The sequence below is a fragment of the Acinetobacter sp. YH12144 genome (assembly GCF_013418345.1).
In the GTDB taxonomy this organism is placed as follows: domain Bacteria; phylum Pseudomonadota; class Gammaproteobacteria; order Pseudomonadales; family Moraxellaceae; genus Acinetobacter; species Acinetobacter amyesii.
Genome location: NZ_VPCD01000011.1, coordinates 1 through 57,671 on the forward strand (window position 1 = coordinate 1; position 57,671 = coordinate 57,671).

General features: G+C 42.5%; 59 protein-coding genes and 1 pseudogene (1 of these 60 running past the window's edge). 33 read left to right on the forward strand and 27 right to left on the reverse strand.

Going from position 1 to position 57,671, the window contains the following annotated elements; all coding sequences use genetic code 11:
* The 8 genes and pseudogenes from FTU79_RS16550 to ubiG form a co-directional block, all read right to left on the reverse strand.
* Positions 1-189 (reverse strand): annotated as a pseudogene (locus FTU79_RS16550) (RNA-guided endonuclease TnpB family protein); the annotation flags it as partial.
* A 178-nt stretch (positions 190-367) separates the two neighbouring features.
* Positions 368-778 carry an RcnB family protein gene (locus tag FTU79_RS08735; protein WP_111885092.1) on the reverse strand — a complete coding sequence of 137 codons (411 nt, stop codon included), beginning with the start codon at positions 776-778 and terminating at the stop codon, positions 368-370.
* Between the two features lie 242 nt (positions 779-1,020).
* Positions 1,021-1,431 carry an RcnB family protein gene (locus tag FTU79_RS08740; protein ID WP_180022986.1) on the reverse strand — a complete coding sequence of 137 codons (411 nt, stop codon included), beginning with the start codon at positions 1,429-1,431 and terminating at the stop codon, positions 1,021-1,023.
* 310 nt (positions 1,432-1,741) lie between these two features.
* Positions 1,742-1,897, reverse strand: a complete 156-nt coding sequence (locus tag FTU79_RS08745) for a hypothetical protein (RefSeq protein WP_180008593.1) — start codon at positions 1,895-1,897, stop codon at positions 1,742-1,744.
* Between the two features lie 218 nt (positions 1,898-2,115).
* Entirely contained in the window at positions 2,116-2,535 is a 420-nt protein-coding gene (locus FTU79_RS08750) for a hypothetical protein (RefSeq protein WP_111885093.1), read from the reverse strand.
* 169 nt (positions 2,536-2,704) lie between these two features.
* Positions 2,705-3,454, reverse strand: a complete 750-nt coding sequence (locus tag FTU79_RS08755; protein ID WP_078190639.1) for a YciK family oxidoreductase — start codon at positions 3,452-3,454, stop codon at positions 2,705-2,707.
* 36 nt (positions 3,455-3,490) lie between these two features.
* A complete protein-coding gene (locus FTU79_RS08760; RefSeq protein ID WP_180049679.1) occupies positions 3,491-4,189 on the reverse strand; it encodes an HAD family hydrolase in 699 nt (232 codons plus the stop codon).
* Positions 4,189-4,899 (reverse strand): bifunctional 2-polyprenyl-6-hydroxyphenol methylase/3-demethylubiquinol 3-O-methyltransferase UbiG, encoded by a 711-nt coding sequence (ubiG, locus tag FTU79_RS08765; protein WP_078190637.1) that lies wholly within the window; start codon positions 4,897-4,899, stop codon positions 4,189-4,191. Before ubiG ends, FTU79_RS08760 begins: the two co-directional genes overlap by 1 nt.
* A gap of 182 nt (positions 4,900-5,081) precedes the next feature.
* Here ubiG and FTU79_RS08770 point away from each other — a divergent pair, with 182 nt between their 5' ends.
* Entirely contained in the window at positions 5,082-5,699 is a 618-nt protein-coding gene (locus FTU79_RS08770; RefSeq protein ID WP_078193271.1) for a thiol:disulfide interchange protein DsbA/DsbL, read from the forward strand.
* Positions 5,700-5,758: 59 nt separating this feature from the next.
* On the opposite strand, the gene FTU79_RS08775 is transcribed toward FTU79_RS08770, so the two are convergent.
* Positions 5,759-6,436: a TetR family transcriptional regulator gene (locus FTU79_RS08775; protein ID WP_078190635.1), complete on the reverse strand. Its 678-nt coding sequence runs from the start codon at positions 6,434-6,436 to the stop codon at positions 5,759-5,761.
* 176 nt (positions 6,437-6,612) lie between these two features.
* Here FTU79_RS08775 and rph point away from each other — a divergent pair, with 176 nt between their 5' ends.
* Positions 6,613-7,329 carry a ribonuclease PH gene (gene rph / locus FTU79_RS08780; RefSeq protein ID WP_078190634.1) on the forward strand — a complete coding sequence of 239 codons (717 nt, stop codon included), beginning with the start codon at positions 6,613-6,615 and terminating at the stop codon, positions 7,327-7,329.
* 212 nt (positions 7,330-7,541) lie between these two features.
* Positions 7,542-7,715, forward strand: a complete 174-nt coding sequence (locus tag FTU79_RS08785; protein ID WP_180049681.1) for a hypothetical protein — start codon at positions 7,542-7,544, stop codon at positions 7,713-7,715.
* A gap of 73 nt (positions 7,716-7,788) precedes the next feature.
* Here FTU79_RS08785 and nadC read toward each other — a convergent pair whose 3' ends face one another.
* Positions 7,789-8,634, reverse strand: a complete 846-nt coding sequence (nadC, locus tag FTU79_RS08790) for a carboxylating nicotinate-nucleotide diphosphorylase (RefSeq protein ID WP_111885101.1) — start codon at positions 8,632-8,634, stop codon at positions 7,789-7,791.
* 185 nt (positions 8,635-8,819) lie between these two features.
* Between nadC and ampD the strand changes: the two genes are divergently transcribed.
* Both ampD and murJ read left to right on the forward strand, forming a co-directional pair.
* Positions 8,820-9,392, forward strand: a complete 573-nt coding sequence (ampD, locus tag FTU79_RS08795) for a 1,6-anhydro-N-acetylmuramyl-L-alanine amidase AmpD (protein ID WP_180049683.1) — start codon at positions 8,820-8,822, stop codon at positions 9,390-9,392.
* 86 nt (positions 9,393-9,478) lie between these two features.
* Positions 9,479-11,020, forward strand: coding sequence for a murein biosynthesis integral membrane protein MurJ (gene murJ / locus FTU79_RS08800; protein WP_111885102.1), 1,542 nt, complete (start codon positions 9,479-9,481; stop codon positions 11,018-11,020).
* A gap of 170 nt (positions 11,021-11,190) precedes the next feature.
* Here the strand turns inward: murJ and FTU79_RS08805 are convergent, their stop codons facing one another.
* A complete protein-coding gene (locus FTU79_RS08805; protein WP_005006601.1) occupies positions 11,191-11,349 on the reverse strand; it encodes a DUF1328 domain-containing protein in 159 nt (52 codons plus the stop codon).
* 167 nt (positions 11,350-11,516) lie between these two features.
* On the opposite strand from FTU79_RS08805, the gene FTU79_RS08810 reads away from it, so the two are divergent.
* Positions 11,517-11,969 carry a YcgN family cysteine cluster protein gene (locus tag FTU79_RS08810; protein ID WP_180049789.1) on the forward strand — a complete coding sequence of 151 codons (453 nt, stop codon included), beginning with the start codon at positions 11,517-11,519 and terminating at the stop codon, positions 11,967-11,969.
* Between the two features lie 27 nt (positions 11,970-11,996).
* Here FTU79_RS08810 and FTU79_RS08815 read toward each other — a convergent pair whose 3' ends face one another.
* Positions 11,997-12,473: a DUF523 domain-containing protein gene (locus FTU79_RS08815; protein WP_078193265.1), complete on the reverse strand. Its 477-nt coding sequence runs from the start codon at positions 12,471-12,473 to the stop codon at positions 11,997-11,999.
* Between the two features lie 20 nt (positions 12,474-12,493).
* Positions 12,494-14,290: an EAL domain-containing protein gene (locus tag FTU79_RS08820; protein ID WP_180049685.1), complete on the reverse strand. Its 1,797-nt coding sequence runs from the start codon at positions 14,288-14,290 to the stop codon at positions 12,494-12,496.
* Positions 14,291-14,542: 252 nt separating this feature from the next.
* Here FTU79_RS08820 and FTU79_RS08825 point away from each other — a divergent pair, with 252 nt between their 5' ends.
* Entirely contained in the window at positions 14,543-15,814 is a 1,272-nt protein-coding gene (locus FTU79_RS08825) for a replication-associated recombination protein A (protein ID WP_111885104.1), read from the forward strand.
* A gap of 339 nt (positions 15,815-16,153) precedes the next feature.
* Here the strand turns inward: FTU79_RS08825 and purC are convergent, their stop codons facing one another.
* From purC to dapA, 3 genes are read right to left on the reverse strand one after another with little or no spacing between them, the layout of a single operon-like run.
* Entirely contained in the window at positions 16,154-16,873 is a 720-nt protein-coding gene (gene purC / locus FTU79_RS08830; RefSeq protein WP_078190626.1) for a phosphoribosylaminoimidazolesuccinocarboxamide synthase, read from the reverse strand.
* A gap of 36 nt (positions 16,874-16,909) precedes the next feature.
* Positions 16,910-17,515 (reverse strand): lipoprotein-34 precursor (NlpB), encoded by a 606-nt coding sequence (locus FTU79_RS08835; protein ID WP_078193263.1) that lies wholly within the window; start codon positions 17,513-17,515, stop codon positions 16,910-16,912.
* A 15-nt stretch (positions 17,516-17,530) separates the two neighbouring features.
* A complete protein-coding gene (dapA, locus tag FTU79_RS08840) occupies positions 17,531-18,430 on the reverse strand; it encodes a 4-hydroxy-tetrahydrodipicolinate synthase (protein WP_078193262.1) in 900 nt (299 codons plus the stop codon).
* 723 nt (positions 18,431-19,153) lie between these two features.
* On the opposite strand from dapA, the gene mhpT reads away from it, so the two are divergent.
* From mhpT to ppk1, 5 genes are all read left to right on the forward strand, one after another.
* Positions 19,154-20,365, forward strand: a complete 1,212-nt coding sequence (gene mhpT, locus FTU79_RS08845; RefSeq protein WP_180049687.1) for a 3-(3-hydroxy-phenyl)propionate transporter MhpT — start codon at positions 19,154-19,156, stop codon at positions 20,363-20,365.
* Positions 20,366-20,516: 151 nt separating this feature from the next.
* On the forward strand, positions 20,517-20,906 hold the full coding sequence (locus FTU79_RS08850; protein ID WP_180049689.1) for a hypothetical protein: 390 nt from the start codon (positions 20,517-20,519) through the stop codon (positions 20,904-20,906).
* A 70-nt stretch (positions 20,907-20,976) separates the two neighbouring features.
* Entirely contained in the window at positions 20,977-21,627 is a 651-nt protein-coding gene (gene pncA / locus FTU79_RS08855; RefSeq protein WP_168379715.1) for a bifunctional nicotinamidase/pyrazinamidase, read from the forward strand.
* Positions 21,628-21,700: 73 nt separating this feature from the next.
* The gene (locus FTU79_RS08860) at positions 21,701-22,669 is read left to right on the forward strand and encodes a bile acid:sodium symporter family protein (RefSeq protein ID WP_180049691.1); all 969 of its coding nucleotides are present in this window, start codon (positions 21,701-21,703) and stop codon (positions 22,667-22,669) included.
* A gap of 199 nt (positions 22,670-22,868) precedes the next feature.
* Positions 22,869-24,932 carry a polyphosphate kinase 1 gene (gene ppk1, locus FTU79_RS08865; RefSeq protein ID WP_180049693.1) on the forward strand — a complete coding sequence of 688 codons (2,064 nt, stop codon included), beginning with the start codon at positions 22,869-22,871 and terminating at the stop codon, positions 24,930-24,932.
* Between the two features lie 50 nt (positions 24,933-24,982).
* Here the strand turns inward: ppk1 and FTU79_RS08870 are convergent, their stop codons facing one another.
* Entirely contained in the window at positions 24,983-26,239 is a 1,257-nt protein-coding gene (locus FTU79_RS08870) for a hypothetical protein (RefSeq protein ID WP_180049791.1), read from the reverse strand.
* A 77-nt stretch (positions 26,240-26,316) separates the two neighbouring features.
* Between FTU79_RS08870 and serB the strand changes: the two genes are divergently transcribed.
* From serB to FTU79_RS08885, 3 genes are all read left to right on the forward strand, one after another.
* The gene (gene serB, locus FTU79_RS08875; RefSeq protein WP_078193257.1) at positions 26,317-27,537 is read left to right on the forward strand and encodes a phosphoserine phosphatase SerB; all 1,221 of its coding nucleotides are present in this window, start codon (positions 26,317-26,319) and stop codon (positions 27,535-27,537) included.
* 414 nt (positions 27,538-27,951) lie between these two features.
* Positions 27,952-28,284, forward strand: a complete 333-nt coding sequence (gene aciT, locus FTU79_RS08880) for an AciT family ciprofloxacin tolerance protein (protein ID WP_078190616.1) — start codon at positions 27,952-27,954, stop codon at positions 28,282-28,284.
* 156 nt (positions 28,285-28,440) lie between these two features.
* Entirely contained in the window at positions 28,441-28,920 is a 480-nt protein-coding gene (locus FTU79_RS08885) for an SCP2 sterol-binding domain-containing protein (protein WP_180049695.1), read from the forward strand.
* A gap of 81 nt (positions 28,921-29,001) precedes the next feature.
* Here FTU79_RS08885 and dtd read toward each other — a convergent pair whose 3' ends face one another.
* Positions 29,002-29,442 carry a D-aminoacyl-tRNA deacylase gene (gene dtd / locus FTU79_RS08890; protein WP_180036027.1) on the reverse strand — a complete coding sequence of 147 codons (441 nt, stop codon included), beginning with the start codon at positions 29,440-29,442 and terminating at the stop codon, positions 29,002-29,004.
* Positions 29,443-29,671: 229 nt separating this feature from the next.
* On the opposite strand from dtd, the gene FTU79_RS08895 reads away from it, so the two are divergent.
* The 5 genes from FTU79_RS08895 to asd all read left to right on the forward strand — a co-directional run bounded on the left by FTU79_RS08895 (position 29,672) and on the right by asd (position 35,076).
* Positions 29,672-31,189: a catalase gene (locus FTU79_RS08895; protein WP_180049697.1), complete on the forward strand. Its 1,518-nt coding sequence runs from the start codon at positions 29,672-29,674 to the stop codon at positions 31,187-31,189.
* Positions 31,190-31,370: 181 nt separating this feature from the next.
* Positions 31,371-31,871 (forward strand): ankyrin repeat domain-containing protein, encoded by a 501-nt coding sequence (locus FTU79_RS08900; protein ID WP_180049699.1) that lies wholly within the window; start codon positions 31,371-31,373, stop codon positions 31,869-31,871.
* A 146-nt stretch (positions 31,872-32,017) separates the two neighbouring features.
* Positions 32,018-33,226: a nicotinate phosphoribosyltransferase gene (gene pncB / locus FTU79_RS08905; RefSeq protein WP_180049701.1), complete on the forward strand. Its 1,209-nt coding sequence runs from the start codon at positions 32,018-32,020 to the stop codon at positions 33,224-33,226.
* A 153-nt stretch (positions 33,227-33,379) separates the two neighbouring features.
* On the forward strand, positions 33,380-34,228 hold the full coding sequence (locus FTU79_RS08910; RefSeq protein ID WP_180049793.1) for a sulfurtransferase: 849 nt from the start codon (positions 33,380-33,382) through the stop codon (positions 34,226-34,228).
* The gene (asd, locus tag FTU79_RS08915) at positions 34,225-35,076 is read left to right on the forward strand and encodes an archaetidylserine decarboxylase (RefSeq protein WP_078193251.1); all 852 of its coding nucleotides are present in this window, start codon (positions 34,225-34,227) and stop codon (positions 35,074-35,076) included. The genes FTU79_RS08910 and asd overlap by 4 nt, the downstream gene beginning before the upstream one ends.
* 146 nt (positions 35,077-35,222) lie before the next feature.
* Here asd and FTU79_RS08920 read toward each other — a convergent pair whose 3' ends face one another.
* Complete coding sequence (locus FTU79_RS08920; protein ID WP_180004357.1) at positions 35,223-35,822, reverse strand: SPOR domain-containing protein; 600 nt, start codon at positions 35,820-35,822, stop codon at positions 35,223-35,225.
* Positions 35,823-36,124: 302 nt separating this feature from the next.
* Positions 36,125-37,915 carry an arginine--tRNA ligase gene (gene argS / locus FTU79_RS08925; protein ID WP_078190674.1) on the reverse strand — a complete coding sequence of 597 codons (1,791 nt, stop codon included), beginning with the start codon at positions 37,913-37,915 and terminating at the stop codon, positions 36,125-36,127.
* A gap of 177 nt (positions 37,916-38,092) precedes the next feature.
* On the opposite strand from argS, the gene FTU79_RS08930 reads away from it, so the two are divergent.
* Positions 38,093-38,380 (forward strand): DUF2798 domain-containing protein, encoded by a 288-nt coding sequence (locus FTU79_RS08930; protein ID WP_372491143.1) that lies wholly within the window; start codon positions 38,093-38,095, stop codon positions 38,378-38,380.
* A 59-nt stretch (positions 38,381-38,439) separates the two neighbouring features.
* Here the strand turns inward: FTU79_RS08930 and FTU79_RS08935 are convergent, their stop codons facing one another.
* From FTU79_RS08935 to FTU79_RS08950, 4 genes are all read right to left on the reverse strand, one after another.
* Positions 38,440-39,033 (reverse strand): hypothetical protein, encoded by a 594-nt coding sequence (locus tag FTU79_RS08935; protein ID WP_180049703.1) that lies wholly within the window; start codon positions 39,031-39,033, stop codon positions 38,440-38,442.
* A gap of 106 nt (positions 39,034-39,139) precedes the next feature.
* Positions 39,140-40,450 carry a DUF445 domain-containing protein gene (locus FTU79_RS08940; RefSeq protein WP_180049705.1) on the reverse strand — a complete coding sequence of 437 codons (1,311 nt, stop codon included), beginning with the start codon at positions 40,448-40,450 and terminating at the stop codon, positions 39,140-39,142.
* Between the two features lie 26 nt (positions 40,451-40,476).
* Positions 40,477-41,034, reverse strand: coding sequence for a hypothetical protein (locus FTU79_RS08945; RefSeq protein ID WP_168379701.1), 558 nt, complete (start codon positions 41,032-41,034; stop codon positions 40,477-40,479).
* 59 nt (positions 41,035-41,093) lie between these two features.
* Positions 41,094-41,633, reverse strand: coding sequence for a DUF924 family protein (locus FTU79_RS08950; protein ID WP_078190604.1), 540 nt, complete (start codon positions 41,631-41,633; stop codon positions 41,094-41,096).
* A 210-nt stretch (positions 41,634-41,843) separates the two neighbouring features.
* Here FTU79_RS08950 and gshA point away from each other — a divergent pair, with 210 nt between their 5' ends.
* Both gshA and FTU79_RS08960 read left to right on the forward strand, forming a co-directional pair.
* The gene (gshA, locus tag FTU79_RS08955) at positions 41,844-43,421 is read left to right on the forward strand and encodes a glutamate--cysteine ligase (RefSeq protein ID WP_168379700.1); all 1,578 of its coding nucleotides are present in this window, start codon (positions 41,844-41,846) and stop codon (positions 43,419-43,421) included.
* 21 nt (positions 43,422-43,442) lie between these two features.
* On the forward strand, positions 43,443-43,970 hold the full coding sequence (locus FTU79_RS08960) for a disulfide bond formation protein B (protein ID WP_078190602.1): 528 nt from the start codon (positions 43,443-43,445) through the stop codon (positions 43,968-43,970).
* A gap of 71 nt (positions 43,971-44,041) precedes the next feature.
* Here the strand turns inward: FTU79_RS08960 and FTU79_RS08965 are convergent, their stop codons facing one another.
* Positions 44,042-45,373, reverse strand: a complete 1,332-nt coding sequence (locus FTU79_RS08965) for an alpha/beta hydrolase (RefSeq protein WP_180049707.1) — start codon at positions 45,371-45,373, stop codon at positions 44,042-44,044.
* A 243-nt stretch (positions 45,374-45,616) separates the two neighbouring features.
* Between FTU79_RS08965 and FTU79_RS08970 the strand changes: the two genes are divergently transcribed.
* The 8 genes from FTU79_RS08970 (at position 45,617) to FTU79_RS09005 (ending at position 55,116) form a co-directional block, all read left to right on the forward strand.
* Positions 45,617-46,216, forward strand: a complete 600-nt coding sequence (locus FTU79_RS08970) for a YqiA/YcfP family alpha/beta fold hydrolase (RefSeq protein ID WP_180049795.1) — start codon at positions 45,617-45,619, stop codon at positions 46,214-46,216.
* Between the two features lie 187 nt (positions 46,217-46,403).
* Positions 46,404-48,284, forward strand: coding sequence for a DNA topoisomerase IV subunit B (gene parE / locus FTU79_RS08975; protein WP_180049709.1), 1,881 nt, complete (start codon positions 46,404-46,406; stop codon positions 48,282-48,284).
* Positions 48,285-48,658: 374 nt separating this feature from the next.
* Entirely contained in the window at positions 48,659-49,945 is a 1,287-nt protein-coding gene (urtA, locus tag FTU79_RS08980; RefSeq protein WP_180049711.1) for an urea ABC transporter substrate-binding protein, read from the forward strand.
* Between the two features lie 95 nt (positions 49,946-50,040).
* Positions 50,041-51,675 (forward strand): urea ABC transporter permease subunit UrtB, encoded by a 1,635-nt coding sequence (gene urtB, locus FTU79_RS08985; RefSeq protein ID WP_180049713.1) that lies wholly within the window; start codon positions 50,041-50,043, stop codon positions 51,673-51,675.
* A 4-nt stretch (positions 51,676-51,679) separates the two neighbouring features.
* A complete protein-coding gene (gene urtC, locus FTU79_RS08990) occupies positions 51,680-52,753 on the forward strand; it encodes an urea ABC transporter permease subunit UrtC (RefSeq protein WP_180049715.1) in 1,074 nt (357 codons plus the stop codon).
* Entirely contained in the window at positions 52,750-53,571 is an 822-nt protein-coding gene (urtD, locus tag FTU79_RS08995; protein ID WP_111885123.1) for an urea ABC transporter ATP-binding protein UrtD, read from the forward strand. Before urtC ends, urtD begins: the two co-directional genes overlap by 4 nt.
* Before the next feature lie 10 nt (positions 53,572-53,581).
* Positions 53,582-54,280 (forward strand): urea ABC transporter ATP-binding subunit UrtE, encoded by a 699-nt coding sequence (urtE, locus tag FTU79_RS09000; RefSeq protein ID WP_068532840.1) that lies wholly within the window; start codon positions 53,582-53,584, stop codon positions 54,278-54,280.
* A gap of 353 nt (positions 54,281-54,633) precedes the next feature.
* Positions 54,634-55,116 (forward strand): DUF1877 family protein, encoded by a 483-nt coding sequence (locus tag FTU79_RS09005; protein ID WP_168379686.1) that lies wholly within the window; start codon positions 54,634-54,636, stop codon positions 55,114-55,116.
* Between the two features lie 17 nt (positions 55,117-55,133).
* Here FTU79_RS09005 and FTU79_RS09010 read toward each other — a convergent pair whose 3' ends face one another.
* Together FTU79_RS09010 and FTU79_RS09015 are read right to left on the reverse strand one after the other, a co-directional pair.
* Positions 55,134-55,634: a GNAT family N-acetyltransferase gene (locus FTU79_RS09010; protein WP_168379687.1), complete on the reverse strand. Its 501-nt coding sequence runs from the start codon at positions 55,632-55,634 to the stop codon at positions 55,134-55,136.
* A gap of 101 nt (positions 55,635-55,735) precedes the next feature.
* Complete coding sequence (locus tag FTU79_RS09015) at positions 55,736-56,497, reverse strand: outer membrane protein OmpK (RefSeq protein WP_168379688.1); 762 nt, start codon at positions 56,495-56,497, stop codon at positions 55,736-55,738.
* A 495-nt stretch (positions 56,498-56,992) separates the two neighbouring features.
* Here FTU79_RS09015 and FTU79_RS09020 point away from each other — a divergent pair, with 495 nt between their 5' ends.
* Together FTU79_RS09020 and FTU79_RS09025 are read left to right on the forward strand one after the other, a co-directional pair.
* Positions 56,993-57,358 (forward strand): HPF/RaiA family ribosome-associated protein, encoded by a 366-nt coding sequence (locus FTU79_RS09020; protein WP_168379689.1) that lies wholly within the window; start codon positions 56,993-56,995, stop codon positions 57,356-57,358.
* A 129-nt stretch (positions 57,359-57,487) separates the two neighbouring features.
* Positions 57,488-57,671 carry the 5' portion of an ankyrin repeat domain-containing protein gene (locus FTU79_RS09025; protein ID WP_078190592.1) on the forward strand. It continues 359 nt past the right edge of the window, so the window shows 184 of its 543 coding nt (coding positions 1-184); it begins with the start codon at positions 57,488-57,490; its stop codon lies off the right edge, out of view.

Sequence of the window (57,671 nt, forward strand, 5' to 3'; positions counted from 1 at the left end):
TAAATTACATTCTTTGGATGTGCCTTTCGTATATTTGGCAATATCAAAAGCAGAGAGAAATTCACCTTTCCGCTTCAAATGCCTAAACCCTAAATCATTGACATAATTCCAGACGAAGTTCACTTCTAATGCTAGTTGGTCTAACACCTTGCAATGTTTGTCTTTTATACGTAATTTAAGGGTTTTCATGTGCTTATATTAACAATCAAAACTCAAGGAAAATAGTCCTTAGTTAAATCAAACGACACTTCATGTCGTGTCGCTTATATCTCTGACCTGAAGGACAGAGTTTTACCCTCCATTTGATAAAAAAACACCTGAACAGTGTTCAGGTGTTGGGAAAGGGACTTAAGAGATCGTCGAATGATTAGCCATTCTTAATGCGAATGATGCGATCGGTACGATCATTGACTAGCACGTAGTCACCATTGATTTTGTACCATTGTTGATAACGACCGGTGTTCGGTAAGCGGCGCGCTTCACGGTCACTCACTTTGTAGCGGCTTGAATCGAAATAACGAGGAAAGCTTTGACCAACACGCCAATCGCGGCTTGGATTTACACGACGAAAGTCATTACGGTCGTAGCGATTATTGTCATAACGGTTGTTGTTATTCCAATTACTCGGACGGTGATCTTTGTCCCAACGGTTGTCTTGATGTTGGTATGACGGATGGTAACGGCGGTCATCTTGACGATGGTCTGGCGCAGCAATGGCTGCTGTTGTTGCCATCAAAGCCGATACTGAAAGAACTAAAGTCGATACGATTTTGTTCATGGGACACCTCTATACATTTCTAATCTGTTTTTCGATGATTCAAAATTAGCGAGAAAGTTCAGAGAAAGCGTGGGGGCAATATAGTTGAATTGTGAAATGTATGGAGGAAATTTGAAGGCGTGTAAATGATCTGAACGCTAGGCAGCATCAGCTTTTGCGGTTAAACATTAAAAAAAACTCATAAAAAAAGCCCAGAGTTGATCTGGACTTTAAAAATATGGCGAAATTAAATTCAAAACGGCTTACATACCTAAAATTTTCAGAATACTGTTACTATCTGAGTTGACCAATATGTAGTCATTATTGATTTTATACCATTGCTGATTACGCGATGGTTTAGGTAAGTTATGGTCTTTATAATCGACTTTATAACCATTACCACGATAATGCTGTGGCATCACATAGCCCGTTTGCCATTTATGTTGTTGCAAACGTTTGACTCCACGTTGTTCACGCATACGGCGTCGATCTTCAAGATCGTCATCGTCCTGATAACCACGGTAATCACGATCTTTTTTCATTTGACCATATGCATTGCCGCGTGGGCCATCAAAGCCACGTTCATCGTTCTTGAAGTGAGGCGCTGCAGACGTGATGCTGCTTGCTATTAAAGCACTGAAAGAAATAGCCAAAATTGGCAAAATCTTTTTCATGTTCAACCCTCATGAGTAATTTATCTTCAATATCACTACTGTACGCATTAAATGCAGAGAAACTGTGAAGAAAGATGAATATTTCTTTAAATAAAACGAAGAGATTGCGGATATTATGCGATAAATTTGGCGCCGAGAACAATCTTTCCATCTTGAAAGCGATGGTCCGATAATGCGTGCTTTTTATCCTTGCAATGCAGTCTTGATCAAATTTGAGGTCTATTGTAAGCACGATCAAAAACGCCCATCAAGTCTTGATGGGCAAATAGGGTAGAGATACTGGAATGAAAACGGTGGGTAAATTCGGGTTTTAGTACCACTGCTCATTGAGGCATTGGAGTGAATAAATCGCTTGAGCCACAGATTCAGCTTGCTCGGCATCGTCCATTGCAGAGATCAAATTTTCAGTCAGTTGTAAGGTTTCAATTGAACGAATGGTTTCAATTTTACGTGTTTGATCAGCCATTTGGGTCTCCTTGCCGTCGGTCTATGTCATGGCAAGCAGTCTATGCTTTTATATTTAATTTGAAAAACCGAATATTATTATAAAAATAATTTAAAAATATGATTAATAGCAAGTGGGGTGATAAAACTGTCTTTTGATCAAAGCTTGTTGAATTTCAAGGTTAAAAAAAGGGCATCAAATGTCCCTTTTTAGTTCTAAATGTGTCACTTGGAACTTAATTAGTATGCGTATTTCAGGTCGGTATAATCCGTTAATGATTTTTGAATATGAGCTTGAATAAATTCATTAATATCTTCAGGTGTCATTGCTGCACCTTGTTTGGTAATCACATGCTCAAACGGTGCTTGATCTTGCGCAATGATGCGATAAACAAAGTTAGTGATCACTTGAAAGCCTGCTTCTTGCTTTTGAATGCAAGTGACATAGAAATAGGCATGCTCAAAGTTTAAGTCAGTATGCGAAAAAATAAATTGTTCAAATAATTTTGCATTTTGACCGACATCTAAGCCTTTTAAATCGTCCACGATACTCGGGTCGAATTTCATGCCATATTTTGCTGAAATCGGTTGACCATCGACCAGTAGGTTAACCATGCCATCCTCAGTTGGAGTCACTGTAATATTGCTAAAGTCAGACATGTATCAATCCAATGTTTTTAAAGAATGCCCCAAGTATCGGCAAATTTGCTAAAAACTCAAGTCGACTTTCGCGTGGTCACTGCAAAATCATTCGGTTAATGATGCGTTGTAAAGATTCAAGACATAAAAAAAGGAAGCGCGATCTTCCTTTTTAAATTGGGTTTTCACCCTATTCATCTTGGGCATCTATGCTGGCACCGGTTAAATGCAAGCTGTCGTCACCCATTAAATATAAATATGCAGGCATGATGCTTTCAGGCGTAGGCAAAGTTTTTGGATCTTCGTCTGGATACGCCTTTGCACGCATGGCAGTACGTGTCGCACCAGGGTTAATACAGTTAAAACGAATATTGGGGTGTTCATTTTCTTTAGCGAACAATGTGCTTACGGCTTCAATGGCAATTTTTGAAACCGAGTACGCGCCCCAACGTTCACGGGCTTCACGTCCCACACCCGAACTGGCAAAGACCACTGAGGCATGCTCAGATTTTTGTAGTAGTGGCATCAGCTCTTGAGTCAGTACAAAGGGCGCGCGAAGGTTCACCGCCATGACATCATCCCATACATCCACAGGATAATGTTCTAGTTCAGTTCGCTCACCCAAAATCCCAGCATTATGCAAAATGCCGTCTAGGCGACCAAATTGCTTTTCTAAGGTATCGACCAACAGCTCATAATCACGAGGAGAGGCACTAGACAGTTGTAGCGGTAAAATCGCCGGTTGGGGGGCACCCAAGCCTTCAATTTCATCGTAAATCACTTCTAGTTTATTCAGTGTGCGTCCATGTAAGACCACGGTTGCGCCATGTAAGGCATAACTGAGGGCAGCCGCACGGCCAATACCATCGCCCGCACCTGTAATCAGGATAATGCGATCTTTGAGCAGATCGGGGCGAGGTTGATATTCTGAATATTTCATCCGTACCTCCTCGTTTTATTGTGTTGTGTTCTATCGTTATAAAGTCGCTGTGTTGAGCGTTTTCGGTTTGATGACCAAATCATGAATGGCTTCATGCAGGTCAGCAACAGTCTTCACTATACAATCTGCATGCCAAGCTGTTAAGTCATCTTTGTGTTGTAAAGGTAAATAGCCATAAGCCGCAAGAATCGTGTACATCTGCGCATTACGACCTGCATCGATATCACGTGGATGATCACCGACATAGATACAGTCTTGAGCATCAAGATGGATGTGCTTGGCGGCTAAATACATCGGCTCTGGGTCTGGTTTGGTTTTACTGACATCATCTGGGCAAACCAATACCGAGCAGCGCTCAGTCAAATTCAACGCTTTGAGCAACGCTTCACTGAGTGAACGCGGCTTATTGGTGACAATACCCCACGGAATTTGATGTTGTTCTAACTCTGCGAGTAGTGGATACATGCCTTCAAACAGATCGGTATCAACTGCAATATCAGCACCATACAGATCTAGAAAGCGTTGACGATGTGCCAGAAAGATAGGATCTTCAACGTCTAACTCTGGATAGACCAGTTTGACCATGGCACGCGCGCCTTCAGATACCTGTACACGAATGTCGTCAGCACTGACCACCGCAATGCCTTTGTCACGGCACATGTCTTGAATAATACGAATAAAATCAGCCGCGGTATCAATCAGTGTACCGTCAAGATCAAAGAGTACAGCTTTCATTAGGCTTCTTTCACCGTATGAACCATGTAGTTCACATCCACATTCGGTGCGAGCCAATAGCGTTTGGTAATCGGGTTATAATGTAAACCTGTCATATCTTTGAGTTTTAACTCGGCTTGACGAATATCATGAGCTAATTCTGAAGGTTTAATAAACTTCGAATAATCATGAGTGCCTTTCGCCAACATGCGTAAAACATATTCCGCACCAATAATCGCAAACAAATAGGCTTTAGGATTACGGTTAATGGTCGAGAAGAACACATGACCACCCGGTTTTACCAGCTTTTGACAGGCTAAAATGATCGAAGCTGGATCGGGTACGTGTTCGAGCATTTCCATACAGGTGACGACGTCATATTGACCTGCTTGCTCTTCTGCCAATTGCTCTACAGGTACTTGGCGATATTCAATATTTTGTACATTTTCTTGTTCGGCATGTAAGCGTGCAACATTCAACGGCGCTTCGCCCATGTCGATACCCAATACTTGCGCACCGCGACGTGCCATGCTTTCAGCTAAAATACCGCCGCCACAGCCCACATCTAATACTTTCTTGCCAGTGATACCATTTGAATGCTCATCAATCCAGTTCAAACGCAGGGGATTAATCATGTGCAAAGGGCGGAACTCAGAATGCTGATCCCACCATATGGCTGCGAAAGCTTCAAATTTGGCAATTTCTTGTGGATCAACATTCAATTGCGACATCGGTTGCACCTCAATCAAGTCTTTATATTTTAGAAAAAAGTTTATGGGAGTTAGTGTAGCGCGTCCTGAAAAAAAAGCGATAAAAGCCTTAAAAAAGTTCACAGAATGAAAACGAAATCGACAGATTTGATTTATAGTGTTGCCATAAACTAATCATAATGATTTTGAGGACGATAAGTTCAATGAAAAAATTCCTTTTAGGCACGATTACAACAGCTATTTTGGCTTTTTCTGGCAGTGCGATGGCAGCGCAATTTGTCGCGGGGACTGATTACACAGTTATTCCAAAACCGATTAAAGTCGAACGTCCGGGTAAAATCGAAGTCCGTGAGTTCTTTTGGTATGGCTGCCCACATTGTTTTACATTAGAACCGCATATGCAAACGTGGTTAAAGCAATTGCCTAAAGATGTACGTTTTGTCCGTACACCTGCAGCAATGAATCCACTTTGGGAACAAGGCGCGCGTGCTTACTATGCATCGGAAGCACTGGGTGTTCGTCAAAAAGCACATTTACAATTGTTCCATGACATTCATGTGGGTCAGAAAAATATCTTAGAACAAGGCGCATTTGCGAAGTTCTACACCCGTTATGGTGTTCCTGAAGCGAAATTTAACAGCACATTTAAATCATTTGCTGTGTCTTCAAAAATTGCTCAAGCGAAAAACTTAGCAGCTCAATATCAATTGAGCGGCGTGCCTGCGATTACCGTCAATGGTAAATACATCGTACAAGGTGAAGATGCCCGTACCGTTGAAATCGTGAAATTCCTTGTTGATAAAGAACGTAAAGCGAAATAACAGTGTTTTGAAAAAGCCGCACTCGATGCGGCTTTTTTTATGCAGGCATATTTTGCGTTTTAGGTCGATAAATTTTGTGGATCAGCGATTTGAGCCAAAGATCGATCCCAATGCAAAATGCCACGAAATAAGAGCTGAACTTGAGTCTGAGCTTGGCGGCGAAATTGTTGTAGCGCATCCGTACGTTGTGGAAGCTCAACATGTCGATGTAAGTCAATCCACTGCATTGCCCAACTTAAGGCCAATTCAAACAAAATTTGTCCCAATACTTTGAGGTCTTGTTCGGATTGAATGTGTTGAGTCGCTTCAACTTGAGCCAGTGCATGGGCCAAATCAGTACTGAGAAAATTAAATTCACGTGTAATGGCTTGTCTTAAGGAAGCTGAACCACCCCAACGCTCTGCAATGAGAAACATCCATGCCTCAGGAAATTGCTCAACGGCATGAAATAAATAATCCAGACTCTGTCGTGTACGTGCATCGGGTGCTTGAAAGCATTGCTGACTCAGTTGATTGAGTACATTGCGAAGGTGCAGGGCCATTTGGTCGACTAGTTCCAAACCGAGCTCATCCATGTCCTGAAAATGGCGATAAAACGCAGCAGGAACCAAGCCGACATGACGGGAAATTTCGCGTAAGCTCAGACTGCTAAAAGAACGGCCTGTGGTACTCAATGCAAGCGCTGCATCAAGGATAGCTTTACGACTTTGTTGCTTACGTTCTTCCCGTATCGACATGCAATTCGTCCTGAATTTTGCGTGGCTTCAGTCTAACAAATTTCCTGATGTCGTACGATGGGCCTATCAAAACTTGGATGAATGGATTTTGTAAATGCACACGAATGCGTCCCGAATCTGGCTGTACCTTCTGTTATAATGTGCCGCAATCAATTTTGTCAGATTAAGGACTCATTATGCGTATCGACCAACGAGCATTAGATCAATTACGTGAAGTAAAAATTACCCGTAACTACACACGTTATGCGGAAGGTTCTGTATTGGTTGAATTTGGTCATACAAAAGTTCTTTGTACTGCAAGTGTCGACAACTCAGTGCCGCGTTTCCTTAAAGGAAAAGGTCAGGGTTGGGTGACTGCTGAATATGGCATGTTACCTCGTTCAACACATACACGTACTGACCGTGAAGCGGCACGTGGTAAACAAAGCGGTCGTACTCAAGAAATTCAACGTCTGATTGGTCGTAGCTTACGTGCGATGGTCGATTTGAAAAAATTGGGTGAAAATACCATCAGCATCGACTGTGATGTGATTCAGGCAGATGGCGGTACACGTACAGCATCAATCACAGGTGCAGCAGTTGCCTTGGTCGATGCAATGAATGTCTTGCTTGAAAATAAAAAAATTAAACAAGATCCATTAAAAGGTTTAGTTGCTGCGATTTCTGTAGGGATGTATCAAGACGAAGCATTACTTGATCTTTGCTATGAAGAAGATTCAAGCTGCCAAACAGACATGAACGTAGTGATGACACAAGCTGGTGAGTTCATTGAACTTCAAGGTACAGCAGAAGACAAACCATTTACACGTACACAGTGTAATGAAATGCTTGAACTGGCTGAAAAAGGCATTCAAGAATTGATCAAAAAACAACAAGAAGCTTTAGGCTGGTAAGTTGTTTGATTCAGTTTAAACTGAATAAAGAACGCATCTTCGGATGCGTTTTTTTATGCGCTGAATATAGAAAATCCAACAAGAATCACCTATTAAGCAGCGTGTCTTTGACTCAAATTAATAGAATCAGGATGCTTTGAAGGACTAAAAATGAAAAATTGGATGATGCATTTTTCTTTATTCAGCGTATTTTTGATCAGTGGTTGTGATTTTTGGGAAATCAGGTTCAAGAGCGTGAAGGTGGTCGTTTTTCTGAACAAAGTGAAAACTCAAAAGATCATGACGATGATCAAGATGAGCGCGAGCAGCATGAAGACGATGCGGAGCATGAAAAGGATTCTGAACATGAAACTGAACGAGCTAAACAACAGCAAGATGATGATTAAGTCATGCTAGAGGTTAAGCATCAAAAAGGGTGCAATAGCACCCTTTATTTATGTTTAGAGCAAGTCTAGAGCGTTAGGCATTAAAGCGCATAGATAAATCAATCGCTGTGACATCTTTGGTGAGCACACCCATCGAAATATAATCGACCCCTGTCGTTGCCACTTCACGTAAGTTTGCAATAGTGATATTGCCTGAGGCTTCAAGTTTGCAGCGACCATTCACATGTTTAACGGCATCAATCATTTGTTGCTGACTAAAGTTATCCAACATCACAATATCCGCACCTGCTTCTAACGCTTGGTTGAGTTCATCCCAAGTTTCGACTTCAACTTCCACAGGTTTGCCCGGTGCAATCTGGTGTGCTTTGGCAATCGCTTGTTGGATGCCACCTGCTGCCATGATGTGATTTTCTTTAATTAAAAACGCATCAAATAAACCTAAGCGATGGTTTTGACCACCTCCGACAGCAACCGCATATTTTTGTGCAATACGTAGGCCTGGCAAGGTTTTACGGGTATCGAGTAGACGAGTATGCAAACCTTCAAGCTGCTGGACATAGGCAGCGGTTTTGGTCGCTACTGCAGATAAGGTTTGTACAAAATTTAAGGCTGGACGCTCAACCGTCAGTAAGCTACGCGCAGAACCTGCGAGTTTTAAAAAGGCTTCGCCTGCGGCCACACGGTCACCGTCATTTTTCAACCAAGTGACTTGGACAGCGGCATCATAAGCCTGAATGAGTGCATTGACCCAAGGCTGACCCGCCAAGATCATCTCTTCACGGCTGATAATCGTTGCAGTTGCTTGTTCATCTTCTGGAGTTAACAGGGCTGTAATATCGCCTTCGCCAATATCTTCTTGTAGTGCGTGTTGAATATTGATTTGGATTGATTGTTCAAGCAAAGATTGCGATATGCTCATAAGAAGTTCCGTATCTTTTTTAACCCAGGAAAATGTGCGCGTTATATTAGCATTGTTCCTGAAAAATGAGCGATTTTTAACAGCAATCACAAACATGAATTGAGAAATATCAGTGAAAGTTTTAGCATGAATGCCTTTAGGCTCTGATCTAAAATTCACGAGCAATTCAGACTCAGGATCACTTTATGTCACAGGTAACTACATTTCGGGTTCAGGATGGGCAACTTATCGGTGCACGGCAAGTTCCATCACCGAACTTTAATCAGCGTCCCGCAGATACCGAAATTCAGCTTGTCGTCATTCATAATATTAGTTTGCCACCTTCTCAGTTTGGAGGTGGTTATATCGAACAATTTTTCCAAAATCAGTTGGATTGGTCGAAACATCCTTATTTTCAAACCATTGAAGGGATGCAAGTATCGACACATTTATTGATCCTGCGTACAGGCGAAGTCCTACAGTTCGTCAATTTTAATGATCGAGCTTGGCATGCAGGTCGTTCAACCTATTTAGCACAAAAAGAATGTAATGATTATTCGATAGGCATTGAACTCGAAGGAAGTGATGATTTACCTTTTGAAGCTGCACAATATGCCGTGCTGACCGAGGTCGTGGCGTGTTTACAACAGGCTTATCCTAAAATTCAACAACATATTGCAGGGCATTCAGATATTGCACCGGGACGTAAAACTGATCCGGGTCCATTTTTTGAGTGGAACGCTTTTCGTCAACAGCTACATCATTTTAAAAACAAATAAACAATACATACTGCGTTTAATAAACCAATGAAATTCCTTGACGAGTTTCATTACAATAGGCGCACTTTCAAAAGTGAGAAATACCGATGGCGCTTTGGCGTTCGACAGTCATTGTCAGTGCAATGACTATGTTGTCCCGTGTATTGGGACTGGTACGGGATATTGTCCTGTTAAATGTATTTGGTGCAGGTAAAGACTTCGATACCTTCGTGGTTGCCTTTCGTATTCCTAACTTTTTTAGGCGCTTATTCGCAGAAGGGGCATTTTCACAAGCCTTTATTCCTGTATTGACTGAATATAAAACCAGTCGAACCCATGCCGAAGTCCAGATTCTGATTAGCCGTGTTTTTGGCTGTTTAGGTCTGGTGATGACTAGTTTGACGTTCATCGCGATGGTGGCGGCACCCGCGATTATTTATATCTATGCACCGGGTTTCCATGGTGATGCAGACAAGTTTGCGTTAGCTACCGATATGTTCCGCCTAACGATTCCTTACTTACTGTTTATGTCCCTAACGGCATTTGCCAGCAGTATTTTGAATAGTTATGGCTCATTCAGTACACCTGCGTTCGCTCCAGTGTTACTCAATGTCGCGATGATTGCCGGTGCGCTGTGGTTAACCCCTTATATGGCTGAGCCAATTATGGCTTTGGGTTGGTCTGTTGTCGCGGCAGGATTCTTGCAATTGGCGATTCAGATTCCAGAGCTGTGGCGTAAAAAATTACTGATTCCACCGAAAGTTGACTTCAAACACGAAGGTGTTGATCGCATCATGAAGTTGATGCTGCCAGCACTGTTTGGTGTCTCAGTGACGCAGATCAACCTACTGTTGAACACCATTTGGGCGTCTTTCATGCAAGATGGTTCAGTATCATGGCTGTATAGTGCTGAACGTATGACCGAGCTGCCTTTAGGTTTGATTGGGGTGGCCATTGGTACCGTGATTTTACCGTCATTGTCTGCACGCCATGCTGAACAAGATCAGGACAAATTCCGCCGTATGATTGATTGGGCAGCTAAGGTCATTATCTTGGTGGGTGTGCCTGCCAGTATTGCGCTTTTCATGCTCTCTACACCTATTATTCAGGCCTTATTTGAACGTGGTCAATTTAGCTTTGAAGATACACAGATGACCGCATTGGCATTGCAATGTATGAGTGCCGGTGTGATTTCATTCATGCTCATTAAAGTGTTTGCACCAGGGTTTTATGCGCAGCAAGATACCAAAACTCCAGTACGTGTAGGTTTAATGGCGGTCGCAGCCAATGCTATTCTGAACGTGGTGTTTATTGGGTTCTTTAAACTGATTGATTGGCATGCTGAGCATATGGCTTTGGCATTGGCATCATCGGGTTCCGCTTTAGTAAATGCAGGGATGCTGTATTTTTATTTACATAAGCGCAATATTTTCCGTTTTGGTGCGCATTGGAAAAAATTGGTGATTCAGTTTGCGATTGCCAATGCTGTGATGATTGCTGCACTGTGGTATGGCTTAACATGGTACAACGGTGATGTATCTGCGTGGATGCGTGTCGCGGAAGTGATCATCTTATGTGTGATTGGCATTGCTGCTTATGGGATTGCTTTAATTGCAACCGGCTTTAGACCTCGTCACTTAAAACCTTAAAGCTAAAACCTACAGCGTAATGCGTTTGACGTTGATGTAAAAAATAAGAGCCCATAGGCTCTTATTTTTTTGATTGAGACTCAAGATGATAAAAACATAGGTTTCTGATTCATGAGTCTGAGGGGAGTAATTTGTAGTTTAAAACGACATTGAATCAGTCACTCAGTCGCCTAAACTTTTCCTCGAGAGAGGAAACCAACAATTGCGAGAATGACTGCAATAACCAAAAGAATAACAGCAAAGTCTTTGGATAAGCCTGCAACACCACCAAAACCTAGCAGACTCGCAATCAATGCAATTACAGCGAAAATAATAGCCCAGCGGAACATAGTTTTATCTCCATGTGATTTTTTATTCTGTCTCATCAGTATAGGAGTCACAGAAAGCATGCTATGTATTCTTTTGTTTATTTAATGTTCAATATTCGGTAACTTAAACAAGGAATTTATGTGCGGGTTCAGTTAATATGCCTGCCACCTTCGTTGCGAGCGAGAAGATGACCGATACTCTACGCCCACATTTTTGGAAAAAGCATGCTTTGACTGAACTCACCCATTTGGAGTGGGAGTCCCTCTGTGACGGTTGCGGGCTGTGTTGTTTAATCAAGCTTGAAGATGAAGATACGCAAGAGGTGGCTTACACCAAAGTGGCATGCAAACTTTTAAATTGTGAAACCGCCAGTTGTTCCGATTATCCAAATCGCAAATCACACGTTGCAGACTGCATACAGCTGACACCAGAACAAATTCACCAATTTCATTGGCTACCGCCGAGCTGTGCTTATCGTAGAATTGCTGAAGGTAAAGATTTACCGCGTTGGCATCATCTAGTGACGGGAAGTCGTGACAGTATTTTGAAGGCACGAAAGTCTGCCGCAGGGCGTTGCATCAGTGAAGAAGACGTCAACCCTGACGATATTGAAGATTATATTGTGCGTTGGGTACGCTAAAGGACACAGATACGCTCAATTTTGGATCTAGAGTTGATCTTGTATCATAGCCAGAAAGTCTTGTTCTGACAGAACCTGAAAACCGTGCTGTTTGAGGAGTGCTGTGGTTACTCCATAGCCCTCAATTTTTGTACGCGTAAAGCTGCCGTCATAAATATAATGGCTGCCGCAAGACGGGCTGCGATCTTTCAAGACAACAACATCAACTTTGTGTAATTGGGCCAATTCTAACATTCGTTGAGCACCTGCAATAAATTCAGCACTAACGTCTGTCCCCAAAACATCTTTAACTTGAGCTGTACCATTGAGCACATCAGTGGCTTGACCATTTTGAATTTCTGCAGGAAAACGTGGACAGCTAAGGCCGCCCATCATTTCTGGGCAGGCCGTAATGACTTGGTGAGTCTGCATCAGTTGGCAAATCGCTTGTTGTGTATTCGATTTGGCATCATAACGAACGGGTTGGCCTGCCAGACAGGCACTGACTAAATACTTCAGTGTCATCGTGTCTTGCTCCACAAGTTTTAGTGACTCAAAAGTTCCATCGCATGGTCATAACTGAGCGGACGATAAAAGTAAAAACCTTGTCCAGTATGACAATTACATTCTTTTAAGGTATCGACCTGTTCCGGTTTCTCTATACCTTCGACTAATATATTCAGGGAAACACTCGCACCAATTTGTGTAATCGCTTTGACAATGGCAAGTGCTGAACAGTCGGTATGCATGCGTTCCACAAAATTACGGTCGATTTTAATACAGTCGACAGGGTAGTTACTTAGACGTGTTAATGATGAATGACCTGTACCAAAATCATCTAGAGAAATGTGTATGCCATGCTCTTTTAATAAATGGAGAGCGCGAATCACATAATTTGAGCCACGTTCTGACAGGCTTTGCTCGGTAATTTCGACCTCAATAATATCTGGTGATATACCAAACTGCTTTAAGCGATTTAGTAGTTTTTCCGCATAATCATCACGTAAAAATTCGACAGGTGCAGCATTTATTGAAATCGGTAGCGGTTGCAGTCCAAGTTCAATCCATTTTTGAATATCTTGAAAGATTTTAATTTGCATTGTTTCACTAATGCGTGAAGCCAATTCATAATCTTGAAATGCAGCAAAAATTTGAGAAGGTAATTGTAATTGTTGGTCTTTATCATACCAACGTAACAAGGCTTCAAAGCCGATAACTTGACTGTCAGAAAGACGAACTTTGGGCTGATAAAACGGAATAATTTGATTGGACTTAATCAAGCTGCGTGCAAGCGTTAATTGGCGAGTAGTATTTTCAAGGGTTTTTAACATAGTATGGTTGAACATTCGTACACCACCACGACCACTGCTTTTTAAATCATTTAGCGCAATATCAGCACATTTAAGTAAATTGGAGGTATTTTGTGCATCGCGTGGGTAGATCGCACAGCCAATACTCATACCAATATTGATACTTTGCCCATTATAGAAAATGGGCATGTCCATTTGCTGACAGGCGATGCTGGCAAAATTCTGTAATTGTTGTTGCGATTTTAAATTTGGAATAGTAATGGCAAATTCATCGCCACCTAAACGTGAAACTACAATATTTATATCAAAACATTGCTGAAAATGCTGCCCAAGGGTATGCAGTAAATGGTCTCCTGCACTATGACCTAAGGTGTCGTTAATATGCTTAAAATAATCTAGATCGATTAATAACAAACCCAGTTGTTGCTGATGTTCTCGCGCCACTTTTAATTGGCTTTTAAATACTCGACTAAACGCACGGCGGTTTAATAAACCTGTTAAATCATCTTGTTCAATGATGCGTTGAAGTTTATTTTCTGCAAGTCGCTGTATCGTAATATCACGTGATACACAGAGGATTTCTTTGACTTGGCCATATTCGTTGAATACTGGGCTGAGCATATTATCCCAATAAGCCAAGGGTTCATCTGCTACTTGGCTCATGCCGACAAAGCGAGATATTTTGCCTTCTTTGGCTTCGGCAAAAGCATTCAGACACGCGTCACGGACTTCTTCAGGCAATAATTTGTGCCATGACATACCAAACTCAGTTTCAGTCGGCGACACACCGAGAGCTAAGCAACCAGCGCGGTTCATATGCAGAATATGACCGTCTAGGCTTAATAATTTAATACAGTCGACACTGGCATCTAACATTTGATTACGGCTGTCGAGTTTTTCGCGTAATTCTGCACATTGGGTATGTTGTAATTGTATATTCTTGGCTTGAGGCATTTGTTGAAATGAATATATAGATAGATCAATGCCTTGTTGAACTTGAACGATTCGCTTTTGCTTTGTTGATTGCTTCATACAATCTGTCCAATTGGGTCAGGCAAGTCTAAAATGGGATATCTTGCCGATGATACTTTAATTTGATCAATAAGGGCTAGGATGTCTTGTTACATTATAGTTAACATTCGCCTAAGCTTTTTTACATGCAAGATACTTAAATAACGACATTAAACCACCCTCCTAAATTGAATACCGAATAAAGCAAAGATTCTGCCAAGGCAGTGTTAGAATAGAAAAAACGTCCCCAATTGCCGGAAACGAAATAATAAGATGTCAGACAGCCAAATTCCTCTTCCTGAGCGCATGCGTCCTCATGATTTATCTCAAATTATTGGACAAGATCACCTTCTGGGTGAAGATGCACCGTTACGCCAGATGATTGACCAAGGGCATTTGCCATCGATTATTTTTTGGGGACCTCCGGGTGTAGGTAAAACCACAATTGCATTGTTGTTAGCGCAGGCCGTTGACCGACCATTTATTAGTTTATCTGCGCTCAATACTGGGGTGAAAGAGTTACGTGAAATCATCGCCGATGGTGGAGATTTATTGACACCTGTGGTGTTTATTGATGAAATTCATCGTTTTAATAAGTCACAACAAGATGCCTTACTGAATGCGGTTGAAAAGGGCAAAATTACTCTGATTGGTGCAACCACAGAAAACCCTTCATTTGAAGTTAATAATGCCTTATTGTCCCGTTGTCAGGTGTATACCTTAAATGCTCTGGATAATGACGCAATTCAGCGCTTACTGGATCAAGCCATTCAGCAAGATTCGTTTTTAAAAGAGCGTTATATTCAAATCGAAGAATATGAAGCTTTATTTCAATTTGCCGCAGGTGACGCTCGTAAAGCATTAAATCTTTTAGATTTAATCGCCAGTACGTTTGAGCCAGACTTAGAGAATATCATTAACAATGCGGTGGTAGTCAAAGTTGCGCAGCAAAATATTGCACGCTATGACAAATCGGGCGAACAGCATTATGATCTAGTTTCGGCTTTTATTAAGTCGATTCGAGGCAGTGATCCAGATGCCGCTTTGTATTGGATGGCTCGAATGCTCAAAGGTGGTGAAGATCCTGTTTTTATTGCCCGTCGTATGTTGATTGCGGCATCTGAAGATATTGGCAACTCAAATCCAAATGCTTTACTGTTGGCTGGAGAATGTTTCCGATCTGTGCAGGCAATTGGTATGCCTGAATGTCGAATCATTTTGGGGCAATGTGCGGTGTATTTGGCAACCAGTGCTAAAAGTAACAGTACTTATTTGGCCATCAACAAAGCCTTAGATTTGGCAGAAAAAACCTCGAATCTACCTGTGCCACTACATTTGAGAAATGCACCAACCAAATTGATGAAAGAGCAAGGCTATGGCGTGGACTATTTATATCCACATAATTATCCTGAGCATTTTGTCATGCAGGATTATATGCCGCCTGAACTGAAAGGCACTAAGCTGTATGAGTCTGCACGTAATAAACGTGAAGTTGAAGGTGAGCGTTTGCAGCAACGACGTTGGATGCAACAACAACAGCAGTAATAATTTGAATGATCATAATGGGAAGGCGCTTCGGCGCCCTTTTTTATGTCTATTTCATGCAAAAAAAAGCCCAACTCAAGGCGAGCTGGGCTGAAAAAATAGGATGTCTTTGGGGAAATATATCCTAGAGGGTAGATGGAAAATCTGGTCGGCATACACATTGGAAACTTATAGATCCTCGTGCTGCCTAGTATGTAGCTATCTTAGTGTGAACGTGGGTAAATGTGAAACAGAGGATTTTTATGGTTAACATTTGTTTTTTCGATCATGGATTAATCGAGTAATATTTAATTAAAAAAACCGAGCTAAAGAGCTCGGTTTTTTAAATCGATGAACGACTTAGATATCAGAAAGGTCGATACCTAAACGTGCAGCAACTTCTTCATACGCTTCAACTACACCGCCTAAACCTTGACGGAAACGGTCTTTGTCGAGTTTTTTCTTAGTGTCTTTGTCCCATAGACGGCAGCCGTCTGGAGAGAATTCGTCACCTAGTACGATACGGTCGTGGAACACACCAAATTCAAGTTTAAAGTCAACAAGCAGCATGTTGCCTGCATCGAATAGACCTTTAAGTACTTCGTTTACTTTATAAGTCAATTCTTTCATTTGAGCGAGTTGTTCTGCAGTCGCCCAACCTAATGCAATCGCTTGTGATTCATTCACCATTGGGTCGCCTAACGCATCGTCTTTGAAGAACAATTCGAAAGTTGGCGGAGTAAGTTCTTTACCTTCTTCAACGCCTAAACGACGGCAAAGTGAACCTGCTGCATAGTTACGAATTACGCACTCTACAGGAACCATGGTTAATTTTTTCACTAAAACTTCAGTTGGAGAAAGAAGTTTTTCGAAATGAGTTTCGATACCAGCCGCAGCCAATTTTTCCATGATAAAGGCGTTAAAACGGTTGTTCACCTTACCTTTGCGATCCAGTTGTTCAATTTTTTCACCGTTGAATGCAGAAGCATCGTCACGGAAAACTAGGATGAGGTGGTCAGAACTATCTGTTTCATAAACAGATTTCGCTTTACCAGTATAGAGCAAGGTTTGTTTTAACATGAGGGAACCTTTTTCGAGAAAAAATGCCTAGTACGACTAGGCTGGCCAATTTTGGTAAATCTGAGCTAACAGATCTGCAGCTTTTTCTTTGTCTGCAAAACTGTTATCGGCATTGAACACAGCGATGTTATTGCTTGAACCTACAGAAGAAAGTCTTAAGACATAGGTCTGCTGATCGACCTTGACGGTTACTTCGTAACGGTTTTTGCTCTGACCAACAATGGTATGGTTAAGGCTGCTGAGGGTAGCAAGTGTGTATTGCCAAATTGTAGCAGAATTTCCTTCAACTTTGATCAGTGGATTTTGATTTCCATCCACCAATAGTTGAGGGCGGCTAATATTTGTACTGTCTGTTGAGGAATCTGCGACGACATTATTTTTTTCCGCGGCTGGACGCGGAAGGGCATAGCGATTGCCACGCTTATTTTCAAGCTTTGGTGCATGCTCAATTGCTAGCGGGTCAACTGATGGAGCAGGATACAAAGGCGTTGCAGGACGAACCATTGACCCTTCAGGGTATTTCAGCGGTTCAACATCTGTGGTTTGTTTATAGTCCAGTGTGCCATTATTAAAGGCAAGTGAACTACAACCGGCTAATGTAAATACTGAAAGTGCCAGGCTAAGTCCTAAACGTAATTGCATGATGTTTGCTCTTCTTTATTTGATAACGCCCGCAGTGATGAGTGCTTCACGAAGCGGAGTACGATATTGTTCTGCAAGGGGTGTTAATGGTAAGCGAATGCCTGTTTCAATCAGGTTCATCTCATGAAGTGCCCATTTCACAGGAATTGGGTTCGATTCGCAAAATAAAATTTGATGTAAATTTGCAACAGTATTGTTTTGTTGCTCGGCTTGGACTGCGTCACCCGCCAAAGCGCTTGCACACACTTCGCTCATTTCTTTTGGCGCCACGTTCGCAGTAACCGAAATGTTGCCTTTAGCACCTAAACCCATTAACTGATAAGCCGTTGCATCATCACCTGAGTACACCACCATATCTTTGCCTTTAAGGCCTTCAATGAGTTCTTGACCACGAGGAACATCGCCAGTGGCGTCTTTAATGCCCACGATTTGTGGAATATCAGCAAGACGGATCACGGTGTCGTTGTGCATGTCTACACCGGTTCGGCCAGGTACATTGTACAAAATTTGAGGTAAATCAACAGCTTCAGCAATCGCTTTGTAGTGTTGATACAGGCCTTCTTGGGTAGGTTTGTTATAGTATGGTGTAACTAATAATGCCGCATCTGCACCTAATTCTTTGGCTTCTTTGGTGAGTTCAATTGCTTCGTGGGTTGAGTTTGCACCTGTGCCGGCAATAATTGGAATGCGTTTGTTCGCCACACGGATGATTTCTTTGATCACCTGAGTGTGTTCGGCCATGCTCAAGGTAGAAGCTTCACCTGTAGTCCCTACAGCAACAATACTATTGGTGCCTTGCTTTATATGCCACTCAACCAGCTTCTCGAGGCTCTTCCAATCTACGCTGCCATCTTCAAACATTGGGGTGACGATTGCGACAATTGAACCTTGAATGGTCTGAGCTTGCTGAGTCATTTTGAAAAGCTATCCTATTTGTCCATCCGACAAGATGAAATATTGATTTCTGGATGGTTTCGAATTTTGATTTGTAGCATGTTCATTGGGCTATACCCAAGTTGAATAATGCTTACGCAAATTATGACTGATCAAACGCATAAGAACAATATGCTTTGGTCAAAGCCATAAAATTCTTTATACAAATCAAACTTAAAACAATCAAGTGTAAAATAGCGGTTTTTTTGCAGCCTGAAAATTGTTCAGCAAGGGCTGAATCTTGAAAATGTTTTATTCAATCGAGAGGGTTGGCATGGTTGATGGGATTGATTAAATCATCAGCAAAAGGTTGATCTATGTGTATTCCGTGCTTTTTAATCAGAATTTAAGATTAAATAACAATGACTAAAGATTTAAAAACTATATCAATTCGCTCGGGTTTTATTACAAATGATTGTTAAAAACTTGGGTAATAATCTTTTTTATATCTAATAGAAATAGACATGTTTTTATGAGTGTTTAAAAAGATCGCTTGATTTGACTGTTCATTGCACGATTCATATTTTTTTATTTTAAATTTTTAATTGTTTTTACGACTTTGTGACTTAAAGCACAAAAACTATTACACCATGCACGTAATCCAATTTTGGACGAAAGGCTTCAACTTATTGGTAGTTATATCCTTTATAAGGCTCAGCGATGATGCGACTTAATTTGAACGCTGATGACAACAAGGATTCTCCAATGGAAAAGTCAGATAATAAGCATGCTATTGTCACGGTAGCAATCTGCTTCCTTATTGCCGTAATCGAAGGTCTGGATATTCAGGCTGCAGGTATTGCAGCAGCAGGGATTCGTGAATATTTCGGGCTGGATAGCTCGCAGCTAGGGGTGTTTTTTAGTGCCGGTATTTTAGGATTATTACCTGGTGCTTTGGTGGGTGGTCGGATTGCAGACCGAATGGGCCGTAAAAAAGTATTAATTTGGTCTACGGGGATGTTCGCCATCTTTACCTTATGTACGGTATGGGTAAATAGCTTCCATAGCTTACTCGCTGTACGTTTTCTTGCAGGTGCAGGTTTAGGTGCAGCAATGCCAATTTTAATTACCTTGGCATCTGAAGCGGTAACGCCACAAAATCGTGGTCGTGCAGTCGGTTTGATGTACTGTGGTATGCCTGTGGGTGCGGCAATCTTATCATTGGTCGCAATGACGGACTTCGGTGCAAACTGGAAAAATATTTTCTATTTAGGCGGTTTATTACCGATTGTTGTGATTCCATTGATGATTTGGTTCCTGCCCGAATCGCGTGAATTCTTGAAAGCCAAAGATCAAGCGGTTCAAGCGACCGCCAATGGCGAAGTGCAACAAGGTGCTTTCAAAAACCTCTTTAACACAGAAAACTGTTTACGTACTTTCTCAATTTGGGTGAGCTACTTCTTCACCTTGATGGTGGTGTACATCATGTTGAGCTGGTTACCGTCGTTGTTCACCGAACTCGGTTTCACTCGTAAAGATGGTGCAACTGCGCAGTTCTACTTCATGGTGAGTGCAACCATTGGTACGATCATTTTAGGTATGTTGACTGATCGTTGGAAGAAAGCTTATGTGATCATTTTGATGTACGGCGGTATTTTGGCAGGTCTATTTGCGCTGAATGGTGCAGGTTCATTGACTCAAATGTACATGGCGTCAGCTTTAGTCGGTGCATTCGTGATTGGTTGCCAAGGTGTATTGTATGCCTTCGGTGGTATCGTGTATCCGACACAGTTACGTGGTACGGGTGTTGGTGTAGCTTCAGCCGTTGGTCGTGTCGGTGCAATGTTAGGCCCTGCAATTGCGGGTCAGTTATTGGCAGCAGGTTTTGGTGCGGCAGGGGTGATTACCGCGGCAATTCCATGTATCGCAATCTCTGCAATATTTATGTTGTTATTGGTACGTCGTATTCCATCATAAGGAACATGCCATATCAAAAAAAGCCCGCATATTGCGGGCTTTTTTATGGCGACAATAGAAGTCGCACTAATGCTCTAAACCAATATAAATAAATGTATTTTATGTAAAAATACAGCAGAAAGAGAAAACAAAAAATCAACGTAGAGGGGCTATGTCAGCAAGAAAACTGGTCGCAATTTTTAAAGTTGATCAACGTGAATTCAGTTTGTATCTACATCAATACGAACTTATCTTGGAACTCAAACCTGTATTTCAAAGACATCGCCAACAGCCGAGACAAAATGCGTGGTTGGCCTTTGCCGATGAACCTACCCTAGAAGATGTTGCTGAAAAGATTAATGCGTTTGAGGTCATGCAGCAGACACGCAGCCATTTATTAAAATATATCTTTCAACATCAACCGCGATATTTTTATTTTCATGCTTCGACTCGGCGAAAAGCCCGTATTTACCCACGCTTTGCACAACGTTTGGTTGAGCATTTGCCCAAGTATCGGTATTGTCAGGAAGGACAGTCATTTTATTTTTATGCACAGGACTGAATACTCAGGCTTTTAAAATATGAGCGAATCAGTAGAGTCGCCGAAAATGCATGACAACGGATGGAGAGATATGCAAAAAAATACAGCGCTGATTGTGGTCGATGTACAAAATGGTTTTACCCCGGGTGGTCAGTTGGCTGTTGCCAATGCCGATCAAATTATTCCAGGGATTAATCAAGTTGGACAATACTTTGCGAATATTGTGCTGACTCAAGATTGGCATCCAGCCGACCATATTTCTTTTGCTGAAAATCATCCTGAGCATGCACCTTATGACAGCATAGAGCTGAATTATGGAACGCAAGTATTGTGGCCAACACATTGTGTACAAGGTACACAGGATGCCGAATTACATCCTGATTTAAATTTACCGACGGCGCAGCTGATTATCCGTAAAGGTTTTCATCAGCATATCGACAGCTACTCTGCTTTTATGGAAGCAGATCAGAAAACCTCAACAGGTTTGGCGGGCTATTTGCGCGAACGCGGTATTGATACAGTCTTTGTCGTTGGGATCGCCACGGATTTTTGTGTTGCATGGACGGCAATGGATGCGCGTAAGCTTGGTTTTGAAACTTTTGTGATTGCTGATTTGACCAAAGGGATCGATTTACAGGGTTCGCTTCAGCATGCATGGCAAGACATGTTGGCGAATGGGGTGAAGCGTATTTACCTGAAAGATATTGTGCAGCAGCATGCACAGGCATTATCTTTGGCATGACCCAGTGGGCTCAGTTGAGAAAAGGCACAAGGGTGTGCCTTTTTTTGTCCCTGTATTTAAATGGAAGATGCCTATGTCGGCTTTCTTAAAATTCACTCAATTTGTGCAGAAAACATTTGCGATTTGGGTGGTGCTGTTTGCAGCGCTCGCCATGTTTTTTCCCGATGTATTTATTTGGTTAAAAGCATATATCCCATGGATGCTAGGCATCATTATGTTGGGTATGGGCATGACCATGACACTGCAAGATTTTAAAAGTGTATTGCAAAGCCCTAAAGCTGTGATGATCGGGGTTTTGGCACAGTTTATTGTGATGCCGGGATTGGCTTTTTTCTTGTGTAAATTATTACAACTGCCGACAGAGATCGCGATCGGGGTCATTCTTGTCGGTTGCTGTCCGGGTGGAACGGCTTCTAATGTCATCACCTATATGGCAAAAGGCAATACCGCATTATCTGTTGCTTGTACCTCTGTTTCGACATTACTCGCACCGGTTTTAACCCCTGCGATTTTCTATTTGCTGGCAAGCCAATGGATCGAAATTAATGCGGCATCGATGTTGGTTTCAATTTTACAAGTGGTTTTATTTCCGATCATTGTGGGGTTAATGATTCGAACTGTCTTTAAGCACCGAGTGGATGCCTATATACAGGTCATGCCATTGGTTTCTGTTGTGGCAATTGTAGCGATTGTGGCAGCAATCATTGCGGGTAGTCGAACACAGATTTTGCAATCAGGTTTACTGATTCTTGGGGTAGTGGCCTTACATAATGGCTTGGGCTATCTATTGGGTTTTTGGGCCAGCCGACTGTTTAAATTGCCCTATGCAGACTGTAAAGCAGTGTCGATTGAAGTTGGGATGCAAAACTCAGGTTTGGGTGTGGCATTGGCGGCGACCCATTTTGCCGCTTCACCTCTGACCGCTGTGCCGAGTGCGATTTTTAGTTTGTGGCACAATATTTCGGGTCCCGCACTGGCAACCTATTGGGCAGCACGGACGAGTGAGCCCAAAGCATTGGAACAAGACAAGCCTGTGCAATAAACAATTCAGTAAAATAGAGGGCAATGTCCCTCTTTTTTGATGTCGAAAATAAATTTTACGATTTGATGAACAGGGCTTTAGGGAATTGCATGCTTTTTTTAATTGATTAATGCTATTTGTAACATAAGTGTCATATCCGCTGCCTAACATGCCGGCAAACACTTTAGATATAGACTGTTTCAAACAGCATTGAGAGGGTATGCCACATTTTCAGCATTCATCAGAGACCTATTATAATCGTGAATTGTCACTTTTAGATTTTAATCGGCGGGTCTTGGCTCAGGCACTCGATTCAAGTTTACCTTTACTTGAACGCTTGAATTTTCTCATCATTTTTTCACGCAATTTAGATGAATTCTTTGAAATTCGCATTGCGGGGCTAATGAAACAACGAGATTTGAATGCGATTGCACGGACGCCAGATGCCATTCCCACCGAAGTGGTCTTAGATGAACTTTCCCAAGTGATTCATGACACGGTTGCACAGCAATACCAAACCCTCAATCATGCTGTATTGCCTGCATTACAAAGTGAAGGCATTCGCTTTATTCAATTTAAAGATATTTTAGAAAAACATCGGGCGTGGATTAGCCATTATTTTAGTAAAGAAGTTCAACCTGTCTTAACGCCGATTAGCTTAGATCCATCTCATCCGTTTCCACGCTTGGTTAATAAAAGCCTCAACTTTATTGTGAGCCTAGAAGGCAAAGATGCCTTTGGTCGTGCCATTGAAATGGCGATCGTGCCTGCGCCACGTTCTTTGCCGCGTTTAATCAAAATGCCCGCTGAGGTTGAAGGCAGTTCAGAGACACAAATTTTCCTGACCGCCATTATTCAGCAACATATCAATGATTTATTTCCGGGGATGAAAGCGACAGGCTGTTATGCCTTTCGAGTGACACGCAATGCAGATTTGGTTCTGGCTGAAGATGTAGATGACTTGGCGGTGGCATTAAAAGATGAATTGTCTTCACGCCGTTTTGGTCGGGCAGTTCGCTTAGAAATTGAAGATGATTGTCCACAAAGCATTATTGATTATTTGTTAGATGAATTTGATTTGAGTGAGCAGGAGCTCTATCGCATTGAAGGCCCGATCAATTTATCACGTCTCAGTACTAGTTTTAATCGACCTGAACTGAAATATCCGGTCTATACACCGATTATTCCTAAAGTTTTTCGTAAACAAACCGCGATTTTTGATGTATTAAAAACACAAGATGTGTTGTTACATCATCCGTTTGACTCCTTTCAACCGGTCATCAACTTATTACGTGAAGCTGCAAAAGACCCTCAGGTATTAGCCATTAAGCAAACGCTCTATCGTAGTGGGCCAGATTCGGACATCGTACAAGTTTTGGCGGAGGCGGCACGCAACGGCAAGGAAGTAACCGCCGTCATCGAACTTCGGGCGCGGTTTGATGAAGAATCCAATATTACCGTGGCCAATATATTGCAAGAAGCGGGCGCTGTCGTGGTGTATGGCATTGTGGGCTATAAAACCCATGCCAAGATGATTTTGATTGTACGCCGTGAAAATAATCAGTTGTTACGCTACGCCCATTTGGGAACAGGTAATTATCACGCAGGCAATGCGCGGATGTATACCGATTATGGCCTGATGACGACGCATCCCGATATTTGCGAGGATGTGCATCGTATGTTTCAGGAACTGACCGGTATGGGCAAGATGGCGAAGCTGAAAGCTTTATTGCATGCACCATTTACCCTGCATACTGAATTATTGAAACTAATTGAACAGGAAATTGTTGCTGCACAAGCGGGAAAATACGCACGAATTATTGTGAAGGTCAATGCACTTACGGAACCGCAACTGATTGCTGCTTTGTATCGTGCATCGCAAGCAGGGGTACGTGTAGATTTAATTATCCGTTCGATTTGTTGTTTGATTCCTCAGGTCAAAGGTATGTCTGAGAATATTCATGTGAGATCTATCGTTGGGCGCTTCTTAGAGCACACTCGAGTGTATTATTTTGAGCATGCAGGCGAAAAACGATTGTACTGTGCCAGTGCCGATTGGATGGGACGTAACTTATTTTCACGGGTCGAAACCTGTTTTCCAATTTTAGAAAGCCGTTTGAAAAAACGCATTATGAAAGATGGTTTACTTAACTATTTGGACGATAATCAAAATGCATGGGAAATGCAGTCGAATGGGCAATGGGAGAAAGTCGCGGTGGAAGCAGGTGCCGAACCACATAACGCGCAAAAATATTTGATTGCACAGAAAATTTCGACTGTTTAAGACAAAAAAAATCCCGACTCAAGTCGGGATTTTTGATTGCGCTAAAACCTTTACGAGGCTTTTGACTGTTTGGATTTTAAAATTTCAGTTCTGAAGTTTTGAGCCAATTCAGCGGCATCACTGTCCATTCCATTGAGCATAAACGCATGACGCGTCAACACATTGGTCGGATTTGGCAAGCTGACCAATTGGAAATGATCTGAAATCTCTTTGAGCAAAGTTGTCGGCACATGAATGGCACTTTCTTTGGCAACCAATTGTTGGACTAAACGCTCAGCCGCTTGTACAGAAGACAATTGCATGGCTTCGACAGAGCTTGAAATCGCGCTACGGGTTTGTAAAACGAAACGTTTTTCTTCACGGTAGCGTTTATATAAAACATCTGAAAGCAATTGGAATACTGAGCTGATCATGGTGAGGCAACGCAGCGCATCTGGAGTGTCAGCGGTCATGCTGATGGTTGCACCATGTTCATCAAACTTATGTACCGTACTGATGTCAGAACTGTTCAATTTATAATGTTGAACACAGAGTTCTGTGGTTTTATTCAAGAAAATTTGGCAGAGATTAAAATACGGCACAGACACGGTTTTGTTGACGCTATCGAGAAGCTGTTTCGGATCATAAAATTGAATATTTAATGCCAAGCTGTTGCTGTCGAGAACCACTGGTTTCATGTCTTTATGCTGTTTTGCTTTGGCTTGCGCATTTTGCTGCGCTTGAGCAATCGCCACAGCGGCATTATGTTTTTCTTGTTCTAAGGCCTGCGCTAGCATTTGAATTTCATGTTTTAGACGTGATTCATTGTTGATTCGCGCTAAATATTCAGTACGACTTGGACGCGCAATAGCGCGATACGCCAACCATAACAAGCCATGTAATAATAATGAAAATAGAATCGCAGCCCATTGGGTACGTAAGATTTCACCAATACTTGGTTTAATTAAGGTGATTTCAACCGTTCCAACTTTCTTTTCGTTTTGCAGCGCATCTCGAACAAAGATTTCACCGTCACGGGTTTTGGTCAAACCGCCTGTGGCCAAAACTTGATTATTGGCATTTAAAATGCGGATGGAAGCCACGCTCGGGTTGGTTGCATAGCGGTCAGCAAGTAAGGCTAATGATACGGTATTGGCCGGCTCAAGCTCAGATAGGCTGTCTGTAACCAATTGACTGGTCATCAGTTGTCCCTGACTGGCACGGTTTTCGTTCAGTTGGTGGGTTGTTGCCAATACCAATAAAAAGGTATGCAAAGCAAAACAAACTACTAATAGGCTAGCAAATAGCCCTTGTCTAGGCGCATTCAACGTAAACTTCCAAGGCAATTCTATTCAATTTAGATTATGATTCTTACATTAGTTGTAGCTCAGACCCGAGTCAATTCATGCGAGAAATCATTCTTATATCACTTTTAGGACCTGACCAACCTAATCAATTTACACGATTAATGCAGGTTTTGTCCGCACATTCCTTACAGATTTTAGATGTCGGACAAGCAGTCATCCACAATCAGCTGACTTTAGGTATTGTTGTTTCGTCGGAAGACCAGACTGCGACAGCATTAGCCATGAAGGAGATGTTGATTTTAGCACATGATATTGGCTTAACTGTGCGCTTTAAACCAATCTCTACAACAGAATATCAACAATGGGTAAATGAGGGAGGCCGCACACGCTATATCGTTACGGCACTTGCGCCAGAATTACAGGCGTCTCATTTACAGGCAGTTACAAATATTGTGTCGAGCCAAGGCTTCAATATTGAAACTGTGACTCGTTTATCTGGCCGTCCAGAGTTAGATGGATCAAGTGAAGGTCCGCGCCGTGCCTGCGTTCAATTTGGTCTAAAAGGCCAGATGTTGGATGCCACTGCGATGCGTGCAGCATGTTTACGTCTATCTACTGAACTAGGGGTAGATGTTGCCGTTCAAGAAGACAATGCTTACCGTCGTAATCGTCGTTTGGTCTGCTTTGATATGGACTCAACGCTGATTGAGCAAGAAGTAATTGACGAATTGGCGATTGAAGCGGGTGTCGGGGCTCAAGTGGCTGAAATCACTGAACGTGCTATGCAAGGCGAGCTCGATTTCCAACAAAGTTTCCGTGCACGTGTGGCACTGCTCAAAGGTATGGATGCTTCGGTATTGCCTAAAATTGCAGAACGTCTGACTGTCACAGAAGGTGCGGAACGTCTGATTTCAACGCTTAAATCACTGGGTTATCGCACGGCTATTTTGTCAGGTGGTTTTCAGTATTTTGCCGAATATCTACAAGCAAAACTGGGTATCGATGAAGTGCATGCCAATGTACTGGACGTCCAAGATGGCGCGGTAACAGGTGAAGTGAAAGGTCATATTGTCGATGGTGCTCGCAAAGCCTTCTTGTTGACTCAAATCGCTGAAGAAATGGGGATTTCATTAGAACAAGCCATTGCTGTCGGTGATGGTGCGAATGACTTACCTATGTTGTCTTTAGCCGGCTTAGGCGTTGCTTTCCGTGCGAAACCTTTGGTTCGTCAAAATGCCAATCAAGCCATTTCAAGCGTGGGTCTAGATGGTGTTCTTTACCTGCTTGGTGTGCATGATAAAGATTTAAATCGTGCTTAAAACCATTTAAGGCACAGTCAAAAACGTAGCCAAAAGGCTGCGTTTTTTTATGCCAAGAATTCAGCTCATCCGATGAACGGTAGAAGAAAATTGTCGATAAAAACAACGATTAACAGCATTCGAAAAATTAATTTTTTTAGCCTAAAACCAGCTGTTTTTTTTGTAATGACACTCGAAACGAGATGCCATCATTGTTCTAGAATTTCTTTAAAAAGAAAAAATGTAATGACAAAATAATGTTGCGACAAGGTGTGTCGCATTAACAAAAAACGAGACTTTTTTTATGCAAAAAACTCAGCATAATGCTTGCAAGAGATTGAGATCGACCAAATCTATTTACTGAAGATACAGTAGTGAGACGGCTCAGCATCCTGTAAGACAAGAGATGTCAGCTGTCAAATGACGGAGGTTTTTATGTTAACAGCGAATTTAGCAACAATCGTTGGCCTGAGCTTGGTATCGGCGGCCGTGATTGCTGTTTTCTTCTCGCCTTATCGTCGCTGGTTAAGTTTTATGCTGGCGGGGATGCTGGTGTGGGGACTCATTGAAGTGATTCGATTTGGCACACAAACCATGTTTGAATTATCAGTGACTTATAGTTATTTAACGGCATTAATGGCCGCAATGGTGGTATTCACTTTAGTATTGTTACGTGAAGACCGCCGTGCAGAGCGTGCGATGGCAAAGCGCCAATGTATAGAGCACACGCCTGTATATGATGAAGAACAGCAATGTTCGAGCCGATAAGTGCCAGAACAAAATTTCAATGAAAATGCGCCTAAGGGCGCATTTTTTTATGAACGCATTAGTCCTATTTGAGATACAAAGCCTTACTTCTCAAAAGCCAAGTTATGGTAGGATGAAGCCAGTCAATTTTCCAACAATTACAATAGGCTTTAAGTCATGAAACTATCATCAATTCCTGTCGTAAAACTACCTTTAGTTGATGTCAGTACGGATCCACTTGATTTACTCGTGGCAGGTTTAGCGCTTCGTATGAAACAGCTTTCACGTACTAGCCCTAAATTCATTGAATTAGTTCATGAACGTCAATTTCGCATTCAAATCGGTACGGATTTGGGTGTTGCACGTCAAATTATTGTAAATAATGGACAGATTGATACTGTTTCAGGCGATGCTGAAAAAGCAGACTTTATTTTGCAATTTGCGGACAGTGAACAGGGCGTAAAAACCCTGATGAAAGGTGACCCAACTGCATTTATGACGGGTATGCAAAATGGCAGTATTAAAATGGAAGGTGATTTTGGGCTTTTGGTTTGGTTTAACCAAGTGGCGAAGTTAATTCCACCTAAACTTCCAAAACCGGTTAAAGAAAAAATCAAAATCGCACGTGCGTTTATTAAAGAAAAAACAGGTAAGTAAGATTTACGCCTTGTTCTCCTCCTTTAGCGGGAGGATTAAAAAAAAGCCCTCTTTTGAGGGCTTTTTTTAATGCTTCAGTTGTTATTCAACTTCTAAATTAAAGGTCACTGGACCGTCATTGACCAAATGCACTTTCATGTCGGCAGCAAAGATACCTGTTTGTACATGGTCATATTGGCGCTTGGTGTAATCGACCAGCTGTTCATACAGTGCTTTGGCATCGCTTGGCGGCATGGCAGGGCCAAAATCAGGGCGCAGGCCTTTTTGCGTTTGTGCCATCAGAGTAAATTGAGACACCAAGAGGATACCGCCGCCAGCTTGACTGACATTCCAGCCCATCTTGCCTTGTTCATCATCAAAAAAACGGTATTTCAAGATCTTATCGATCAGTTTTTTGCCCTTTTCTAAATCGTCAGCTTTACCAAGTCCTAAAAACACTAAAATACCGTGATTGATTTCACCCGTGATCTCACCATCGACCACCACTTTGGCTTCCAAAACACGTTGTAACAAGGCCCGCATAAATTCTTCCGAGTAGAAAATTGAACATAGGGCAGGGATTGTAGCAAAGACAGCATTTTTTCGAAGCGATGTTTAGAAAATTTTGGGCTCAAACATTTGAAAATGAAATGTATATTTTTTACAAATCTAATAATACGATTGAATTTATGAAAATAATCTGTTTTATCTATTTATTAAGTGTCAGTATCTTTGCGGGGCAGGAAAGGTATTTAACAGAGAGATTAAGACGATGTTTAAGCGTTCTTTATTGGTTGCGATGTTAGCAACAGCAACAGCGGCGACTCAAGCAGCGCCATTAACTAAAGACAATGGTGCACCAGTAGGCGATAACCAAAACTCGATTACTGCGGGTCCAAATGGTTCAGTTCTACTTCAAGACGTACAATTGGTTCAAAAATTACAACGTTTTGGTCGTGAGCGTATTCCTGAGCGTGTGGTACATGCCCGTGGTACAGGTGCGTATGGTGAATTCGTTGCAACTAAAGATTTATCTGATCTCACCATTGCTTCATTGTTCAAAGCAGGTACTAAGACTCCAGTTTTCTTACGTTTCTCGACTGTAATTCACGGTAAACATTCTCCAGAAACTCTACGTGACCCGCACGGTTTCGCGATCAAGTTCTATACGCAAGAAGGCAACTGGGATTTAGTGGGTAACCAAACTCCAGTCTTCTTCATTCGTGATGCAATTAAATTCCCTGACTTCATTCACGCAATGAAGCCAAGCCCAATCAACAACGTTCAAGACGCAAACCGCGTATTTGATTTCTTGTCTAGCCAGCCATGGGCAACCAACATGTTGACTTATGTGTATGGTAACCAAGGTGTGCCTACCAGCTACCGCGAACAAGACGGCTTTGGTGTACATGCGTACAAGCTTTATAACGACAAAGGCGAATACAAATACGTTAAATTCAACTTCCGCTCTAAACAAGGCGTGAAAGGTCTGAACGTTAAAGAAGCGATGGAGCTGCAAGGTAAAGACTTCAACCACTTGACTAACGATCTTTATAACAACATCAACGCGGGCAACTTCCCGAAATGGGATCTTTACATCCAAGTGTTAGATCCTAAAGATTTAAACAGCTTTGATTTTGACCCGCTTGACCCAACAAAAATCTGGCCTACAGATCTAGTGAAAGAAACCAAAGTGGGGACTTTAACGCTGAACCGTATGCCTAAAAACTTCTTCAATGAAACTGAACAAGTGGCATTGGCTCCAGGTAACTTAGTCCCAGGTATCGAGCCATCAGAAGACCGTCTGCTACAAGGCCGTATCTTTTCTTACTCAGATACACAAATGTACCGTTTAGGTGCGAACCACCAACAAATTCCAGTCAACCGTCCATTAGTTGCTGTAAACAAAAACAATCAAGATGGTTACATGAATGTTGGCGGTACTTCATCAAATGTGAACTACGAGCCAAGCCGTATTGAGCCAAAACCAGCGACTGCGAAAGCGCGTGCGGTTGAAACACCGCTTTCTGGCACAGTTCAGCAAAAAGGCGTGAAAGAGCAAAACTTCAAGCAGGCGGGTGAGCTTTATCGTTCATACTCTGCGAAAGAGAAAGAAAACTTAATCATGAACTTGGCTGCTGACCTTGGCAACGTGAAAGATTCAGAAACGAAACACATTATGTTGTCTTACTTCTATAAAGCAGATGCAGACTACGGTACACGTATGACTAAAGCAGTAAACGGTAATCTTGCAACTGTAAAAGCTAAAGCAGCACAACTGAAAGACTAATTTCGATCAGTCTGAAGGATTGGTAACTAGGGTCTAGAACGTTACCTCAAAAAAGTCCTATGAAGCTCCATACCTTTCCTGCACCCTAGGGGGAGTTTCATAGGCACTCCTTAAATATTCATTTTTATGAAATGAATCATTTCTAATTCAATTCTACATTCGTTTTCTGTTGGAGTTCATCATGAAAGTTATGCAGCATTTGACTTTAGCCAGTCTTCTTGCGTTTGGTTCCGCATTCGCAAACGTGGCTATCGCGGAAGATATCTCCCCCGCTAAAGCGACTGCAAGCGATCAGATGACCTCACAACAGGAATTGATTGCAATCTTTTTTGCCGCAGCCAAAACCGGCAATGAAGAAGTCATCAATGAGTTTCTCAAGCATGGTTTTCCTGTTGATGTGCGCAATGCCTCGGGTTTTACACCGCTGATGATGGCGACCTATTATGGTCATCAAAATATTGTGACTCGCTTGTTGGAACATGGTGCAGACCGCTGCGCACGTGACAATAAAGGTAACACCGCTTTGATGGGTGCCATGTTTAAATTGGAATGGGCGATTGCAAAGCAATTACGCCAAGTGGATTGCGATGCAAATGCCAAAAAAACGGGGCAAAAGACCGCAGAGCAGTTTGCACGTGAATTTGGTCAAGAAGAAAAATATCGACAGTTGCTCAAAAAATAGTGAGCTAGATCGCGCTCAGCTTTAGCAAAAAAATTGAAAAAAGTCGATGAATCGTGGTGATTTATAAGTTATTCCACTAAATCAATCGGCTTTTTATCAATAAAGTATGCTTTAATGCAAAGAGTTGATAAAAACTGAAAGTCTTTATGTCTCCAATCATCCAATCCTTATTAGACACAGATCTGTATAAATTCACCATGCTTCAAGTGGTGTTACACAAATTTCCGCAAACCCATAGTGTGTATCACTTTCGCTGCCGTAACTTGGATGATACAGCCTATCCACTGGTCGAAATTTTGGATGATTTAAACATGCAGCTCGACATGCTATGTCAGTTGAAGTTTAAAGAAGATGAATTGCAGTATTTACGCAGTTTACGTTTTATTAAAAGCGATTTTGTTGATTATCTTGAATTATTCCAGCTTAAACGCCGTTTTATTAAAGCCGGCATTGATGAAGAAGGTCGTTTAGATATTTGGGTAGAAGGCCCAATGGTTCAAGCGATGATGTTTGAAATCTTTGTCTTGGCGATCGTCAATGAACTGTATTTCCAACGTATTCGTACCCCAGAAACATTGGTTGAAGGTGAACGTCGTCTTCAACATAAAATTGCGCTGTTAAAACAATACGAAGCGGCACAAAATCCAAATGATCCGCCATTCTTAGTCTCTGATTTTGGGACGCGCCGTCGTTATAGCTATGAATGGCAAAAACACGTGATTGCTGAATTTTATCAAGCCGTTCCGAATATTTTCCGTGGCACCAGTAATGTCCTGATTGCCAAAGATTTGAATATTATTCCAATCGGCACCATGGCACATGAATTCTTGCAGGCGTTCCAAGCTCTTGATGTTCGATTACGTGACTTTCAAAAAGCGGCACTAGAAACTTGGGTCCAAGAATATCGCGGTGACCTAGGGATAGCTTTGACGGACGTTGTCGGTATGGATGCGTTCTTACGTGACTTCGATTTGTACTTTGCCAAACTATTTGACGGTTTACGTCATGACAGTGGCGACCCGTATGAATGGGGCGATAAAGCCTATGCACATTACAAAAAGCTTAAAGTCGATAGCAAAAGTAAAATGTTGACCTTTAGTGATGGTCTAAATATCGAAAAAGCGTGGGATTTGCATAATTACTTCAAAGACCGTTTCCAAGTTAGCTTTGGTATTGGCACCAACTTGACCAATGATATGGGGCAAACTGCGCTGAATATCGTACTGAAATTGGTTGAATGTAATGGTCAATCCGTGGCAAAAATTTCAGATAGTCCGGGTAAAACCATGACGGATAACGATACTTTCTTGGCGTATCTGCGTCAGGTATTCGACATTCCAGAAGTTAGCGCTTAAACACAGCATTAGATAAAACTAAAAAAGCCGAATCAATGATTCGGCTTTTTTATATCTAAAATATTGCTAAAGGAATGCAAAAATTCAGAATAATAGTGAAAATGACTTATGCTAAGATCGAATTTAATCGCACAAAATACAACACGAACAACGATGACAGCATCTACACTGAATTTTGGTCTGCTGATTGAAGCGGAAGAATTGGTTCCACATCTGGGCAATGAAAAACTACGGATCGTCGATTTGAGTCGTCGTTCGGTTTATGACCAGTTACATATTCCACATGCATTGCATGTCCAGCCAAAATTGTTGGTGCGCCAAGAAGAACAAGCGATGGGGCTATTACCTGACCAAGCTGGCTTAGAACAGCTCATTCGTTATCTGAATATCAGTCCAGAACATCATGTGGTGGTGTATGACGATGAAGGTGGAGCATGGGCTGGCCGACTGATTTGGAACTTGCATTGCCTCGGTTTTGAAAATACCAGTCTACTCAATGGTGGCATCCATGCTTGGCTTGGGGCAGGCTTACCAACCTCGTCTGAAATTGAGCAATTTGAACCCGTGAGCCCATTGGTCGAAGTCAGTGCAGAGGCGCGTGCTCAGTATCAAACCAGCTATGATGAGCTATTGGCTCGTGTGCAGCAGGAGCAGATCCAAGTATGGGACTGCCGTACCGAAGATGAATATACTGGCTTACGTTTAGCAGCGCGACGCGGCGGTCACATTCCGGGAGCACGACATTTCGAATGGAGTACTGCCCTTAACCGGGAAAATCATTTAAAATTGCATCCTTTAGAACGCACACAACAACGCTTAGAACAATTGGGATTCAATTTAAACGAACCTGTGGTGGTATATTGTCAGTCCCATCATCGGTCGGGCCTAGCTTATATACTGGGACGTTTACTCGGTTGGAATATTCGAGCTTATGATGGTGCGTGGAGCGAGTGGGGCAACCGACTCGATAGTCCTGTGATCACCGGAGAGTTGCCGTCTTGAGCCTTACATCTCAGTTAAAAAAACAAATTTTTATTCAAGCTCAGCGTGTTGTTCCGCAGCACAAATTATCACGTATCGTGGGTAAATTGGCTGCGAGTGAAAACCCTGTGGTGAAAAATGCTGTGATTACCGCATTTAAAGCACAGTATGGCATCGACATGTCGATTGCTGAGCAAAGTAATGCCCTGAAATTTAAATCATTCAATGAATTTTTCACTCGTTCTTTAAAAGAAGGCGTACGTGTAGTTGATGCAAATGCCAACAGTGTTGTTTCACCCGCAGATGGTGCGATTTCACAACTGGGTAAAATTGAAAATGGTGATGTATTTCAGGCCAAAGGGCAGAAGTTCACTGTTGAAAACCTGATTGCCGATCCACAATTGGCTGAGCCGTTTAAAAATGGTCAGTTTGCTACGGTCTATTTGTCTCCAAAAGACTACCACCGTGTACATATGCCATTTGCAGGGACATTGACAGAAACTTTGTATGTACCGGGTGAATTATTCTCTGTAAACCAAACCACTGCTGAAAATATTCCGGGTTTATTCGCTCGTAATGAACGCATGGTCTGCTTATTTGATACAGAAGTTGGTCGTATGGCGGTCGTACTGGTAGGTGCAATGATCGTGGCAGGTATTGAAACCGTGGCTACAGGTAAAGTTAAACCGACAGGGCGTTTGGAACTGAATCAACACGATTTATTCTTAGAAAAAGGTGCAGAATTGGGCCGTTTCTATTTAGGTTCAACAGCGGTTGTGTTGTTTGAAGAAAACAAAATGCAATGGGATGCGACCTTTAAAGCCAACTCGACTGTGGTGATGGGCGAAGCTTTAGGGCATACCATTTAATGAATTCCCTGTCCCTTTAGGAGAGGGTTAGGGAGAGGTTTTTGAGCTAAGCTGATGTATTCAAAAAAGAATCCCTTCTAACCTCCCTTTATTAAAGGAATGAATAAAAAAAAGCGCCATCAGGCGCTTTTTTTTAATTTCAAAATTTAGCGTTTTACGACAATCGAGTCGATACTGCTATGACGTAAAGTTTGCTGTGCAATCACAGCAGCTTCTTGTGAATCATAGGGGCCAGACACAACGCGATACCAAACTTTGCCGTTTTCATTACTTTGAATCACATCGGCAGATAAACCGTTCAAAATAATTTCAGCACGTCGTGCATCGGCTTGATCAGGATCATCATAACTGCGCACTTGCAGAATATAACTTGCAGCAACAGGCGCAGTTTCTGTGGTTTCTAGTCCAAGCTCTGTGGTTTCAACTGGCTTTTGTTCTGGTGCATCAACAATCACCACCGTTTCTTTATTTTCGGTTTCTGGAACAGCTTGTTCAGGAATTGGCGTCACTTGTTGCTGAGGCAATAGGTCGTAGAAACGATAGTCTTTATTGGTTTCTTCTTGGTAGTGTTCAGAGGTAATTTGACCTTTTGGCTTCACAGGCTCCCAAGGTTTCCAAAGCATGAGCGCAACTAAGAAACTCAACACGATTAAAATGATGACAAGTGTACCTAGCCATGCTGGAATCAATGGTTTTTTAGGCTTATTTGGCCGATCAGATACACCGCGCTGCGTTTTTCCAAACACGTGGAAACCTCATTTAATTTTAATTGTCACGAACCACTTTGGGGCAGCCCAAAGTAGCAAGTCTTGATTGTTATATATTACATGAGTGTCATCAGGAATTTGTTTAATTTTCACAATTTCAGCACAGCCAAGATGACACGGACATATTGCTGAATATAAACGAAATACAGGCTCATTTCGAGCCTGTATTGAAAAGGATTCTTTTTAGCACAATGCAATTGATGACGCTTAAACCCATGCGCTGTGTTTGTGCATGGGCGATGCCGATGAATTTCTATTGTGCTCGCAACATAAAGGGTTGCTTACATGCTTTCAGGCGCACTCACACCCAATAATTCAAGACCATTGCGTAAAACTTGCTGTACGTTTACAGACAGTAATAAGCGAGCTTGAGTCAGTTCTGCATCATCACCCAAGACTTTATTTTCGTTGTACCAACCATGGAACAACGCCGCCAACTCTTTCAAGTAGTTACCCACTTGGTGTGGTTCATAGCTGTTTGCTGCACGAACCACAATTTCAGGGTAAGCCGCAAGTTTAGCAAGAACTTCAGTTTCAGCTTCTAACTCAAGTTTAGCTGCAAATTGACGTGCAGCTTCAGCAGAGAATTGAACGTCTGTCGCAGCAGCTTTTTCGAGCATACGGCAGATACGTGCGTGTGCGTATTGGATGTAGTACACCGCATTGTCTTTACTTTGAGACACAGCAAGGTCTAAGTCGAAGTCAATGTGTTGTTCTGATTTACGCATGACGTAGTAGAAACGAGCAGCATCGTTGCCCACTTCTTTACGTAAGTCACGTAAAGTCACGAATTGACCTGAACGAGATGACATTTGAACCATCTCGCCGCCACGCCATAGGCTCACAAATTGAACCAAAAGCACCGTCAATTTTTTAGAATCATAGCCAAGCGCATCAATCGCTGCTTTCACACGTGCGATATAACCGTGGTGGTCTGAACCCCAGATATCCACGATATCGGTATAGCCGCGTTGCAGTTTATTTAAGTGATAAGCAATGTCAGATGCGAAGTATGTAGTTTGACCATTACGACGTTTCACAACACGGTCTTTTTCATCACCAAATTCAGTTGATTTGAACCAGATGTTGCCATCTTTTTCGTATAAGAAACCACGTTGATCGAGCATTTGTAATGCTTCATCAATTTTTTCAGTCAAGGTTGCTTCGCTGAACCATTGATTGAAAGTCACGCCAAATTCACCGAGGTCATCTTTAATGTCATCAAGAATGGCTTTCAGCGCGGCTTGATGGAACACACGGTAACCCGCAGCCAAATGGTTTTGTGAATTATGAATTAGGCCATCAATGTGTTTTTCTTTATCGCCTGAAACAACGACTTTATTGCCTTCGCTATCAAGTTCAGCAGCATATTGCACATCTTCAGGAACATCTTTGTAGATGTCGGCAACAGGGCGTACATAAGCATCGCCATCTTTGTCGATAATGCTTTGTGCGATTTCTTTAACGTAGTCGCCTTGATATGCATTTTTAGGGAAGACCAGTTGTTGACCGGTCAATTCTAAATAACGCAAGTAAGTCGATGTCGCCAAGATATCCATTTGACGACCAGCATCGTTGACATAGTATTCACGGTCAACTTTGGCACCTGTTGCTTCAAGAAGATTGGCAACGGTCATACCGTAAGCTGCGCCACGACCATGACCAACATGTAGGCTAGACGTTGGGTTGGCTGAAACGAATTCCACTTGAACACGTTTTTCAGCATTGGCCTGTGTGCGACCGAACTGATCTTTCTGAGCTTGAATTTGGTCTAAGACAGCAAAACGTTGGTCAGCATTTAAAAAGAAGTTAATAAAGCCAGGACCTGCAATTTCTGCTTTGCTGATATCTGCGACTTCTGGAAGATTTGCCAGAATTTTTTCGGCTAAATCACGCGGCTTCATACCTGCAGCTTTAGAGGCAATCATGGCAATGTTTGACGCAAAGTCACCGTGGCTTCGGTCTTTGGTTCGGGTCAAATTGCTAGTATTGTTCCAGTCAGTTGGGAGTACACCTTCAGCTTGAAGGGATTGCACTGCATGATCGAGCGCTGCTTGTATTGCCGTATTCATAATCAGTCGAAAAATAAATGTCGCAGAAAAACGGTAAATATAGCAAATTTCAGGCTCTTTAGGTGAACCCATTTGTTGCGAATAAAAAATATTCGATAAAAGTGAAGCATTGCTTATATCGAAGTAAAACGATATAAGTGGTTTAGCGATTCAGGATCACTGCTCGAGTATATGGACATGTCACAACCCACCCCTAAAATTTTTGGCAATGTGCCGAAGTTAGCTGCACGCTGGGCGCTGATTATCGTGCCGTTTATTTTGTCCTGTCTCATGAGCGGCATTATTTCGTTTATTAATATGCTCAGAAATTTAGGTTGGTTTGAGGGTTTTCTTACCCTATGGCTGCATAATTGGATGATTTCTTGGGCAATTGCTTTTCCCATTGTGCTGATTTTATTGCCGTTTGTTCGAAAATTTACAGGCCTGTTGGTCGATATGTCTGGGCCGCAGCCACCTGCAAAATAAGCCTGCATGTAAGTCACAGCTGAGTCAAAAGGTGACTTACTGCATTTTGCCTTGAATATTTATAAGCTATCGCGACAACTTACGGCTTTAGAGAGTAACTCGGCTTTGTTGTTTTGGAAGGTATAGAGTTTTGAGGCATTAAACACTTTGATGACTTTAGCTTGAGCGATAGCGGTTTTAAAGTTTTGGAACTTTTGCTGATGGGCTGTCTCAAACGGATTTCCAAAGTTTTTATTGTCGAGCAAAATTTGAATTTGCCCCACATTCGTGTCATGTGCTTTTAGGATGTCTTGGCCATCTGCATTGCTTAAACTGAAAGTAGGGCGCTGAGTGCTGATTTTGCAATTCAATTTGAGGCTCAAGGTGAAATTGTCTGCCGATTTATTTTTGAGGGTAGACGTACCTTGTTGATCATTTTCAATATAGACCCACTGATTTTTCGGCATATTGGTCAGTAGGGTTTCTAACTGTTGTTGGGTACTTTTGCTGATATCGACTGTGCCTTTTTTATCGATTTCAGGGGCTTTTTCTTTACCGAGCATGCCCATCACTTTGTCGCTGACTGTGCTACTGGTTTTGGAAATGGTCTGGCAAGCGCTTAAGCTACTGATGATTAGAATGAATGGTAGTGTATAGATGGCAGGTAAGTGCATAGATTTTATTGTTCTATTAAATTTTCGGATCGGCAAAGTTTAACGGTTCTACGCATAAAGCTCAAACCTGCGGCCAATCTCCTTTGAGGAGGACTGCTGCAGGCGGCTAAAGCAGCCATTCTACACAGGCACGAATAATCCCCAGTGCAAGGCCAATAAAACCGCCGACCACGACACCATTGACTCGGATCATATGCAGGTCGCCACCGACTTCGTTTTCGATCTTATCGATCATTTCACGTGAGTCCCATTCATGTATACGTTCACTGATAAACCGAATGACTTTTTCACTATATTGGTCGGAGAGATTGATGGCAATATCACTCATTTTTTCATTCAGCAATTGGCGTACAGCGACATTAGAGACAATATTTTCGCCCACTTGTTGAATGGCGACACGTAGGTTTTGTGCAATCCCAGAGTCGGGTTTTTCTAAATCAGAACGAATCGCGTCGCATAAAATCACCACTGCGCCACTGATAAAATTCAACATTTGTGGACTATCGAGCATGGCATCTTTGGTACTGTTCAGGCGTTGGCTGGCTACACTTTGATTGTCTGCCAACTCATGCATGAGTTGCTGTGCCATTTCTTCAATTTTTCGACGCCACGGATGTTCATGGTCGGCAAGCATCGACTCGACACGACTGACCAGTGAATCAATGGTGCGCTGTTGTACATCAATACCAATCCAACTCGCACCTTTGGCGAGCTTCCATACCCCAAGTTCTTTAAACAATTGACGTGATAAATCACGGGTTTGTTCTGGATGCTGTGTGACCCAATCATGGGCTAAATCCAGTCCACGTTGCAGGACATCTTGATGGAAGTCATTTTCTAAAACTGCCCGTAGCATTTCACTGGCAAGATGGTTGACTTGCGTATTGCGTACCCATTGCACGCTGTTATTTTGGATAAATTGTCCAATTTGTTCCTGACCGACAAATTCGAAAATTTTCGGTACCGTTTGCTGAATGACTTGGGTCACTTGCGCATTATTGTGCGGATTGGCCAACCATTTCCCGACGGCAAGAGAGAGATCCGTCTCCGCTAAGCTTTTTTCAACCACTTGTGGTGAAAGAAAATTCTCCTGAACAAAGCGGCCCATTGACTCGGCAATGCGTGCTTTATTACGAGGAATAATTTCTGTGTGGTCACGTAAAAATTTAGGAATCGGAATCCGACCAAAGGGATTGCGAAATAAAACGGTTATCGCATACCAGTCTGCCAAACCACCAACCACTCCAGCTTCTGCTGAAAGCATCAAAATATGAATGAGCCAGACGTATTCGGGCAGCAATTTAGCTGCAATCATCAATGCAATCCACGCCAGCACCGCCACCACCAAAGCAATGGTGGCGAAGCGTTTACTGCGTTGCAGACTAGGTGAAACAGCAGGCTGTTCAGTTGGGTTCATCAATGATCGGGTCTCTATAGATTGACTTATTTGGTGGTAGGCTCAGCGGCTACAGGCAAAGGATTTCCTTGGCTGTTTAAACCATATTTAGCTCCGAGTGACTGCAAAATTAAGCGAGCATCAAAGGCATCCTGAGGGGCTTTGGCACGATCTTTATAGCAAGTAATACTGTAGGAAACTTGAGTTGGATCGAGTGTGACCACCTGTGGAACGTCATAAAACGGGCTTGGCCAAAAGCCGGGATGGCGACGGTAATAGCCATATGGATAAGGCATAGGGTCTGGGTAAATCACTGCTTGGCGCGGCGGTTTTTGACTCCGATTACTTGGGTCATCCATGACTTTAAAATATTGAAAGCCATTGTGTAGGGTGGTTTGAGCGGCTTTAACCAAGGTGATTTCTTCGGCAGTGCCATAGCTCATATTGGGTCTAGCTTGGAAGCTAATCCGATAGCTTTGAGCATTTAATGGCGTTGCAGTATAACGACCCAATTGTTCGAAGGTTAAAGGCTTCGATGGGGTGCTTGCACAGCCGGTGAAGCCCAGTGCTGCGGTCATGGCTGCTGCAATAATGAGTTTGTTCATGCGCATACTCCTGTTCAGTCGGTTCATGGCAAGGGGAGATACTGGCCAAAAGCCGTCAATTAAAAGCTAGAATTGGGCTGGGTTAAAAATTCCAATTCCTCTGCTGTAGATGTTCTGCCCAATACCGCATTGCGATGCGGGTAACGTCCAAATCGATCGATAATCACTTTATGCTTTTTTTCAAATTCTAAGTTGATCGGATTGCCCAGTTGCTCAAATAATTTTAACGCGCTTTGATGGATTTTTGTCGATTCGCTATGCATAAAGGGCATATATAAAAATGAGCGCTGTTCAGGGCTTAATTGTAGATCTAAACCCTGCGCGATAGCTTCTTGTGCAAGCGCCAAAGCCAGTGCATCTTGGGCAAAAGCCAAGCCAGAGTCACGGAATAAATTTCGAGAAAATTGATCTAAAACAATAATTTCAGCCAAGCGACCTTCGGCAGTAGTACGCCATTGCCATAGTTCTGCTTGACTGGCCGCTTGATGGATGTCTTTAAACTTTTTTTCGATTAAAACATCAAAATTATTGCTTTTAGCGAACCAATTGGGCTGATTTTCTGGGTTAAACCAAAATTCGAGAATATCTTGATAATTCATAAGTTTTAAGCATTATTAGCATATATTTGTTTATAAAATCACAAATTTCAAATGTCATATAGAGTAAGTTTGTGATAAAAAATTGCCAAAATAAAATCACGGTTTGTCTCAAAACTATACAGTGGGTCATATGCCCACTTCAAATCGCGTTATACTGATATAAACTGATGATTTTATTTTAGTAGTTTCTTCCATTTAAGCGAGATAGCAATGAGTCAACCCGAATCGACCTCTCAAGACATTTTACCGACTTGGGTAGATTCTTCGCTGATTAAAGGAATGTTGCGCGGTATTGAGCGTGAAAGCTTACGTATGCAAAGCAACGGTTTCTTGTCTCAGGCCGACCACCCCCAAGCCTTGGGTGCGGCTTTGACTCATCCGCATATTACGACAGACTATTCTGAAGCTTTAATGGAATTTATCACGCCGCCAAAAGAAACCATTACCGAGGCTTTGAACTATCTGCAAGATATTCACGCTGTTGCACATACGCATTTAGAACATGGTGAAAAACTTTGGCCGTTGTCGATGCCATGCATGTTGGATAAAGACGAAGACAGTATTCGTTTAGCGCAATATGGCAGCTCGAATATAGGACGTTTTAAAACCTTGTACCGTCGTGGTTTAGGGGTGCGCTATGGTCGCCGTATGCAGACCATTTCAGGGGTGCATTATAATTTATCCTTCCCAGATCATTTCTTTGAAGCACTACAACAGCACGAAACTGACGATGCCCTCAAAGCATTGAGCTTACAGGATTATCGCAGTCACCGTTATTTTGGCCTGATCCGTAATTTTATTCGTTTAACGCCATTGGTGATGTTTTTGGTTGGGGCGAGCCCGTCGGTGTGTAAATGTTTTATGACTGGACGTGAACATCAGCTGTTACCGCTCTTAAAAGGCACGTTATTTTTACCTTATGCAACGGCACTGCGTATGGGAAATTTTGGCTATCAAAATTCAGCACAAAAACAGTTAGGGATTCACTACAACGACATTCAGGCGTATTTGGAAGGTTTGCAAAAAGCGGTGCATACCCCATATGCCGCATTTAGTCATTTAGGTTTAAATGATGAACAGGGTGAACCGATTCAAATTAATGACCATGTGTTGCAAATTGAAAATGAATACTACAGTTTGGTTCGTCCGAAACAAGTGCCACAGGATGGTGAAACACCGTCTGAAGCCCTGCAAAATCGTGGCGTAGGTTATGTTGAATTACGCGCGGTGGACGTCAATCCTTATAGCCCGATTGGGATCAATGAAGACACGGCAGGCTTGCTCGAAGTGGTGGCTTTATACTGTTTATTGCAAGACAGCCCAGCATTGTTAGATGCCGAACAAAATGAAATTGAGAAAAATCAGGCTGAAGTAGTAAACCGTGGCCGTGCGCCAAACGCAGTGATTTTACAGCAAGGCCAAGCGATTCCAATTGAAACATGGTGTCGTACACATGTTGCAGCGATGCAACCGTTGGCTGAATTGCTGGATGATTCTTACAATACAGATATTTACACTCAGGCAATGGCTGTGATGCAATCACGCATCGATGAAGTCGATGAAACATTGTCGGCACGTATGATTAGCGATACTTTAGAACAAGGTGGAACTTGGGGCTTTGGTAGCTTTATGGCCTTACAACATGCTGAAGTGTATGAGCAGCATGTTTTGAGCCCTGAAACTGCAGCATATTTTGCACAAGCTGCTGAGCAGTCTTTAGAAAAACAGGCTCAACTTGAGCAAGACTGCACCTTGAGTTTTGAAGAATATTTGAAAAACTTTAGATAAAAAATTTTAAGAGGATTTACCATGAAATGGAGTTTCCGCTTCGTGAGTGGTTTGTTGTTTTTAGCTAGCGTGATCGGTATGTCTTTTGCGCTGTTTTTAGAACATGTACAAGGCTTAGAACCTTGTCCATTATGCGTATTCCAACGTATTGGTTTGATTGGACTCGGCATCATTTCATTGATTGCGTTGATTCACAATCCAGCATCGAATTGGGGTAAACGCATTTACGCATTGTTGGGGACACTATCAATTCTTTGGTCTGCTGGGGTAGCTGCGCGTCATATTTGGCTGCAAAACTTACCGCCAGACAAAGTACCTAGCTGTGGCCCAGGACTGGATTATTGGGTAGAAACGCTGCCGTTAAAATCAGTCTTTGAACAAGTACTAACCGGCTCTGGTGAATGTGCCAAAGTGGATTGGACGTTCTTGGGACAATCATTACCGGTTTGGTCATTGGTGTTTTTTGCGGTCTTAACTTTGCTCAGTCTTTGGCAGTTATTGCGTAAATACCCAAGCAAACCAGTGCCACGTTTACGTGATAAATTCTAATTCAGTGATATATAAAAAAGCCCTCAGTTGAGGGCTTTTTTATACGAGTCTGCATGGGAGGGAAAATTGCGTTAGGTTAGGGCAATGCCTTCCATACTTTCCAAGTCCATCATAAATTCATAGATATGATCACAAGCTTTATCGTCATTGTTTGGATAGAACCAATGCACGATTTGCTCGGCCACTTGCGGATGATGCTGAATTTCGAAATGGTTCAGACCATAAAAAATCGCTTTATGTGAATCTGGCACTTTCAGTTGATACCGTGCATTTGGGTGTTCCCCCAATGCACTTTTCACACTGACCAAGTAATCTCCAATCACATGTCGCGTTTTATTGCGACGATGTTCATATTCGATGGTCCCTGCCACGAGGTATGTATTGATATGTGATGGAATCGGGGCTGGTTTACGGTTGTCGTCCATGAGTCCAATACGGACATCATTATGTTCCCAATCATCATCACGCACGCTGCCATAGCGCAAATCTAAAATGCCGTTACTGCGAATATTCACCACATGCCCCACGATTTTGACCAAAGGGAAACGGCCCAATTGATCTTGCAAATGAAATCCGACACGTTCAAGCACCGCCCCATGATGTGGTGAGCCCAAGCAGACTAGATTTTCGACTTGATGAATCCATTGATACATATTTTGTTTGCCATAAAAAATGGCACTACGGGACACTAAGCCTCCCATACTATGACCAATTAAGTCGATACTGGTAATACCCGGGTTGCGACGGACCAAATCTTCTAATGTATTGGCAAGGCTGCGACCATTTGTCGAGATACGTCGCCCCGTGTTGTAATTTAAATACAGCATGGTGTTGTGGTCACGTTGAGACAGTAATTTTTCACCAATGCCGCCATATTTGGCTGTTGACCATGACAGATGATTCATGCAGAGCCCATGAATCAACAGGGCGATACGTCCAGTTAATTCGCCTTTTTGTACCGCACCATAATGGTCGTAAACCACCATGGGTAAGGCCATCGGGTTGTGGTATTTCAGTAAATAGTCGCCCAAGACCCCATTCAGCGCGCCCACTAAAAAATGTAAAGACGGGGTGAGGGGTTTGTCGTGTAAGCGTGGGAATTTTTCAATAATGCTACGCAGCGTTGGTGCAAGTAAATAATTGCCATAGTTGAAAAAGGTGTTGTAAGAAAATTCATAAACCCGTGCAATGGTCGGCTGCTTATGAAAGGCTTTCGAGCCTTGTTCGCTCATTCCAAAAATACTGATTAAAATTTCACGTTGAATGTTTTTGATCAAGTCATGCACGACATCACTAAAACGCATTGTCACGAGCTGTGCCAAACCTTCCAGCACATCTGCTTGACTGGGTGGCGTGCGGTCCCATTTACAATAGGTTTCATGCAATGGTGTTAAGCTAGGCATAATGTTCCTATCCTTACATTCAATGCTATCCCTCGATTGTATTTATTACTGGAATAGCCTGAAGTTTCATTGTTTATTTTATAAAATTCTCACGAACAGCTTTTACAATACCGATAACAGACCTGTCGGTGAATGCCTTTTGTCTGACAATTTTGCTAAAAATTCAAATTTAGAAAATGTGACGCAGTTAGCACTTATATGCCACTTTTAAAGCAATTTAAAGATCAATTTGGAATCAAAATGATGAATATTGTGTATTTGCATGGTTTTCAAAGTAACTCAAATTCAGTGAAAGGACAGATACTGCGGCGCCATTGCGCAGACTTAAATGGTGTGCACGTGCATTTGCCAGATTTGAATATGCCACCGCTACAGGTAATGCAGCAGATGTCAGAGCTGATTGAAGGTTTGGATGATGTGGTTTTGGTGGGCAGCAGTTTAGGTGGTTTTTATGCGACGCAGTTGATGGCACGGCATCATATTCCTGCAGTGCTCATCAATCCTGCGGTCTATCCATGGCAATTATTTCGTGATTTATTTGGCGAGACGGCATTACCCTATCAGGTGACTGAAACGTGGTGCTTGGATGATGCACAGCTCAATCAAATGCAGGCTTTGGCGGTATCTAAGGTTGAGAACGCAGATCAACTGTTGGTCTTGCTCCAACAAGGCGATGAAACCTTGGATTATCGAGATGCCGCTGGTTTTTATAGTGCGGCTCAAGCCGGCATGGCCATGTTGATCACTGAGGTGGGTGGAACACATGGCATGGATGATTTTGCAGAAAAAATACCGATGCTCTTGCAGTTTTTGTCCGATGCTGTCAAAAATATGCCTAAATAAAATGATCCAATACAAATGCTGACCAGCTAGATCTAACATACAAATAATGGGCAGTTACGACATCATTTGACGTTTAAATTGTTTAAGAAAATGGCGGCTGATCGCAAGAGATATGCATTTTAATAAAAAAGCATATACTGTAGCGCTTAAAGAAATGTTTTAACCAAAAAGCAGGGAATTTTGCAACGTGACGCAATATACGGCTCAATCACTTGAAGTTTTATCTGGCCTAGATCCGGTACGTCGTCGTCCGGGGATGTATACAGACACTACACGACCAAACCATTTGGCGCAGGAAGTGATAGATAACGCCGTCGATGAAGCGCTTGCAGGACATGCCAATAAAATTACCGTGACAGTGTATAAAGATGGCTCATTGTCAGTTGAAGATAATGGTCGTGGGATGCCGGTTGACATCCATCCTGAATATGGTCAAAGCGGGATTGAAATCATTCTGACCAAGCTGCATGCCGGCGGTAAATTCAGCACAGACAATTATCAATTTTCAGGTGGTTTGCATGGTGTGGGGATTTCTGTCGTCAACGCATTGTCTAACCGTGTTGAGGTGGAAGTTCAACGTCAAGGCAATCTATATAAAATGGCCTTTGAACATGGCGTTCCTGTGGCACCGCTTGAGGTGTTGGAAGGTAAATGCGCTAAACGTGCAACGGGTACTACCGTGCATTTTTGGCCTGAAGCCAAATATTTTGACTCGCCTAAATTTGCCTTAAAAGCACTTAAACATAATTTAAAAGCCAAAGCAGTATTGGCAGCCGGTCTACAAATCATTTATGTAGATCAAATCAATAACGAAAAAATTGAATGGCAGTTTGAAAATGGTCTGGTTGACTATTTGATGGATGAACTGCAAGACCGTGACATCGTTCCTGCCCCTGCATTTGTGGCCACCGGTGAGGCAGAGCGTGCCAGCGCTGAGTTTGCGATTTGTTGGAATGTGGAAGGTGGTGAGTCCATTCAAGAGTCGTATGTCAACCTCATCCCGACTGCGCAAGGCGGTACCCATGTCAATGGTTTACGTTCGGGTGTGACAGATGCGATTCGTGAATTCTGTGAATTACGGAATTTATTGCCACGGAATATGAAGCTATCTGCCGAAGATGTGTGGGATGGCGTCAACTTTATTCTGTCTTTGAAATTCCAAGAGCCACAATTCTCAGGTCAGACCAAAGAACGACTTTCAAGCCGTGAAGCCTCTGGTGTGGTGTTAAATATTGCCAAAGATGCCTTTGCACTGTGGCTCAATCAAAACTCCGATATTGCCATGCAACTGGCTGAAATGGTGATTGCCAAAGCCGGTCGCCGTTTAAAAGCTGCGAAAAAAGTTGAACGTAAAAAGATCGTTTCAGGTCCAGCCTTACCAGGTAAATTGGCCGACTGTGTGGGCCATACCCTCGAAGAATCAGAACTGTTTATTGTGGAAGGGGATTCTGCAGGTGGTTCTGCCAAGCAAGCACGTGATAAGAACTTCCAAGCGATCATGCCGATCCGCGGTAAGATTTTAAATACTTGGGAAGTGTCATCTGATGAGGTCTTAGCATCGCAAGAAGTACATGATATTGCGATTGCGATTGGTGTAGATCCGGGCAGTGACGACTTGTCAGAACTACGTTATGGCAAGATTTGTATCTTAGCCGATGCCGACTCGGATGGTTTGCACATTGCGACATTACTCTGCGCACTGTTTGTCAAACATTTCCATACTCTAGTTGAGGAAGGACATTTGTTTGTGGCGATGCCACCGCTGTTCCGTATAGATGACAATAAAGATGTGCACTATGCCTTGGATGAAGATGAGTTGGAAAGCATCTTGAAGAAATGTAAAACCAAAAATCCTCAGATCACACGATTTAAAGGATTGGGCGAGATGAACGCGAGTCAGCTGCGTGAAACGACTATGGATCCCGATACGCGTCGTTTAGTGCAACTGGACTTGGATGACGTACAGTTTACTTCAGGTTTACTCGACAAATTATTGGCGAAGAAGCGCTCTTCAGACCGTAAATATTGGTTGGAACAGAAGGGTAATTTGGCCGATTTAGCGGTTTAAAATTGCAACAAGGAAAAAACCACGCAAGTGGTTTTTTTTTGCTTCAAATTTAGGAAAAGCTGCATGATTTGTGTGCCAAAACACCGTGTTTTTTGAAAAACGTCGCAAAATTGTTCAATTATAGGTCAAATGTTGGATACAAGTTTGTATGCATCTTTGCGGTGATTTTACGATTTTTGAATCGACCCATAAAAAATTAAAAGCAAATTTTATGATTGTAACTATTTGAAAAATAACATTTAAAAATAAATAAAAGCACTCAATCAAAATAAAAAATAAGGCTTGGCACAGTTATTGAATTGCTCTGTTGTGATGAAAGACAACAAATGCATTTTAAAAATGTGAATTACAAGCTTAGGTTGGGAGTGTGAATAATGTTTCAACGCAATGTATTTGCTAAAAGTATTTTAGCGGCAACGATGACTGGGGCGATTGCTTTAACGGGCTGTTCAAAACCTGCAGAAGAAAAAACAGAAAGCGCTACATCAGAACCAAAAGCCGCTGCAGCAAGTGGCGATACTATTAAAGTCGGGATCTTACATTCGCTGTCAGGCACGATGGCGATCTCAGAAACTTCTCTAAAAGATACGGCCTTGATGGCGATTAATGAAATTAATGCCAATGGCGGGGTATTGGGCAAAAAACTAGAACCTGTGGTGGTGGATCCGGCATCGGACTGGCCACTATTTGCGGAAAAAACCCGTCAGTTGATTACCCAAGACAAAGTAGCCGTGATTTTTGGTTGCTGGACGTCGGTATCTCGTAAGTCGGTTTTACCCGTGGTTGAAGAATTAAATGGCTTATTGTTCTACCCTGTTCAGTATGAAGGTCAGGAACAGTCTAAAAATATTTTCTACACAGGTGCGGCACCGAATCAGCAAGCGATTCCTGCTGTCGAATATCTGATGAGTGAAGAGGGTGGTAAGGCAGAACGCTTTGTACTGTTGGGCACAGATTATGTTTACCCACGTACCACCAACAAAATCTTACGTGCATTCTTGAAGTCGAAAGGTATTGCCGATGCGGACATCATGGAAGAATACACGCCATTTGGTCATAGCAACTATCAAACCATTGTGGGCAATGTGAAGAAGTTTGCGGCAGGGAAAAAGACTGCTGTGATCTCGACCATTAACGGCGATTCAAATGTGCCGTTCTATCGTGAATTGGGCAACCAAGGTATTAAAGCTGCGGATATTCCAGTGATGGCGTTCTCTGTGGGTGAAGAGGAATTACGTGGTATCGACACCAAGCCGCTGGTCGGACACTTGGCATCGTGGAACTACTTCATGTCGGTGAAAAATCCAGTGAATACTGAATTCACCAATAAAATGAAGCAGTATGCCGTGGAATACAAACTACCAAATGCCGATAAATTTGTGACCAATGACCCGATGGAGGCTACCTATGTCGGCATCAATATGTGGAAACAAGCGGTAGAAAAAGCTGGAAGCACAGATGTCAATAAAGTGCGTGAAGCTATGGCCGGCCAAGAATTTAAAGCGCCATCGGGCTATACCTTGCAAATGGATGCGTCGAACCATCATTTGCATAAACCAGTCATGATTGGTCAGATCCGTGCCGATGGTCAGTTTGATGTGGTACACAAAACGGCAAAAACCATTGCTGCAGAGCCATGGAGCCCGTACATCCCTAAATAATTCAATCCGAATGCCTGCTGCCATTGTGTAGTGGGCATGTTTTGATGTGATCCCTAGATGGGGTTGTTCTATTACTCAATAGGGATGCTTATAAGATGAAAAAATTACGCAATTTCCCGATCCTGTTTCTATTCCTGAGCCAATTATTCTGTCTGCAAATCGTGCATGCAGAAACAGCAGCAGATGTGGCACCTACGGTGCAATCTGTGCAGCAAGGTGACGCCATTCAGCAATTTGTTCGCGGTAGTTTTACCGAGCGCCGCAGTTTACTGAATCAATGGCCGGGCGATATTGAATCCTTAGATCAGTTGGCCGCATTGGTCGAAAAAGACCAGTTATATAGTGGTCAAAGCGGTCAAACCTATATTTTAGAAACTGACGAAAAATTATTGAGCTATCCTGATTTGCAAACCGTGACGGATTGGCCTGCCGATTTATCTCAAGTCACCTTGGTGAATACCCTTCGTAAAGCCTTAACGTTTGCGCAAGCGAAAGAAAAGCTGCAATCGGATGATTTAAACCAACGTTTGGATGCAATTGATATTTTAGAAAATAACTTGGCTGAGTTGGATGTTAAAAATATTAATCAATTGTATTTAAATGAAAAAAATAACAAAGTTAAAGCCCGTTTAGCGCAGCTCAAAGCACGCTTGGATTATCAAAACCCTGATGTTTTACAAAAAATACAGGCGGCCAAAGTGCTGCAAGATTCTAACCGTCCCGATGTGTTGGCGATGGTGGAACAGGAATTACAACAAGCCAACCTGCATCCTGAGTTAAAAGCCGCACTGACAGAAGCCAAGAGCAATATTAAAACTCGTATTCAGGCCAGTGAATGGACTGGACATGTCTTTTCAGGTCTCAGCACGGCCAGTATTTTACTACTGGCGGCGTTGGGCTTAGCCATTACGTATGGTCTGCTAGGCGTGATTAACATGGCGCATGGTGAACTGATCATGATCGGGGCCTATACCACTTATGTGGTGCAAAGCCTGTTTAAGAGTTATCTCAGTAGCTATGTCGATTGGTACTTGATTGCCGCGATTCCTGCTGCATTTATTGTAAGTGCTTTGATCGGCATGTTGATTGAACGTACTGTTATTCGTCCCTTGTATGGCCGTCAATTGGAAACACTATTAGCCACCTTTGGTGTGAGCTTAATTTTAATGCAAGTGGTGCGCATGGTTTTTGGTGCGCAGAACGTTGAGGTGTCGAATATTTCATGGCTGTCAGGGGGCATTGCTGTGACACCGAGTCTGATGCTGCCTTATAACCGTATTGCCATTATTGGCTTTACCGTTGCGGTACTCCTATTACTGGTTTACTTGCTGAATAAAACCCGCTTTGGTTTATTTGTTCGTGCCGTGACGCAAAACCGTCAAATGGCACAGGCCGTAGGTATCCGTTCTAGCCGCATTGACATGATGGCTTTTGGTTTAGGTTCGGGGCTTGCAGGTCTGGCAGGCTGTGCCTTAGCACAAGTCGGCAATGTCGGTCCTGACCTAGGACAAAACTATATTATCGATGCGTTCTTGGTGGTTGTGGTGGGTGGTGTTGGCCAAGTATGGGGCGCAGTACTGGCTGCATTAGGTCTAGGTGTTAGTGGCACAGTGCTGGAAATCGGCATGGGTGCAGTCTTAGCGAAAATTATTCTACTGGTTCTTGTGATTTTGTTTATTCAAAAACGTCCACAAGGTTTGTTTGCCATCAAAGGCCGTTTTGTGGAGTAAGCGCATGAAAATCACTTCGTTATTATCGGATAAACCCTATAGCGGTATGGCGATTGCCGTGTGCTTTGCCATTTTGCTGATTTTACCTTGGTTACATGTATTACCCGCCGATTCAGCACTGCATTTATCAGCGTATTGGGTCACGCTCATTGGCAAAATTATGTGTCTCGCCTTGGTGGCATTGGCCTTAGATTTGGTTTGGGGCTATGCCGGCATTTTAAGCTTAGGGCATGGTCTGTACTTTGCCTTGGGCGGCTATGCCTTCGGTATGTATCTCATGCGCGAAGCGGCAGGCGATGGCTTACCCGATTTTATGCGCTTTTTGAGTTGGACCGAGCTACCGTGGTACTGGATGGGTACTGAACATATCGTGTGGGCATTGGCTTTGGTGGTTTTAGTCCCAGGACTGATTGCCTTCATTTTTGGCTTCTTTGCCTTCCGCTCCAAAATTAAAGGCGTGTATTTTTCAATTATTACCCAAGCCATGACCTTTGCCGCTGCGCTACTATTTTTTCGCAATGAAACCGGCTTTGGCGGTAACAACGGCTTTACCGGTTTTAAAACCATCTTAGGTCTAGATATTACCTCTGCACCAATGCGCGCAACCTTGTGTTTCCTCACTGCACTGACTTTGCTGGTCTGTTTTGTCGGTTTACGCCACCTGATGAATAAACCCTATGGTCGTGTACTTGGTGCAATTCGTGACAGTGAAAACCGTTTGCAATATTTAGGTTACCGCACCTTATGGTACAAGCTCTCTGCATGGGTGTTGTCAGCAGTGATCGCAGGGATTGCTGGTGCTTTGTATGTCCCTCAAGTCGGCATTATTAACCCGAGTGAAATGAACCCTGTCAATTCGATTGAAATGGCGGTGTGGGTGGCTGCAGGGGGACGCGGTACGCTGATTGGCCCAATTTTGGGTGCAGGTTTAATCAATGGGGTGAAGACCTATTTTACGGTGGCTTATCCAGAGGCATGGTTATTGATTTTAGGTGCGCTGTTTATTGTGGTAACGATATTCCTGCCAAAAGGTTTGATTGGGCTATTAGAGCGGTTTAAAAAGGAGCGCAGCGAATGAATGATCAATGGGTTCAACCGCATGGCGGTCATGCTGTTGAAGGTTATGGACGACCGAAGGAGCAGGGTGCGGACTTCAGTCACGGGATTGCCCTGTATTTGGAAAAAGTCAGCGTTTGGTTTGATTCTTTCCGTGCATTAAATGATTTGTCGTTATATATCAAAGAAGGTGAGCTGCGCTGCATCATTGGTCCCAATGGTGCAGGAAAAACCACGCTGATGGATGTGATTACCGGTAAAACTCGCCCAACAGAAGGTTCGGCTTTTTTCGGGCAAACCTATGATTTGGCAAAAATGAGTACAGAGCAAATTGCAGAAGCCGGGATCGGTCGTAAGTTTCAAAAGCCTACTGTATTTGAAAATTTTACCGTGATGGAAAACCTGTTATTGGCAGCGCCGAAAGATAAACGGGTGAAAAAGAGTTTCTTCAGCAAACTCGATCCAGATGCGCAAAACGCCTTGGACGAATCTTTAGCACAAATCCGCTTAGAAGAATTGATCCATAAACCGGCAGGGCTGTTGTCACATGGTCAAAAGCAGTGGTTAGAAATAGGCATGCTACTAATGCAGCGTCCAAAATTGATTTTGCTGGATGAACCTGTAGCAGGAATGACCGATGCTGAAACAGAGCGTACCGCAGAGCTGTGTTTAGAGTTGAAAAAGAACCATACCCTTGTTGTGGTTGAACATGACATGAGCTTTATTGACACCATCAGTGAAAAAGTCACCGTGTTGGCGCAAGGTGCGATTTTGGCAGAGGGTACATTGGCCGAAGTCCAAGCCAATGAAGATGTCATTGAAAAATATCTCGGACGTTAAGGAGCAGACCATGTTAGAAGTCAAAGACGTCAATCAGTTTTATGGTGGCAGTCATATTTTAAGAGATGTGACATTTGCCGCTCCCGTGGGGGCATGTTCAGTGGTGCTCGGGCGAAATGGTGTGGGTAAAACCACCCTCTTAAAATGTTTAATGGGCATTTTACCGATCAAGTCTGGGCAGATCTTACTGGATGGCAAAGACATTTCTAAACTGAGTCCAGAGCAACGTGTACGTGAAGGCTTGGCTTATGTACCGCAAGGACGGGACATTTTTTCAACCTTGACCGTTGAAGAAAATATTTTGATTGGGATGGCAAAATTTAAAGGCGCTAAAACCCGAAAAGTGCCAGAACATCTCTATGAGATTTTCCCCGTATTGGATGAAATGAAACATCGTCGAGGTGGAGATTTATCTGGTGGTCAGCAGCAACAATTGGCGATTGCCCGTGCGCTCGCTTCCGAACCACGGGTATTGATTTTAGATGAACCGACCGAAGGCATTCAGCCGTCGATTATTAAAGACATTGGCCGTGTGATTCGTCAGTTAGCCGATGGCGGAGAAATGGCGATTGTTTTGGTTGAACAGTTTTATGATTTTGCAGAAGAACTGGCAGATGAATATACCGTGATGGCGCGGGGGCAAGTGATTGCACAAGGTGTCGGTAGTGAAATGCCTGAAAAAGGCATTCGGGAATTGGTGGCGATTTAATATTTAGTTGACTGCGATGTGTGGCGGGCTTGTATCAATCAAGCTCGTTACTCTTTTCATTCAATTTACTACGCTCAAAAAATCGTTGCTGGTCATGGAAATGGCATCAAAAAAACGAGTGGCATAAATTTTTTTTGTTTTAAACCATAAGCTTAAGTTGTTCTCAGTATCGTCATTTGAAGCTTCAGCATGTCGTGCTTCAGTGATGCTAAGTGCAGTACTGAAACTTTGGTAAAGGGCGAATGGGCATCCATCAGTATTCGATCAACTGCAGTCGAATATACAAAATATCTGCTTTATTTTTGTGTGGATTACATTAATCTAAATGTACGACATAACAAGAAGATAAGAATATGGACGCGATATTATATTTGATCCCACCGAATGATTTGGAAACTCTGATTTTAGAAGCAGAAACCCCTCAAGATGTCTTGGATTCACCTTTTGTACAACACTCCTTTTTTTTAGGGGAAGCGTGGCAAGAGTTGAATCCATTATTAAGCGTGAACAGTGATTCAGTTGCGGCACTGAGTTATGCCATTCAGGCAGAACATCCTTTGTCAGAGCGACGACCGGGACTGAGCCTTGCAGTGCATTACAATACTGTAGTTCGAGTTGCAGAAATCCATCAGGCATTACAACAGTTAAGCGTGGATGAAATCAAAAAACGTTATTTGGTCACGATTGCAGAAACCGCACCTGAGCAAGAGCTTAAATTGGCCGAATTAAAACTACTTTTTTTACAGTTACAAGATCTTTATCGTGATGCGGTGCGTCATAATTTATCGGTGCTGAGTGTGATACAAGATGGTATTCGTTTGGATAAATTACCATAAACACAGCTCAATACGGGCTATAACTGAAGTTGCATCAGGACCAGATCACGCCATTCACCAAACTTTTGTCCCACTTCGGGCATATAACCTGTTTGCTTAAAGCCTAATTTTTTGTGCAGGGCAATCGAGGCGCTATTGCCGTGATCAATGCCAGCGATCATGACATGCATACTTTGGCTTTTTGCATGCTGAATTAGGTGCTCTAATAATTGCTGACCAAGACCCTGTCGAGCATAGTTTGGGTCAATATAGACAGAATGCTCAACAGTATGTCGATAGCCAGCAAAATGGCGGAAAGAACCATAGTCAGCATAACCGGCGATTTGCTGTTGATCCTGATCTTCAATCACCACAAAAGGAAAATTTTGCTTTTGGAAATCCAGCAATTTCTGTTGAAAAGAGTCAAGAGTGTAAGCTTGATCATTCCATGTCGCAAAGCCGTTGAGAACTTCATGATTATAGATTGCGAGAATGGCCGCTAAGTCTTGTGGAGTTGCAGGTCGAATGAGAAAAGACATGCGCAAATTTCTGATAAAAATAAAGTCAATTTAAAAACTTAGGCATAAAAAAAGCAAGGTGATGAACCTTGCTTTTTTCTTCATAGCGTTCTGAGTCGAACTTAGAAGTGGTATTTCACCAAAGCGCTGACATCGTTTTGGTCCTGACCTTTCAGGCCATATTTGTTGTTCCAAACCGAGTGTTCAACACCTACGTAGAGCTTAGTCTTAGGAGAGATATGCTTACCTATATTCCATTTATATTGGCTTGTCCAGTTTAATTCACTAGCTTGCGCCCCTTTTTCAGCTGTTGACCAGTCAAGGAAAGCATCTACTAGAAAATCTTCAGAGCCAATTTTAAATGGCACAGCATAAGTGATCGTCATTTGATAATCATCTTTAGTACCGGCTGATTTAGAATCATTATCGGCTTTATAGAAGTTGATGTTTGCATACTGTGTATATGGAATGTCTAAAGCAAAGCCAATACCATACAAGAAGTTATTAAACTCAGAATTTTTGTCGTAGCCGGCATTATGTTCCCAAGTCGTTGCAATCAGAACGTCTTTGATCGGCCCCATAGAAAGGTCTTTACCAGAAACTTCGCCTAAGCTAAGGCGCGGTGCAAGCTCAAGGTAAGTCGATGCTTCATCATCTTTGTCCCAAGCTTGGTCAACGAAGAAGAATACATCTGAATATTTCAGTTTAGCGGCATATTCAGCTGTGATCGTTTTCTGTTCATTGTTGTCACCATCAAAAGGCACAACATAATTTTCACCATATAGGCCAGTTAAGCTGAAATCTTGCCATACGATAGGTGAAGCTTGAGTGAAAGCAGCAGCAGATGCTAATGCACATGATGCAACGATTTGTGTAAGTTTCATTAAAAAATATCTCCCCCGAGAAGCACTGAAAGCATACAGATTATTAAGCAAAAATAAAGCCAAATTTTACTCAACGGCAAAATTGTTTTGTAATTTGAAGGGGAAATACGCTGTGCATGATCGATGACGGTAAAAGCGAGATTTTGAGTTTGAATGGAATTGTGCAAATAGAAGGTGGGCGTCGAGGAAATGCACAAAAATATGACCCAAATCAATTAAAACAATGCAAATCTACAATAAAGTCTTACTTTTTTTATGGATATTAAAAAAATATCAAAATAGCACTTGCAAAATTCTAACTTAAGACCGATATTCGAAGTATAAGGACACGGATCTGCAGACTCTAAAGTGTTCATCATTCAATGTGGAGGACGATGTTCCATACAAAGTTGAAGATGGTCATTGCTGTAACATTTACAGCAAATGTAACGTGCCAAGATAATAAGTTTTGCACAAATTTTTATAGCTAATACAGATAGATATGAGGATGATATTATGAACATTGAAATCCGTACAGATAAAAACATTATAAACAGTGATCGACTAATTACATACGTTCGTGCAGAACTTAATGAAGAATTTCAGCGCCATAGTGAACGCATTACCCACTTTTCGGTGCATTTAAGTGATGAAAATGGGGACAAGGGCGGCAGCGACGACATCAAATGTATGATTGAAGCGCGTCCAGCAGGTTTGAAGCCTGTCGTGGTCAACCATCGTGGTCATAATGTAGATACAGCTATTCACGGTGCAATTGATCGACTTAAACGTAGTCTTGAACATGTGTTCGAAAAGAAAGAGAACCCACGCAGTACGCAACCTGCTTTTGCTGAAGCGGATGATATCGTAGACGACGAATAAGTCTCAAAATTTAAAAAAAGCCCTGCGGGGCTTTTTTTGTGTGTTTTGTATTTTGTTTTACATGAAATTCAAACAAACGCAGCTTTATTCGGCATAATAGATCAAAATAAATTGAAGTGAGCTTTCCAGATGTTAACAGCGCAACAACAGCTTTTTGTGCAAGCGTTAGAAGAACAAGATCTTGCACAGGTGCAACGCCTGTTGGCAGATGGTCTTAATCCAAATTTTATCGACTTTGAGAAAGGACCTGCGGTTTCTGTATGGTCTGATGGTTTGTTTAAATGGTGGGAAATGGTTTGCGAAGCGTATGAAG

Coding starts and splice junctions, on each gene's coding strand:
- FTU79_RS08735 (WP_111885092.1), bottom strand. CDS start 778: ATGAACAAAATCGTATCGACTTTAGTTCTTTCAGTATCGGCTTTGATG.
- FTU79_RS08740 (WP_180022986.1), bottom strand. CDS start 1,431: ATGAAAAAGATTTTGCCAATTTTGGCTATTTCTTTCAGTGCTTTAATA.
- FTU79_RS08745 (WP_180008593.1), bottom strand. CDS start 1,897: ATGGCTGATCAAACACGTAAAATTGAAACCATTCGTTCAATTGAAACC.
- FTU79_RS08750 (WP_111885093.1), bottom strand. CDS start 2,535: ATGTCTGACTTTAGCAATATTACAGTGACTCCAACTGAGGATGGCATG.
- FTU79_RS08755 (WP_078190639.1), bottom strand. CDS start 3,454: ATGAAATATTCAGAATATCAACCTCGCCCCGATCTGCTCAAAGATCGC.
- FTU79_RS08760 (WP_180049679.1), bottom strand. CDS start 4,189: ATGAAAGCTGTACTCTTTGATCTTGACGGTACACTGATTGATACCGCG.
- ubiG (WP_078190637.1), bottom strand. CDS start 4,899: ATGTCGCAATTGAATGTTGATCCACAAGAAATTGCCAAATTTGAAGCT.
- FTU79_RS08770 (WP_078193271.1), top strand. CDS start 5,082: ATGAAAAAATTCCTTTTAGGCACGATTACAACAGCTATTTTGGCTTTT.
- FTU79_RS08775 (WP_078190635.1), bottom strand. CDS start 6,436: ATGTCGATACGGGAAGAACGTAAGCAACAAAGTCGTAAAGCTATCCTT.
- rph (WP_078190634.1), top strand. CDS start 6,613: ATGCGTATCGACCAACGAGCATTAGATCAATTACGTGAAGTAAAAATT.
- nadC (WP_111885101.1), bottom strand. CDS start 8,634: ATGAGCATATCGCAATCTTTGCTTGAACAATCAATCCAAATCAATATT.
- ampD (WP_180049683.1), top strand. CDS start 8,820: ATGTCACAGGTAACTACATTTCGGGTTCAGGATGGGCAACTTATCGGT.
- murJ (WP_111885102.1), top strand. CDS start 9,479: ATGGCGCTTTGGCGTTCGACAGTCATTGTCAGTGCAATGACTATGTTG.
- FTU79_RS08805 (WP_005006601.1), bottom strand. CDS start 11,349: ATGTTCCGCTGGGCTATTATTTTCGCTGTAATTGCATTGATTGCGAGT.
- FTU79_RS08810 (WP_180049789.1), top strand. CDS start 11,517: ATGACCGATACTCTACGCCCACATTTTTGGAAAAAGCATGCTTTGACT.
- FTU79_RS08815 (WP_078193265.1), bottom strand. CDS start 12,473: ATGACACTGAAGTATTTAGTCAGTGCCTGTCTGGCAGGCCAACCCGTT.
- FTU79_RS08820 (WP_180049685.1), bottom strand. CDS start 14,290: ATGAAGCAATCAACAAAGCAAAAGCGAATCGTTCAAGTTCAACAAGGC.
- FTU79_RS08825 (WP_111885104.1), top strand. CDS start 14,543: ATGTCAGACAGCCAAATTCCTCTTCCTGAGCGCATGCGTCCTCATGAT.
- purC (WP_078190626.1), bottom strand. CDS start 16,873: ATGTTAAAACAAACCTTGCTCTATACTGGTAAAGCGAAATCTGTTTAT.
- FTU79_RS08835 (WP_078193263.1), bottom strand. CDS start 17,515: ATGCAATTACGTTTAGGACTTAGCCTGGCACTTTCAGTATTTACATTA.
- dapA (WP_078193262.1), bottom strand. CDS start 18,430: ATGACTCAGCAAGCTCAGACCATTCAAGGTTCAATTGTCGCAATCGTC.
- mhpT (WP_180049687.1), top strand. CDS start 19,154: ATGGAAAAGTCAGATAATAAGCATGCTATTGTCACGGTAGCAATCTGC.
- FTU79_RS08850 (WP_180049689.1), top strand. CDS start 20,517: ATGTCAGCAAGAAAACTGGTCGCAATTTTTAAAGTTGATCAACGTGAA.
- pncA (WP_168379715.1), top strand. CDS start 20,977: ATGCAAAAAAATACAGCGCTGATTGTGGTCGATGTACAAAATGGTTTT.
- FTU79_RS08860 (WP_180049691.1), top strand. CDS start 21,701: ATGTCGGCTTTCTTAAAATTCACTCAATTTGTGCAGAAAACATTTGCG.
- ppk1 (WP_180049693.1), top strand. CDS start 22,869: ATGCCACATTTTCAGCATTCATCAGAGACCTATTATAATCGTGAATTG.
- serB (WP_078193257.1), top strand. CDS start 26,317: ATGCGAGAAATCATTCTTATATCACTTTTAGGACCTGACCAACCTAAT.
- aciT (WP_078190616.1), top strand. CDS start 27,952: ATGTTAACAGCGAATTTAGCAACAATCGTTGGCCTGAGCTTGGTATCG.
- FTU79_RS08885 (WP_180049695.1), top strand. CDS start 28,441: ATGAAACTATCATCAATTCCTGTCGTAAAACTACCTTTAGTTGATGTC.
- dtd (WP_180036027.1), bottom strand. CDS start 29,442: ATGCGGGCCTTGTTACAACGTGTTTTGGAAGCCAAAGTGGTGGTCGAT.
- FTU79_RS08895 (WP_180049697.1), top strand. CDS start 29,672: ATGTTTAAGCGTTCTTTATTGGTTGCGATGTTAGCAACAGCAACAGCG.
- FTU79_RS08900 (WP_180049699.1), top strand. CDS start 31,371: ATGAAAGTTATGCAGCATTTGACTTTAGCCAGTCTTCTTGCGTTTGGT.
- pncB (WP_180049701.1), top strand. CDS start 32,018: ATGTCTCCAATCATCCAATCCTTATTAGACACAGATCTGTATAAATTC.
- FTU79_RS08910 (WP_180049793.1), top strand. CDS start 33,380: ATGACAGCATCTACACTGAATTTTGGTCTGCTGATTGAAGCGGAAGAA.
- argS (WP_078190674.1), bottom strand. CDS start 37,915: ATGAATACGGCAATACAAGCAGCGCTCGATCATGCAGTGCAATCCCTT.
- FTU79_RS08930 (WP_372491143.1), top strand. CDS start 38,093: ATGTCACAACCCACCCCTAAAATTTTTGGCAATGTGCCGAAGTTAGCT.
- FTU79_RS08935 (WP_180049703.1), bottom strand. CDS start 39,033: ATGCACTTACCTGCCATCTATACACTACCATTCATTCTAATCATCAGT.
- FTU79_RS08940 (WP_180049705.1), bottom strand. CDS start 40,450: ATGAACCCAACTGAACAGCCTGCTGTTTCACCTAGTCTGCAACGCAGT.
- FTU79_RS08945 (WP_168379701.1), bottom strand. CDS start 41,034: ATGAACAAACTCATTATTGCAGCAGCCATGACCGCAGCACTGGGCTTC.
- FTU79_RS08950 (WP_078190604.1), bottom strand. CDS start 41,633: ATGAATTATCAAGATATTCTCGAATTTTGGTTTAACCCAGAAAATCAG.
- gshA (WP_168379700.1), top strand. CDS start 41,844: ATGAGTCAACCCGAATCGACCTCTCAAGACATTTTACCGACTTGGGTA.
- FTU79_RS08960 (WP_078190602.1), top strand. CDS start 43,443: ATGAAATGGAGTTTCCGCTTCGTGAGTGGTTTGTTGTTTTTAGCTAGC.
- FTU79_RS08965 (WP_180049707.1), bottom strand. CDS start 45,373: ATGCCTAGCTTAACACCATTGCATGAAACCTATTGTAAATGGGACCGC.
- FTU79_RS08970 (WP_180049795.1), top strand. CDS start 45,617: ATGAATATTGTGTATTTGCATGGTTTTCAAAGTAACTCAAATTCAGTG.
- urtA (WP_180049711.1), top strand. CDS start 48,659: ATGTTTCAACGCAATGTATTTGCTAAAAGTATTTTAGCGGCAACGATG.
- urtB (WP_180049713.1), top strand. CDS start 50,041: ATGAAAAAATTACGCAATTTCCCGATCCTGTTTCTATTCCTGAGCCAA.
- urtC (WP_180049715.1), top strand. CDS start 51,680: ATGAAAATCACTTCGTTATTATCGGATAAACCCTATAGCGGTATGGCG.
- urtD (WP_111885123.1), top strand. CDS start 52,750: ATGAATGATCAATGGGTTCAACCGCATGGCGGTCATGCTGTTGAAGGT.
- urtE (WP_068532840.1), top strand. CDS start 53,582: ATGTTAGAAGTCAAAGACGTCAATCAGTTTTATGGTGGCAGTCATATT.
- FTU79_RS09005 (WP_168379686.1), top strand. CDS start 54,634: ATGGACGCGATATTATATTTGATCCCACCGAATGATTTGGAAACTCTG.
- FTU79_RS09010 (WP_168379687.1), bottom strand. CDS start 55,634: ATGTCTTTTCTCATTCGACCTGCAACTCCACAAGACTTAGCGGCCATT.
- FTU79_RS09015 (WP_168379688.1), bottom strand. CDS start 56,497: ATGAAACTTACACAAATCGTTGCATCATGTGCATTAGCATCTGCTGCT.
- FTU79_RS09020 (WP_168379689.1), top strand. CDS start 56,993: ATGAACATTGAAATCCGTACAGATAAAAACATTATAAACAGTGATCGA.